At 35.8% G+C, this 57,671-nt stretch carries 48 protein-coding genes and 5 tRNA genes (1 of these 53 running past the window's edge); 37 read left to right on the top strand and 16 right to left on the bottom strand.

Going from position 1 to position 57,671, the window contains the following annotated elements:
• The 3 genes in view from ABJF08_RS03345 to ABJF08_RS03335 are tightly spaced (each overlapping or abutting the next) and all read right to left on the bottom strand, a layout consistent with a single transcriptional unit that may run on beyond the window.
• Window positions 1-579, bottom strand: partial view of a DNA/RNA non-specific endonuclease gene (locus tag ABJF08_RS03345; protein ID WP_348114626.1) — the 5' portion only. 243 nt of this gene lie to the left of the window's left edge; the window shows 579 of its 822 coding nt (coding positions 1-579); it begins with the start codon at window positions 577-579; its stop codon lies off the left edge, out of view.
• Window positions 580-1,683 (bottom strand): ABC transporter permease, encoded by a 1,104-nt coding sequence (locus ABJF08_RS03340; protein WP_348114625.1) that lies wholly within the window; start codon window positions 1,681-1,683, stop codon window positions 580-582.
• Complete coding sequence (locus ABJF08_RS03335; protein ID WP_348114624.1) at window positions 1,683-3,869, bottom strand: carboxy terminal-processing peptidase; 2,187 nt, start codon at window positions 3,867-3,869, stop codon at window positions 1,683-1,685. The genes ABJF08_RS03340 and ABJF08_RS03335 overlap by 1 nt, the downstream gene beginning before the upstream one ends.
• A gap of 93 nt (window positions 3,870-3,962) precedes the next feature.
• Here ABJF08_RS03335 and surE point away from each other — a divergent pair, with 93 nt between their 5' ends.
• Genes surE through ABJF08_RS03310 form a run of 5 tightly spaced genes read left to right on the top strand, consistent with a single transcriptional unit; the run spans window position 3,963 to window position 8,944 of the window.
• Window positions 3,963-4,745 carry a 5'/3'-nucleotidase SurE gene (gene surE / locus ABJF08_RS03330; RefSeq protein ID WP_348114623.1) on the top strand — a complete coding sequence of 261 codons (783 nt, stop codon included), beginning with the start codon at window positions 3,963-3,965 and terminating at the stop codon, window positions 4,743-4,745.
• A 19-nt stretch (window positions 4,746-4,764) separates the two neighbouring features.
• Window positions 4,765-5,040 carry a hypothetical protein gene (locus ABJF08_RS03325; RefSeq protein WP_348114621.1) on the top strand — a complete coding sequence of 92 codons (276 nt, stop codon included), beginning with the start codon at window positions 4,765-4,767 and terminating at the stop codon, window positions 5,038-5,040.
• The gene (lpxB, locus tag ABJF08_RS03320) at window positions 5,037-6,152 is read left to right on the top strand and encodes a lipid-A-disaccharide synthase (protein ID WP_348114620.1); all 1,116 of its coding nucleotides are present in this window, start codon (window positions 5,037-5,039) and stop codon (window positions 6,150-6,152) included. Before ABJF08_RS03325 ends, lpxB begins: the two co-directional genes overlap by 4 nt.
• A 1-nt stretch (window position 6,153) precedes the next feature.
• Entirely contained in the window at window positions 6,154-6,840 is a 687-nt protein-coding gene (locus tag ABJF08_RS03315; protein WP_348114619.1) for an NlpC/P60 family protein, read from the top strand.
• Between the two features lie 22 nt (window positions 6,841-6,862).
• Window positions 6,863-8,944 (top strand): ComEC/Rec2 family competence protein, encoded by a 2,082-nt coding sequence (locus ABJF08_RS03310; protein ID WP_348114618.1) that lies wholly within the window; start codon window positions 6,863-6,865, stop codon window positions 8,942-8,944.
• Here ABJF08_RS03310 and ABJF08_RS03305 read toward each other — a convergent pair.
• The 3 genes from ABJF08_RS03305 to ABJF08_RS03295 form a co-directional block, all read right to left on the bottom strand.
• Window positions 8,941-9,465 (bottom strand): thioredoxin fold domain-containing protein, encoded by a 525-nt coding sequence (locus ABJF08_RS03305; protein WP_348114617.1) that lies wholly within the window; start codon window positions 9,463-9,465, stop codon window positions 8,941-8,943. The two genes, ABJF08_RS03310 and ABJF08_RS03305, sit on opposite strands and share 4 nt — an antisense overlap.
• Window positions 9,466-9,548: 83 nt before the next feature.
• Window positions 9,549-11,633 carry an oligopeptide:H+ symporter gene (locus tag ABJF08_RS03300; protein WP_348114616.1) on the bottom strand — a complete coding sequence of 695 codons (2,085 nt, stop codon included), beginning with the start codon at window positions 11,631-11,633 and terminating at the stop codon, window positions 9,549-9,551.
• A gap of 36 nt (window positions 11,634-11,669) precedes the next feature.
• Window positions 11,670-13,823, bottom strand: coding sequence for a S9 family peptidase (locus ABJF08_RS03295; RefSeq protein ID WP_348114615.1), 2,154 nt, complete (start codon window positions 13,821-13,823; stop codon window positions 11,670-11,672).
• A 128-nt stretch (window positions 13,824-13,951) separates the two neighbouring features.
• Here ABJF08_RS03295 and ABJF08_RS03290 point away from each other — a divergent pair, with 128 nt between their 5' ends.
• Window positions 13,952-15,259, top strand: coding sequence for a hydroxymethylglutaryl-CoA reductase, degradative (locus tag ABJF08_RS03290; RefSeq protein WP_348114614.1), 1,308 nt, complete (start codon window positions 13,952-13,954; stop codon window positions 15,257-15,259).
• A gap of 29 nt (window positions 15,260-15,288) precedes the next feature.
• Here ABJF08_RS03290 and ABJF08_RS03285 read toward each other — a convergent pair whose 3' ends face one another.
• From ABJF08_RS03285 to ABJF08_RS03255, 7 genes are all read right to left on the bottom strand, one after another.
• A complete protein-coding gene (locus ABJF08_RS03285; RefSeq protein ID WP_348114613.1) occupies window positions 15,289-15,648 on the bottom strand; it encodes a cupin domain-containing protein in 360 nt (119 codons plus the stop codon).
• Entirely contained in the window at window positions 15,645-16,715 is a 1,071-nt protein-coding gene (locus ABJF08_RS03280; protein WP_348114612.1) for a hypothetical protein, read from the bottom strand. The genes ABJF08_RS03285 and ABJF08_RS03280 overlap by 4 nt, the downstream gene beginning before the upstream one ends.
• 81 nt (window positions 16,716-16,796) lie before the next feature.
• Window positions 16,797-17,405, bottom strand: a complete 609-nt coding sequence (locus ABJF08_RS03275; RefSeq protein ID WP_348114611.1) for a thioredoxin family protein — start codon at window positions 17,403-17,405, stop codon at window positions 16,797-16,799.
• Window positions 17,406-17,409: 4 nt separating this feature from the next.
• Window positions 17,410-18,924: a 2,3-bisphosphoglycerate-independent phosphoglycerate mutase gene (gpmI, locus tag ABJF08_RS03270; protein WP_348114610.1), complete on the bottom strand. Its 1,515-nt coding sequence runs from the start codon at window positions 18,922-18,924 to the stop codon at window positions 17,410-17,412.
• Window positions 18,925-19,412: 488 nt separating this feature from the next.
• On the bottom strand, window positions 19,413-20,621 hold the full coding sequence (locus ABJF08_RS03265; RefSeq protein ID WP_348114609.1) for an NAD(P)/FAD-dependent oxidoreductase: 1,209 nt from the start codon (window positions 20,619-20,621) through the stop codon (window positions 19,413-19,415).
• Window positions 20,608-21,168, bottom strand: a complete 561-nt coding sequence (locus ABJF08_RS03260; RefSeq protein ID WP_348114608.1) for a transposase — start codon at window positions 21,166-21,168, stop codon at window positions 20,608-20,610. The genes ABJF08_RS03265 and ABJF08_RS03260 overlap by 14 nt, the downstream gene beginning before the upstream one ends.
• A 218-nt stretch (window positions 21,169-21,386) precedes the next feature.
• Window positions 21,387-22,832, bottom strand: a complete 1,446-nt coding sequence (locus tag ABJF08_RS03255) for an aldehyde dehydrogenase (protein WP_348114607.1) — start codon at window positions 22,830-22,832, stop codon at window positions 21,387-21,389.
• Window positions 22,833-22,976: 144 nt separating this feature from the next.
• On the opposite strand from ABJF08_RS03255, the gene ABJF08_RS03250 reads away from it, so the two are divergent.
• Both ABJF08_RS03250 and ABJF08_RS03245 read left to right on the top strand, forming a co-directional pair.
• Window positions 22,977-23,339, top strand: a complete 363-nt coding sequence (locus ABJF08_RS03250) for a Na(+)-translocating NADH-quinone reductase subunit F (RefSeq protein WP_348114606.1) — start codon at window positions 22,977-22,979, stop codon at window positions 23,337-23,339.
• Complete coding sequence (locus ABJF08_RS03245) at window positions 23,336-24,385, top strand: FAD:protein FMN transferase (protein WP_348114605.1); 1,050 nt, start codon at window positions 23,336-23,338, stop codon at window positions 24,383-24,385. The genes ABJF08_RS03250 and ABJF08_RS03245 overlap by 4 nt, the downstream gene beginning before the upstream one ends.
• Before the next feature lie 53 nt (window positions 24,386-24,438).
• On the opposite strand, the gene ABJF08_RS03240 is transcribed toward ABJF08_RS03245, so the two are convergent.
• The 3 genes from ABJF08_RS03240 to map are packed head-to-tail and all read right to left on the bottom strand — an operon-like array spanning window position 24,439 to window position 26,739.
• On the bottom strand, window positions 24,439-25,203 hold the full coding sequence (locus tag ABJF08_RS03240; protein WP_348114604.1) for a methyltransferase domain-containing protein: 765 nt from the start codon (window positions 25,201-25,203) through the stop codon (window positions 24,439-24,441).
• Window positions 25,203-25,910: a hypothetical protein gene (locus ABJF08_RS03235; RefSeq protein WP_348114603.1), complete on the bottom strand. Its 708-nt coding sequence runs from the start codon at window positions 25,908-25,910 to the stop codon at window positions 25,203-25,205. Before ABJF08_RS03235 ends, ABJF08_RS03240 begins: the two co-directional genes overlap by 1 nt.
• Before the next feature lie 19 nt (window positions 25,911-25,929).
• A complete protein-coding gene (map, locus tag ABJF08_RS03230; protein ID WP_348114602.1) occupies window positions 25,930-26,739 on the bottom strand; it encodes a type I methionyl aminopeptidase in 810 nt (269 codons plus the stop codon).
• A gap of 113 nt (window positions 26,740-26,852) precedes the next feature.
• On the opposite strand from map, the gene ABJF08_RS03225 reads away from it, so the two are divergent.
• The 29 genes from ABJF08_RS03225 to ABJF08_RS03085 all read left to right on the top strand — a co-directional run.
• Window positions 26,853-27,638 carry an SDR family oxidoreductase gene (locus ABJF08_RS03225; protein ID WP_348114601.1) on the top strand — a complete coding sequence of 262 codons (786 nt, stop codon included), beginning with the start codon at window positions 26,853-26,855 and terminating at the stop codon, window positions 27,636-27,638.
• A gap of 110 nt (window positions 27,639-27,748) precedes the next feature.
• Window positions 27,749-28,165, top strand: a complete 417-nt coding sequence (locus ABJF08_RS03220) for a hypothetical protein (RefSeq protein WP_348114600.1) — start codon at window positions 27,749-27,751, stop codon at window positions 28,163-28,165.
• Between the two features lie 47 nt (window positions 28,166-28,212).
• Complete coding sequence (locus ABJF08_RS03215; protein WP_348114599.1) at window positions 28,213-29,295, top strand: amidohydrolase family protein; 1,083 nt, start codon at window positions 28,213-28,215, stop codon at window positions 29,293-29,295.
• Window positions 29,296-29,401: 106 nt separating this feature from the next.
• Window positions 29,402-30,418, top strand: coding sequence for a pyridoxal-phosphate dependent enzyme (locus ABJF08_RS03210; protein ID WP_348114597.1), 1,017 nt, complete (start codon window positions 29,402-29,404; stop codon window positions 30,416-30,418).
• Window positions 30,419-30,523: 105 nt separating this feature from the next.
• Window positions 30,524-31,792, top strand: a complete 1,269-nt coding sequence (locus tag ABJF08_RS03205) for a DUF2851 family protein (protein ID WP_348114596.1) — start codon at window positions 30,524-30,526, stop codon at window positions 31,790-31,792.
• 63 nt (window positions 31,793-31,855) lie between these two features.
• Window positions 31,856-32,083, top strand: coding sequence for a PspC domain-containing protein (locus ABJF08_RS03200; protein ID WP_348114595.1), 228 nt, complete (start codon window positions 31,856-31,858; stop codon window positions 32,081-32,083).
• Between the two features lie 12 nt (window positions 32,084-32,095).
• Window positions 32,096-33,106 (top strand): NAD-binding protein, encoded by a 1,011-nt coding sequence (locus tag ABJF08_RS03195; protein WP_348114594.1) that lies wholly within the window; start codon window positions 32,096-32,098, stop codon window positions 33,104-33,106.
• Window positions 33,107-33,186: 80 nt separating this feature from the next.
• Entirely contained in the window at window positions 33,187-34,983 is a 1,797-nt protein-coding gene (locus ABJF08_RS03190) for an alanine/glycine:cation symporter family protein (protein WP_348114593.1), read from the top strand.
• Window positions 34,984-34,995: 12 nt separating this feature from the next.
• A complete protein-coding gene (locus tag ABJF08_RS03185; RefSeq protein ID WP_348114592.1) occupies window positions 34,996-35,859 on the top strand; it encodes a helix-hairpin-helix domain-containing protein in 864 nt (287 codons plus the stop codon).
• Window positions 35,860-35,938: 79 nt separating this feature from the next.
• Window positions 35,939-37,108 carry an acyl-CoA dehydrogenase family protein gene (locus ABJF08_RS03180; protein WP_348114590.1) on the top strand — a complete coding sequence of 390 codons (1,170 nt, stop codon included), beginning with the start codon at window positions 35,939-35,941 and terminating at the stop codon, window positions 37,106-37,108.
• Between the two features lie 120 nt (window positions 37,109-37,228).
• Complete coding sequence (rpsU, locus tag ABJF08_RS03175; protein ID WP_104514678.1) at window positions 37,229-37,423, top strand: 30S ribosomal protein S21; 195 nt, start codon at window positions 37,229-37,231, stop codon at window positions 37,421-37,423.
• Between the two features lie 68 nt (window positions 37,424-37,491).
• Complete coding sequence (locus ABJF08_RS03170; protein ID WP_348114589.1) at window positions 37,492-38,376, top strand: tyrosine-type recombinase/integrase; 885 nt, start codon at window positions 37,492-37,494, stop codon at window positions 38,374-38,376.
• Window positions 38,377-38,397: 21 nt separating this feature from the next.
• Window positions 38,398-38,697 (top strand): ribosome-associated translation inhibitor RaiA, encoded by a 300-nt coding sequence (raiA, locus tag ABJF08_RS03165; protein ID WP_104514680.1) that lies wholly within the window; start codon window positions 38,398-38,400, stop codon window positions 38,695-38,697.
• A gap of 98 nt (window positions 38,698-38,795) precedes the next feature.
• Window positions 38,796-38,869, top strand: a tRNA-Thr gene (locus ABJF08_RS03160).
• Window positions 38,870-38,901: 32 nt separating this feature from the next.
• Window positions 38,902-38,982 (top strand) — tRNA-Tyr (locus ABJF08_RS03155).
• A gap of 62 nt (window positions 38,983-39,044) precedes the next feature.
• Window positions 39,045-39,117: transfer RNA gene (locus tag ABJF08_RS03150), tRNA-Gly, on the top strand.
• 68 nt (window positions 39,118-39,185) lie between these two features.
• Window positions 39,186-39,257 (top strand) — tRNA-Thr (locus tag ABJF08_RS03145).
• 117 nt (window positions 39,258-39,374) lie between these two features.
• Window positions 39,375-40,562, top strand: coding sequence for an elongation factor Tu (gene tuf, locus ABJF08_RS03140; RefSeq protein ID WP_348114587.1), 1,188 nt, complete (start codon window positions 39,375-39,377; stop codon window positions 40,560-40,562).
• 104 nt (window positions 40,563-40,666) lie between these two features.
• A tRNA-Trp gene (locus ABJF08_RS03135) sits at window positions 40,667-40,739 on the top strand.
• A gap of 71 nt (window positions 40,740-40,810) precedes the next feature.
• Window positions 40,811-41,008: a preprotein translocase subunit SecE gene (secE, locus tag ABJF08_RS03130; protein ID WP_104514682.1), complete on the top strand. Its 198-nt coding sequence runs from the start codon at window positions 40,811-40,813 to the stop codon at window positions 41,006-41,008.
• A gap of 8 nt (window positions 41,009-41,016) precedes the next feature.
• A complete protein-coding gene (gene nusG, locus ABJF08_RS03125) occupies window positions 41,017-41,571 on the top strand; it encodes a transcription termination/antitermination protein NusG (RefSeq protein WP_348114585.1) in 555 nt (184 codons plus the stop codon).
• A 70-nt stretch (window positions 41,572-41,641) separates the two neighbouring features.
• Window positions 41,642-42,082, top strand: coding sequence for a 50S ribosomal protein L11 (gene rplK / locus ABJF08_RS03120; protein ID WP_104514684.1), 441 nt, complete (start codon window positions 41,642-41,644; stop codon window positions 42,080-42,082).
• 11 nt (window positions 42,083-42,093) lie between these two features.
• Window positions 42,094-42,792 carry a 50S ribosomal protein L1 gene (gene rplA, locus ABJF08_RS03115; protein WP_104514685.1) on the top strand — a complete coding sequence of 233 codons (699 nt, stop codon included), beginning with the start codon at window positions 42,094-42,096 and terminating at the stop codon, window positions 42,790-42,792.
• A gap of 11 nt (window positions 42,793-42,803) precedes the next feature.
• Window positions 42,804-43,319, top strand: a complete 516-nt coding sequence (rplJ, locus tag ABJF08_RS03110; RefSeq protein ID WP_348114584.1) for a 50S ribosomal protein L10 — start codon at window positions 42,804-42,806, stop codon at window positions 43,317-43,319.
• A gap of 53 nt (window positions 43,320-43,372) precedes the next feature.
• Window positions 43,373-43,747 (top strand): 50S ribosomal protein L7/L12, encoded by a 375-nt coding sequence (gene rplL / locus ABJF08_RS03105; RefSeq protein ID WP_348114583.1) that lies wholly within the window; start codon window positions 43,373-43,375, stop codon window positions 43,745-43,747.
• A gap of 124 nt (window positions 43,748-43,871) precedes the next feature.
• Window positions 43,872-47,681, top strand: a complete 3,810-nt coding sequence (gene rpoB / locus ABJF08_RS03100; protein WP_104514688.1) for a DNA-directed RNA polymerase subunit beta — start codon at window positions 43,872-43,874, stop codon at window positions 47,679-47,681.
• A 92-nt stretch (window positions 47,682-47,773) separates the two neighbouring features.
• Window positions 47,774-52,081: a DNA-directed RNA polymerase subunit beta' gene (gene rpoC, locus ABJF08_RS03095; RefSeq protein ID WP_348114582.1), complete on the top strand. Its 4,308-nt coding sequence runs from the start codon at window positions 47,774-47,776 to the stop codon at window positions 52,079-52,081.
• A gap of 5 nt (window positions 52,082-52,086) precedes the next feature.
• On the top strand, window positions 52,087-52,398 hold the full coding sequence (locus ABJF08_RS03090; protein WP_348114581.1) for a DUF3467 domain-containing protein: 312 nt from the start codon (window positions 52,087-52,089) through the stop codon (window positions 52,396-52,398).
• A gap of 434 nt (window positions 52,399-52,832) precedes the next feature.
• A partial coding sequence (locus ABJF08_RS03085; RefSeq protein WP_348114580.1) for an SdrD B-like domain-containing protein occupies window positions 52,833-57,671 on the top strand: 4,839 nt, incomplete at its 3' end.

Here is a 57,671-nt window from a genome sequence, read left to right as displayed (position 1 = left end):
TTTTAAATCGTCTTTTAGGACAGATCCTGTGATCACATAAACCTCATCATAACGCTTTGCATAATATCTAGTCTTCTGCTCCAGTGTGTTCCATATACCGGCATTAAACGCATGTTCTTGTGGGCTTATGTTAGAGGTTAGAAAAGTCTCGTCATGAGCAGCTTTAGTAGACTTTCTGTCTCCTGCAGGAACTAGGTGACCTTTATCATAACCGCTTTTTTTATAATTGCGCCAGTGAGCAGCTTTGGTTTTTACTTTATCATCCACCTCAAAGTAAGGTCGCTTGTAGTTGTTATTAGTTATGTCGCTTGCTCTTAAAACATGTGCCGTCCACTCTGCCTGCTCATGTTGTTCGTTATATGATAGACTGTATGTATGGTGGTTTACAATTTGATTATTAGAACGTGGTAAAAAATCCTTCAATGCCAGCGATTTGATACCGTCTCCATCTACGTCACGATTTAGAAACTCATCTTGAGATAAATTATCTTCAGAATATGCATCGTTTTCTTTATTTTGATAAGTGTAGTAAACAGCAGCACATGCTAGTATTATAATTGGGTAAATGTATTTTCTCATCTAACTAGTTTTTACGTCCAGTGCATCTCTTAAAGCATTTCCTAAAAGCATAAAAGCCATTACTAAGGTCATGATAGCAATTCCTGGTACGATTGCAAGATACGCCTTGTCTAGAATTATGTACTGGTAATGATCTTTTATCATACTTCCCCAACTAGGCATGGGTGGTTGTGCGCCTAGACCTAAAAAGCTAAGACCGCTTTCTATAAGAATAGATGCAGCAAAATTTGCCGCGCTAATCACAATTACCGGTGCCATAATATTGGGTAAAATATGTTTTGTTATGATTCTAAAATTGTTGAATCCTAAGGCCTTGGCTGCAGTTACGTATTGATATTCTTTGGCGACTATAATCTGTCCACGCACCACACGTGCCACTTCTACCCACATAGTGAGACCTACGGCTATAAAGACAGTAAGAAACCCTTTTCCTAAAGCTATACTTATAGCAATTACCATAAGAAGAGTAGGAATGGACCACGTAACATTAATTAACCACATGATAGCAGCATCTATTTTACCACCATAATAACCTGCGACCGCTCCAAGAAATATTCCAATGAATAAGGAAATGAATACCGTAACAAAACCTATAGAAATACTAACTCTAGTTCCCACTATCATACGGCTCAAAAGGTCGCGACCATATTTATCAGTACCTAGAAGAAATGTTTTTTTAGAAGTATAGCTTTCGCGAAAGCGAGACAAATCCATTTTATCTCCTAACTTTAAAGGCACTTCTATAAAAGGCAATAAGTTGCCATCTACATCATAAGGGCGGTAGTAAAATTTACCATCTTTTAAGTTAAGATCTGAATATGGGATTTCTTCAATAGAAGATGTTTTTCCAGTCCACCAGTCCCAAAAACTAGATTCTGTTTGTGTAGATGGAAGTTCTAATAAGTTTACCGTAAAACCTGGAGGCTGTGAATGGATAGAAATATGCATTTGATTTGCATACTGCGTGTCGTCAGGTGCGAGTGCATATGCGAATAATGCGATGATAGCGTAAAATAGAATAACTATAAAACTCAAAACGCCCCAGAAGTTTTTTTTGAACTTCTGGAGCGCGAGTGAGCTTAATGATGTTGATTTATGAGACATTAATTTTTAACGCTCCATTTAGTCTTGTTCGTATTTTTAATATTGTTCATACGTAGATCTTTAAGCACATTTACAGCCTCAGAAACATAGACGTCTTTCTTAAGATTTTTCATCCATGCTTCACGTTTATCTTTAAGAGCACTATCATTTAAAGTTAGTGTCTTTTCATAAGCTAGCATATCAAATTCTAGATTATTCTTATAATCAGATAAAGATTCAAATTGCTCTGTTTCTTTTTCTAATCTATCTAGACGCTCACTATACTCTGTGAAATTTAATGGAATGTCATTGTTATCACGTTGCTCGCTCAACCATTTTGCGTTGTCATCTATCAGCTTAAATGTAGGGTTGTTATTTATTCTTTCTTGTGCTTTTTGAATAGATTCTGCAAGATTAGAATAACCTGTAAATTTATTATAATCTGCTTTTGCGATTTCATCATATGGTAGAGGGAATTCTTCATCACGTTCTCCTACATCAATATAGCTATATCTACCAGGAGTAACTACATCACTTTTTACACCTTCGAGCTGTGTACTACCTCCATTAATTCTATAGAATTTTTGAGTAGTTAATTTAATAGCGCCTAGATCACCATATTCATTATTACGTACCCATTGGTTTAGATCTTCAAAATTTTGAACGGTTCCTTTACCAAAGGTTTGCTTACTACCTATAATCACAGCACGCTCATAATCTTGTAAAGCTGCGGCTAGTATTTCACTTGCACTCGCACTAAACTCGTTTACCATTATCACTAGCGGGCCTTCCCAAAGAATCTCACCACTATCGCTGTCTCTAAGAGTTCTAGTTCTTTTATCTTTTAAAGCTACTTGTACAACAGGTCCTTCATCAACAAAAAGTCCAGCCATTTCTACTACTTCTCTTAAAGAACCACCACCGTTATTACGGAGGTCTAAAATAAGACCGTCCATACCTTCAGTTTTTAGTCTTTTAATTTCTTGTGCGATATCATTTCCTGATGCACGCCCATTAGGATCGTCAAAATCAAAATAGAATTTAGGTAGGTTGATAAAACCAAATCTAAAGTCCTGATCTTTTCCTATCACAGATTTTGCAAAAGTTTCCTCTATTTGAACTACGTCTCTTACTAGAGTAATGTCTTCTATAGATCCATCTACTCTTTTAAGAGTTAAGATAACTTTACTGCCTTTAGGGCCTTTTATCAATTCTACAGCATCGCTTATTCTCATACCTACTATAGAAGTAGCGGTAGTATCTTTTTCTTGTGCTACTTTAAGAATCTTATCACCTACTTCGATCAACTCACTTTTCCATGCTGGTCCACCAGAGATAATTTCTATAACACTTATGTAATCCATTTTCTTTTGAAGACGTGCACCTATTCCTTCTAGTTTACCACTCATTGAAGTATCAAAACGATCTTTGTTTTGAGGTGGGAAATAGTTAGTATGTGGGTCAAAGTGTGCTGTTATAGAATTTACAAATAAAGAGAAGTAATCAAGACGTTGTACATCATCATTATTGTCAAAATTCTCTAACATCGACTTTTTGATCTCTGCTCTTGTTTCTTTTTCTAGATCAACAAGGCTCTTTTGTTCAGATTCAGGATCTTCTTCTAGAGCTTCTTTTTGCTCTTCTATTTTATCGTAATAAGTACCTAAAGCTGTTAGTTTTAACAGTTTCCTCCATCTGTCTTTTAACTCAGTCTTATCTTTTGCATAAGGAGCCTTTTCATAATCGGTATCCATACGCTCATCTACCGTAAAGTCAAATGGCGTTTCTATTAAATCTGCAAAAATCTTTTCTGATTCTTCCTGACGTTTTAGAAGACGCTCGTAGGTTAGATTAAATAAATCTACCTTACTATCACGTATTTGATCATCGATCAAATATTCATAAGCCTGAAACTCTTTATAATCACTTTCTAAAAAATATCTCCTTGCAGGATCTAAGTCATTAATGTAATTGTCAAAAATTTCTTTTGAGAATTCATCAGTAAGATCTGCTGGTGAAAAGTGATTTCTTTTTAAGACGTGCGAAATTAAATTCACTAATAACTGCTCTTTTTCTTTGTCTCCAGGGTCTATAGTATTATTAGTAAAACTACAGCTAGCCGTTGCCACTAGTAATGTGAGTATCGCTAGTATAAAATTATTTTTAAGGAAATTCATAAGGATCTTCATTTGTCTCTTTCTACACATGTAAAAACCATGCCAATTTAAGATGGTTAAAGTAAGGCAAGAATATCACATGGTTCGGCTAATTTACTTAATTTTAACCACCTTAAAAATCTTATGGAAAATAAAAAGAAACCACTCATCCTTGTTACTAACGATGATGGTATTACCGCAAAGGGAATCAGGACGTTAATAAGTATCGCTAGAGAACTAGGCGATGTAGTAGTGGTTGCACCAGATAGTCCGCAAAGTGCCATGGGACACGCAATTACTATTAATGATACGCTTTATGTAAAAGAATTCTTACAGCATGACTATGATCATAAAGAATACACCACTAGTGGTACACCAGTAGATTGTGTAAAAATGGCTAGTCATGAAATATTAGATCGCAAACCAGATTTATGTGTCAGTGGTATTAACCACGGTAGCAATAGTGCTATTAATGTGATTTACAGTGGTACGATGAGTGCAGCCATGGAGGCTGGTATAGAAGGTATTCCTGCCATCGGTTTCTCTCTATGCGATTATGATCATGATGCAGACTTCTCTCAATCTAGAGATTATGTAAAACAAATTATCGAGCAAGTACTTGAAAAAGGAATGGCTAGAGGTGTTATATTTAATGTAAACATACCTAAAGCTACAAAGGAAGAAATCAAAGGAATTAAAATATGCCGTCAGGCAAATGCCTACTGGGTAGAAGAATTTGATAAACGTACAAATCCTTATGGTAGGGATTATTATTGGCTTACCGGTAAGTTTGTAAACGACGATAAGGGAGAAGATACGGACGAGTGGGCTCTAGAAAACAATTACATTTCTATAGTACCTACACAATATGATCTTACTGCACATCATTATATAGGAGAACTTAATACTTGGGATTTTGGTAAGTAAAATATTAAAAGGATTCTTAATGGGACTGATAGCAAACGCTATAGGTACCTACTTATATATTGTTCTTATAACACCTTATGCGTTTGAAGAAGCTCTAGTAGATGGTTATAGAGAAGGTTTTTTAGGTAAGTTAATTGTATTAGGTGCAATTTTTAATTTAGTTCTTTTCTTCTTTTTTCTTACTGGAAAAATAGGCAAGTTTCAAAAACCGGTGCAGGAATACGAGGCGCGTGGTGTTGTAATGGCTACTATGCTATCAGGTATTGTAGGTTTAATGTTTAATTTTATTCTATGAAATACTATTTAATAGCAGGCGAGGCGAGTGGAGACCTTCATGGATCTTTACTTATGCAAGAGCTTAAGAAGAAAGATCCAGATGCTCAATTTCAATTTTGGGGTGGAGATTTGATGGAGGCTCAAGGTGGTAAACTTGTTAAGCATTATAAGGAACTCGCTTTTATGGGTTTTGTAGAAGTGCTGAGCAATCTCAAGACTATACTTGAAAATATAGGTATATGTAAAAGAGATATAGAAGAGTTTAAGCCCGATGTTATTATTTATATAGACTATCCTGGATTTAATTTCAGGATTATGAAATGGGCTAAACTTAAAGGTTACCGCAATCATTATTATATCTCACCACAAATATGGGCGTGGAAAGAAGGCCGCATAAGTGCAATTAAAAGTGATGTAGATGAGATGTACGTTATCCTGCCATTTGAAAAAGATTTCTATGAGCAGAAACATCAGTTCCCGGTTCATTTTGTCGGTCATCCATTAATAGATGCCATTTCTCAAAGAGAGCCTGTAGATCATATTAAATTTCTTGCCACTTATAATCTAGATGATAGACCGCTTATCGCTTTATTACCAGGTAGTCGCAAACAAGAAATAAAAAAGATGCTTAGTGTCATGCTAGAAATGGTAGATCAGTATCCAGATTACCAATTCATCATAGCTGGTGCACCTGGTCAGGACGAGTCTTTTTATAGTACCTATTTAAAAAACTATCCAGTAACCCTAGTCATGAATCGCACTTATGATTTAATGAGTTTGTGTCATGCGGCGTTAGTAACCTCTGGGACAGCAACTCTAGAAACAGCCTTGTTTAAAGTCCCACAAGTGGTTTGTTATAAAGGGAGTTCCATAAGTTATCAAATAGCAAAAAGAATCGTGAAGCTAGATTACATTTCTCTAGTTAATTTAATTATGGATGAGCCTGTGGTTACAGAACTTATTCAGGGGGAATTTAATAAAAGAAAGCTCCAGCAAGAACTAGATGCGATTTTAGATCCTATGCAACGCAATCGTGTTTTTGCCGATTACTACGAGTTAGAAAAAAAATTAGGTGGTATAGGTGCGAGTGAGAACACAGCTAGTTTAATATATAAAGATATTAAGAAGTAATATGAATGTAAGTATTCCGCTTTCGCGAAAGCAAGACCTAAATAAAAACCGTTCTATTCACATAGTCACATTTACATTACTAACCCTACTATTTTTAGGATTAACCTCTTGTGGTAGTTCTAAACCTAAAGTGGTCACCACAAAAAGGCAAGCAGCTAGAGCCTCGACCAAAAAAGACGTTCCTGTAACAAGACCTGCACGTACGATGATAGTAAAGAGTGAAGGAAGGGAATTTTCTTATACAGAAACGGCTGAAAAAAAGCTAGAAGAAAAGCCTGAAGAAAAACCTTATGAGGAAAGTACTCTTTTTATTGATGAGGTAATAGATAATGCAATGGATTATAAAGGAGTGAAGTATCGTTATGGCGGTACAACTCGTAAGGGAATGGACTGCAGTGGTCTAATATGTACGGCATTTAAAGAGGCGGGAAAAACCATACCTCGCACCAGTCGTTCTATGTATGATACTGCCGAAAAAATGGAACTCGATGAGGTGCGAAAAGGAGATTTTTTATTTTTTGCCACTGGTAGAAATAGAAAAAAAGTTAATCACGTTGCTCTTATTACTAAAGTAACACCAGGAGAAATAGAATTTATACATTCTACAACATCACGTGGTGTTATGACCTCTACACTTAATGAACCTTACTGGCTAAATGCCTTTCTTAGAGCAGGTAGGATAGATTAAAATAGTTTGACTATATTTAGTCATGCGCTGGCTGGACTATCCTTTTTACAGAATTTTATTGTTTCTCATTGCTGGAATCTTATTCTCTAGATTCATAGAAGTAGATTCTACGCTTTTCATTTATGTGATTTGTGGTGCTGTCTTATGTGCAATGTTAGTATTGTTGATAGGTAGGTTTACCTTTGGTTTTAAAGCTGTTTTTGCTCTTTCGGTTTATAGTTTTTTCTTTTTTATAGGTGGTGCACATTTATATTTTCAGAATGAATTAGGTTCAGATCATTTTATAAAGAAGCAAACACAAGGTCAGGATCATGTCCTGCAATTAAAGCTGTCTCAACGATTAACTCCTAATAAATTTAATGACCGATTCTATGCTCAGGTTCTTGCACTAGATCAAGAAGCTGTGTCAGGAAATACCCTCGTATTGTTCAAAAGAGCAGACAGTCTGGGTTATAAAGTAGGTGATCGTCTCACCGTTTATGATGATGTGAATTTACCTGCATTTGCCCGTAATCCTGGTGATTTTGATTACAGAAAGTATTTGAAATCTATAGATGTCTATGGTCAGGTATATGTAGATAAACCTCGAATTTTAAATTATACTAGTGGAGAAGGAGATTTAGGTTTTTTATTACAACTGCGAAAAACCATTTTAAACAAATTGGCTAAGTCAGGTTTAAGAAATAGACCTAAAGCTATGATAGAAGCACTAGTTTTAGGACAGCGACAGAATGTAGATCCTGAGGTGACTAAAAGCTTTAGAGACGCAGGTGTTATTCATATACTGGCATTAAGTGGGTTGCACGTGGGTATCATACTATTGATATTAAGATTTCTTACTAGACGTCTTTTAAGATTAAAGTATGGTCGCTGGATACAGAGTGCTGTGCTTGTAATATTATTATGGTCATTTGCATTACTTACTGGAATGTCGCCATCCATCATGCGGGCTGTTACGATGTTTTCTTTTGTAGCGGTAGGAATGAATCTTAAACGCAAAGGATCAGTTTATCACAGTCTTACATTATCTGCGTTTGTGCTTTTATTACTTGATCCTAGATTGTTGTTTCAGGTAGGTTTTCAATTAAGTTATATGGCGGTTTTTTCCATAGTATTGATTCAGCCGGTTATTTCAGGTTTATGGGTAATCCCACGCAAGAATTGGTTGACTTCGGTGGCTAGAAAGTTGTGGGGAATCTTTACGGTAACTCTTTCTGCACAAATAGGCGTTGCAGGTATAAGTCTATTCTACTTTCATCAAATTCCTGGACTTTTTATTTTTGGTAATATGTTGCTATTACCTATTTTACCTCTAATAATAGGAGCCTCATTACTACTTATTATTTTGCTTATGATCGATCTTCCGTCACTTTGGTTAGCAACTGTGCTTAATTATATACTGGAATGGATTATAAGAATTGTAGGTAAAATAAGCTCTTATGATGATTTTATTCTTAAAGATATACATCTTACATTAGCAGAAACCATTTTAGGATATGTGGCATTATTTAGTTTTGTTTTATTTGTATTGCCTTATTTTAAAAGAAGTAAAAGAGAACGTTTTTATCTTAAAAAACCCAACTGGATGTTGCACCTGAGTGTAGTTTCCTTAGTCCTATTATTTGGTATAAAAGGTTTTGAATCTTATTCCTCTAGCAAGGATCGTTTTCTTGTTTTACATCAAGCAACAGGAAGCGCTGTAAGTGTTAGTAATAAAACAAATGCCGTGTTGTTTACAGATTTACACGTTATGGACTCTACACGTGCATTTAATAGTCTTAATAGATTAAAAGCGATTGAGAATAATCGTGGTAAAGAATTGGTTTTAGATTCTCTAAAAAATGTTGTCGGTTATAAAGGCGACCAACTCATAGTTATAGATGAAAACGGTGTTTATAACACAGAGATTAAGAACGCCACTGTACTGCTCTCACACTCTCCTAAAATTAATCTAGAACGACTTATTCTAGATTTAAATCCAAAACTTATTATAGCAGACGGCTCTAATTATCGTAATGTAGTTAATACATGGAAGGCTACCTGCGATAAGATGAACGTAAAATTGCTCAACACTTATGAAGCAGGAGCTATTGAAGTTAATTAATCTTGCAATTTATATTTAAAATTACGCTGGTAATCACTCCATTTTTTACCAGTATTGATAGATCTGTAAGTCTCGTCAGATAACATAGTGATGTAGATCTCTAACTTTTTAGAATCTAATTTTCCTGGTACTGGGTTAATAATCGTTCCTTTCTCATCAAAGAAAACTAAGGTAGGATATTCAAATATTCTTATGAATTCTGCAAACTGATGTTGAGCTCTATCATCGCGTTTTTTAAACGGATTTGCATAAGTAGCTCCTTTGTAATTGATCACCTCTGTCCCTTCAGCATTAAATTTCACAGGGTAATAATTTTCATTGATGTAGGTGGCTATGTCCGCTTTCGCGAAAGCGTGCTTATCCATCCATTTACAATTAGGGCACCAGTCTGTGTAGGATTTCATTAAAATCTTGCGAGGTTCTTTTTTCTGAGCTTCTAATGCCTCGTTCATGGTCATCCAGTTTACTTGAGAAAAACCAAGTGCCGAAAATAATAGGAATACTATAGGGGATAATTTCATAAGGTAAAGTTACAAAATCTATCAACGCAAAAAACGCACCGTTATGGTGCGTTTTGTGTTAAAAATATGTTGGAATAAATTTATTATCTGATTCCGTGCATTTTTTTGATCAACATAGGTTTGATCAGTAACATGACTATTCCAGCACCTATAGGTAAAATGGTGAAAATCATGAAGAATGTAGAGAGTCCGTATTGCTCAGAAATAGAGTCAATAAAACTGCCTGAAAGTCCTGCAAGAGTGTTAGCAATAAAGTTCGCAACAAACCATATACCAAACATTAAACTCATCAATTTAACCGGCGCTAATTTACTTACATAAGATAGTCCTACAGGAGAAACACAAAGTTCTCCTAGTGTATGGAATAAGTAGGCTAGAATAAGCCATAAGATACTTACTGAAGCTGTTTTGGCACCTTGTGGTATATCCATAGATCCATAAGCCAAAGCTCCAAAACCTATCCCTAGAAGAATTAATCCGATGGCAAACTTCACTGGTCCAGAAGGATTCAGTTTAGATTCCCATATTCTAGAGAATACTGGTGCAAAAGCAATAATAAAGAAAGAGTTTAGGATACCAAACCATGATGCCCCTATTTCTACTTCGTTCTCATTAATTTTAGTTAATGTTCCTTTTGTAGCACTTTCCTCAGAAAAACCAACTCCTTGAGCTAGAAGAAGATTATAAGGATTACCTACTTTCATAAGTTTGTTCTCTTCCTTTTCTTCCTCACTTAGCTCATTATACTCACCTTCCTTTAAGTAAGTATCACCTAAGAAAATATCTGTCGATTGTTTTACTCCTTTTGCATCTGTATATTCTACTATAGCATACTCAGCATCTTTCCAGAATAATCCTTTTTTAGATCGAGCTTCAAATTTAGTTATGACACCTTTTCTTATCATACCTATAGAATCATTCTTAGCATTTACTATGTAATTACCATTTTGAACATTTGATTCGTTTTTCTTATCGTCTGCAAAGTAAAGGTCTAGTCCATTACCTACACCGATTCCAGTTTGAGAACCTATTTCAAAATCTTGAGTGGTAAGAATTTTAGTGATTCTAGAATTTCCGTTATCATCTACATAAGAAACCTGGTAAGATTTAGTGTCAAAATCGTTCTTTATAACAAAAATAGCAATCGCCCATATGGTTATAAAACTAGCGATAAGCATGATGCTAGAAAGAGGGAAGTCTTTCATAATTTGTTTACACAGCATAGCCAGTACCCAAGTAACAATAATCAAAGGCACAATTACAAGAATCGTGTTAATAATAGTAAACGCACTTGCAGCACCACCGGTTAATACACGGTCTGTATAATCACCTGCAAAAATGGTCATAGACCCACCAGCTTGTTCAAATGCCATCCAGAAGAAAATTGTAAAAAAGGCGAGTACCCCTATTACTATAATTCTATCACGTGATATTTTATTTTTCTTAGCTTCTTCTACTACGTCTTCTATCGCATCTTCAGTTTCTTCTAATGTATCTTCTACAGCGTCATCAAAATCTTGAGTTCCTTGTGGTGATAATCCTATTCTACCAAATATCTTTTGGACAAAAAAGAATTGTAACATTCCTAAGAACATAAATATTCCTGCAAGACCAAAACCGTAATTCCATCCAAACTTCTCTCCTAAGTAACCACATAAAAGAATACCTAAGAATGCACCTGCGTTAATACCCATATAAAATATAGTATAACCTGCATCTTTTTCTTTCCCTTGAGATTTGTATAGATTACCTACTATTGAAGAGATATTCGGCTTAAATAAACCGTTACCTAGAATCAATAAGGCTAGTCCTAGATAAGTAAAACTTACCGTTTCTATAGCCATTGCTGCATGACCCAAAGTCATGATTAAAGCACCTATAACTACAGCTTTTCTAAAACCGAAAAATTTGTCAGCTAAAAATCCACCTATAATCGGTGTTAAATAAACTAGTCCTGTATAAAAACCATACAGTGTTAAAGCATCTGCTCTTTCCCATCCCCAACCTTCGTTTAATAAAGATGCAGTAAGAAAAAGAACTAATAAAGCTCTCATCCCGTAATAGGAGAAACGTTCCCACATTTCTGTGAAGAACAGAACAAATAGACCAGCTGGGTGATCTAAAATGGTCTTTTGATTTGCGGCAGAACCGTTGAATTTAAATTCCATATGTATAGTTTATATTTATAGTTGAGTTGATTGTTATTATAAATTCTCTTTGATAAAATTAGTCATCTTGTTGTACAAGTGTATTCTAGTGTTACCACCGTAAATACCATGGTTTTTATCTGGGTAAATAGCCCAGTCAAATTGCTTATTAGCTTGCACAAGTGCTTCTACCATTCTCATGGTGTTTTGAACATGTACATTATCATCTGCAGTACCGTGTACTAAAAGATATTTTCCTTTTAATTTATCTACATGGTTTATAGGGCTATTTTCATCATAGCCACTTGCGTTTTCTTGTGGTGTAGTCATGTAACGTTCTGTGTATATAGAATCATAGAATCTCCAGTTAGTCACTGGTGCAACTGCAATCGCCATACTGAAGGTGTCATTACCTTTCAATAAACAGTTAGAACTCATAAAACCACCATAAGACCATCCCCATATTCCTACGCGGCTTGCATCCACATAATTCATAGAACCCAATTGCTTTGCAGCAGCAATTTGATCTTCTACCTCATACTTACCTAATTCTTTTTGAGTAACTTTTTTAAAATCTGCTCCTTTAAAACCTGTACCACGTGGGTCTACACAAACAACGATGTAACCTTCGTTTGCAAGCATGCTGTACCAGAAGTCATTTGCACCATACCAGCTATTTGCTACAGATTGTGATCCAGGACCACTGTATTGAGTCATGAATAATGGATACGTCTTGTTAGGGTCAAAGTTTTTAGGTTTCATAGTCCACATATTCAAGTCATTTCCATTAATATTAATGGTAGAGAACTCTTTTTGTGCAACTTGATAGTCATTAAGCTTTGTAGTAAGATCATTGTTGTTTTTGATCTCACGTACTTTTTTCCCATCCTTTGCATTGTTTAAAGTATAAACAGGTGGAGTAGTAGCACTAGAAAAGGTGTTGATGAAGTAAGTAAAGTTTTTACTAAAAGAAGCACTGTTAGTTCCTATTTGAGCAGATAGTTTTTTCTTTTTCTTCCCTTTTAAAGATATAGAGTAAATACCTCTATTTATAGAGCCATCTTCCGTACTTTGAAAATAGATGCGCTTTGATTTTGCGTCATAACCGTAGTAAGAGGTAACATCCCAATTTCCTTTAGTTAATTGTTTTTTCTCTGTACCATCTGCATCATAAAGATAAATATGTCTCCAGTTATCCTTTTCACTAGTCCATAAAAAGCTACCATCTTTTAAGAAAGTAAGATCGTCAGTTACATCTACGTACGCGTTGTCCTTTTCGGTAAAAGCGATACTTGCATTACCACTAGCATCTACATAATAAAAGTCTAGCACGTTTTGATGTCTGTTTAAAACCTGTGCAGCTAGTTTACCGTTAGGTGAATAGTTTATTCTTGCAATGTAAAATTCTTCATTACGCCCCAGTGCAACTTCTTTTCTTGCTCCACTAGATAGTGTAAACTGATGCAACGCTACGACAGCATTTTTTTCACCAGCTTTTGGGTATTTAAAAACATATGGTTTTTGGTATAATTCGTTACCATAAACATCCATTGAGAATTCAGGAACAGCACTTTCGTCAAAAGAGATAAAAGCAATTTGCTCGCTATTAGGACTCCATTCATAAGCTTTTACTATAGCAAACTCTTCTTCGTAAACCCAGTCAGTAACACCGTTAATAAGTTTGTTTGTTACACCATCTGTAGTAGCTTGTATAACAGCACCGCTTTCTAAATTTTTGTAGTAAATATTGTTTTCAAAAACATAAGCTACCTTTTTACCGTCTGGCGAGAAAGAAGGGCTTCTCACTAGATCATCACTTAAAGAGGTTAACTCTTTAGTTTCTAAATTTAAAATGTGAACTTTATCATTAGAACTACGTCTAAAAATTTGAGAACTCTCAGAAATAATCATCATTTGCTTCTCATCACTACTTATAATATAGTCACGTATAGGTAATTGAATGTCAGAGCTACTTACTAGAGTTCCAGTTTTTTCACCAGTCGTATAACTGTACTTATCTATAGTTTGAGTACGATCTCTATTATAGTTGAGAACTAAATACTCTGTTCCATTGTTTAAAGATGCTAGAGACTGTAACCCTTGTGTGCGAAATTCACCTCTATAAATATCTTCTACACTAATGTTTTTCTGTGCGGTAATGCTTTGACTTACAAATATAAAAGCCAATAAAAGCATGCAGTTTTTGATCATTCCTTAGTTTTAATTACGTGTGACCTCAATTTTACAAAAAATACACCAATAAAGCTACGGTTTGGGCAATTATCCTATGTAAGGGAATTATGCATAACGATTGTATCTTTGCCGTTCAATTATATTTTATGCAACCTGTTAACGGATTCTCAAAACTTACTAAATCACAAAAAATAGATTGGCTTGTTTCTAATCATTTAAATGATAACGCTACGGCTAGAGAAACGCTAACCCAATACTGGAATGAAGATCAGAAATTACAAGATCTACATGATGGTTTTAGTGAGAATACCGTTACTAATTATTACTTCCCATTTGGACTCGCTCCTAACTTTAAGATAGATGGGCAGTTGGTCACTATTCCTATGGCGATAGAAGAGAGTAGTGTGGTGGCTGCAGCTAGTAAAGCGGCTAAGTTTTGGCTAGATCGCGGTGGTTTTAAAACCGTTATCAAAGGGACTAAAAAGGTAGGGCAGGTACACTTGATGTATCATGGTTTGAGCAGTGAGATGGATGCTTTTTACGCTTTCGCGAAAGCGGAACTACTAAAATCCCTAGAACAAATTAACGCCTCGATGAAAAAACGTGGCGGCGGTATAGTCTCACTAGATTTAATCGATAAAACCAAAAACCTAAAAGGCTATTACCAGTTGCATGCAACTTTTGAGACCAAAGATGCGATGGGAGCCAATTTTATAAACACAACGCTGGAACAACTAGCAACTACTTTTAGATTAAAAGCCTCTCAATTTGATGGATTCTCTAGTGATGTACCAGAGGTAATCATGAGTATCTTGAGTAACTATGTGCCAGAATGTGTAGTAAATGTTTTTGTGTCTTGTAAAATAGATGAGATAGGAACTATCAATGGGGTAACTGGAAAAGAATTTGCTAGAAAATTTGTGCAAGCAGTTGATATAGCAACGGTAGAGCCTTATCGTGCAGTAACACATAATAAAGGGATAATGAATGGTATAGATGCTGTGGTTATTGCTACAGGAAACGATTTTAGAGCAATAGAGGCTGGTGTGCATGCCTATGCAGCGAGAGACGGTCAGTACCGCAGTCTAACTAAAGCTAGAATTGAGAACGATACCTTTATTTTTGAGGCAGATTTCCCACTAGCATTAGGAACTGTAGGTGGGCTTACTTCTCTACATCCACTCTCTAAACTTGCTTTACAGATATTAGAAAATCCTAGTGCAGAGCATTTAATGAAGGTAACTGCTGTGGCAGGATTAGCTCAAAACTTTGCAGCTCTTCATTCTCTTGTTACTACAGGAATACAGGCAGGTCACATGAAAATGCACTTGGTGAATATGCTAGAGCAAATAGGAGCAACAGATGGAGAAAAGGATTTATTGCGCAAAGAATATGCCGATAAAACACCTAGTTTTTCTAGTCTAAGAGAAAGTCTAGAGGTATTAAGAGGTTAGGTAGGTTTTCTGCTTATAATCTGATTGAATTAAATCCAGTCTAGTTTTTCCTTGGTTATTTCATGTTGTACATCGCCAGTATGTTTTATAACTGCTGGTTCAAATAACATGATGTGTACTTCTTTATGTGCGATAGGTTTGTGCTCTACTCCACGAGGTACAATGTACAAGTCACCTTCATTAAGTGTAATAGTTTTATCTCTTAACTCAATGATAAGCTCGCCTTTTATAACATAGAACAACTCGTCTTCATTAATATGATCATGCCAGACGAACTCGCCTTGCAGTTTTGCCAGTTTTACGTGTTGACCATTTAACTCACCTATTATTTTAGGAGTCCACTGATCGTTAAATAAACTTAGTTTTTCTTTTAGATTAATGGCGCTCATAGTTGTTCCTTTATTGTATCTGGGTGAATATAATAAATGTCGTCTGTATATGGAATTTGAGTTTTTATATTCTCTAGTATTTGCTCGTAAATTTCTAACTCTGGATGTATAGCGATACCTCGTTCTTCCATAGAGTAACGCTGTAAGCTGATTAACATTTTTTCATGATCAGGTATGCGATCGTAATTTACAAATTGATCTACCTTTTTATTGATAACGAGGTGACCGCTTTTTGATGTGCCAGAATACAATTTCATACTTAGATTTTCTGGAATCCACATAATTTGTGAAAGTCCAGGTAGTAACCAGAAGAAAACACCTAGTAGTGTTATAATCGATTTTGCAGATCCTATTCTGAAGGTTGATAAAGAACTTTTTCTAAACAAATATATCAGTATCATCACCATCATGAAATTCCATGGAAGAATGATAATATTCCAGTCCATTTTCCACGGTCCTAATTTCCAGATAACGATGGTATGCATGATTATGAGGAGGATGCATGCAAACTTTCGCGTAAGCGGAATCAGCAATAATAAACCACTTAGTATTTCTACTATGGCAAACGTGTATCCTATAGTCTCGGTATAAGTTATAGGCAAGGAATGAAACCATAATCTAGGAGCTATATGGGTAACAAAACCTGGGTTTAACTTATGCAAACCACTAAAAATATAAATTCCTGAAGCGATAATTAATAATGCAGTATATAAAATACTGGAGTCGTATTTGAGTAGTATGAGCGATGTGAATATCCCTAAATAAACAATCATGTATGGTGTTAATCTATGAAGGTCTAATAAAACAAGTGCCACATATAAAACTGCGGCTATAAGAAGTAGCCATTTTGCAATTCTAACATTGATAAACAGTCCAATTACAGGAAGCGAAAAAACACATGCGGCTATAAGAGATGTAAAAGTATCAGCTATTTTGACACCTAATAAAGAAACCGTTAATAATTCATGAGATCTAAAAAAACCATTAAAACCCAAGAATGCTGTTGCTAGCCAGCAAATTATTAGTGTGGCATTAAGGACATATCTATTTGAAAAATGAAGATTCAACAGTTTTAAATTTAAATTCAAGATATAAAAAAAACGAGGAATATGAATTCCTCGTTTTATGATATTACTGTTATGTTTTTATTAGTTATCGTAAGAATGTTTGTATTCCTGTCCAGTAACTATTTTTAACATGTCTTTTTCTAGAGACTCTCTAGGTCTTTCTACATAGCGTCCTATTTCTTTTCCATCTCTATAAAAAATAAAAGTAGGGACACGTTTTACGTCATATCCAGAAACTAGGTCTGTAGGTTTTGATTTTGATCTATCTACGGCAATCATAGTTACCTTATCAAGATCATAATAAGCAGCCTCTAATATATGATAGAATTGAGGTACTTCTCTTTTAGAATCTCCACACCAGGTTCCCATATAAGCTCTTATCTCTATATCTACTAGAGCGACCTTAAGTCCATCTATACTTTCCTGATCTGGTTGATATGCAGCTAGACGACTGTTGAACCACTTATCAAAAGGAGCTTGCATAAAAGCATCTTTTTGAACCTCTCCAGATAAATTTCCAGACGCATCCTTAATATAAGAAGTTGTAGCGTCCATAGTAGGCAGTTCTTTAGTCACTTCGTCTACTTTATTATCCATAGATGTTTTAGTAGTAGAAGCTGTGGTAACAGTTTTTTGAGTTCCACATGCAGTAAGTGCTACCGCAGCAAGTAGTATAAGTATCTTTTTCATATTACTAAATTAAGGAATTTTGAGTCATTTCTGCTGGTTGTTGTGTTCCTATTAACTTTAAGATAGTAGGTGCGATGTCTCCTAAAATACCATCTTTTACCTCTTTAATATCTTTGTCTACTATAATAATTGGGACAGGATTTGTTGTGTGAGCCGTATTTACAGAGCCATCAGGATTAAGCATTACTTCACAGTTTCCATGGTCTGCCATAACGATTACAGTGTAATCATTTTCAATAGCCGCAGTAATAACTTTATTTGCCGCATCGTCCACAGCTTCACATGCTTTTACAGCTGCCTCCATAGAACCAGTGTGTCCTACCATATCAGGATTAGCAAAATTTAGACATATAAAATCTGCTGCTTTATTATTGATTTCTGGAATAATACTGCTAGAAACACAGTCTATAGACATTTCTGGTTGCAGGTCATATGTGGCCACTTTAGGAGAGTTACACATCAATCTGCTTTCTCCATGAAAAGGTTCTTCCTGACCGCCGTTAAAGAAAAAAGTAACATGTGGATACTTTTCTGTTTCGGCAATACGTATTTGGGTTTTACCATCCTCAGACAGTACTTGACCTAGAGTGTTTTTAAGATTATCTTTCTCAAAGATTATTTTTACGTTCTTGTAACTATCATCATACTTTGTCATAGTCACATAGTAAAGATCTAGAGCGTGTGTGTTTTGCTCATGGAAATCTTTTTGAGATAGCATTTGTGTTAATTCGCGACCGCGATCAGTTCTATAATTAAAGAAAATAACCACATCGCCATCCTCTACTAGTCCAGCAGGTTCTGTACCATTAAGAACTACTATAGGTTCTATAAACTCGTCAGTAATGTCATCTTTATAATTATCTTCTATAGCAGCAACAGGGTCGTGAGTAGGTGTTCCCATCCCATGAACAATCACGTCATAAGCCTTCTTTACTCTATCCCATCTCTGGTCTCTATCCATTGCAAAATAACGTCCAGTAATCGTAGCTAGTTGTGCATTAGTGCCGCGTACATAATTCGTGATATCTTCAACATATCCAGCACCTGCTTTAGGATCTACATCACGACCGTCAGTAAATGCATGTATAAAAACATCTTCTACTTCCATGTCTTGCGCTACATCCAGTAATGCTTTTAAGTGGTCGATATGTGCGTGAACACCACCGTCAGATAATAAACCTAAGAAATGTACTTTTTTAGAATTCGCTTTCGCGAAAGCGAGAGCATCTACCAACACCTTCTCATCTTTAAGAGTGTCGTCTTTTATCGCTTTATTGATTTTAGCTAGATCTTGATACACAATACGTCCAGCTCCTAGATTCATGTGTCCTACCTCGCTGTTTCCCATCTGTCCCTCTGGTAAACCTACATGTTCACCGTCAGTACGCAATGTAGCGTGCGGATATTTATCATATAAACTGTCTATAAAAGGAGTATTAGCTTGTGCAATCGCACTTACTTTTGGGTCTTGTGTGATTCCCCAACCGTCGAGAATCATCAATATCGTTTTCTTATTCAATGTGTCAAAATTTGAACACCTAAGTTAAGAAAATCGCAGGATACTAGCTGGTTTTTTGATGATTGTTTGCTTGTATTTCTACGAAAGCGATTGCGGTATTTTAAGAATTATATATCTATTCTCGTTATAATTCGTTTTACTTATTTTAATGACATTACTTAATAGTCGACATAATTGATAAATTAATATGTATTATTGAATCAGAAATAAGTGACTGAATACAAGTGTTTTAACTAAAGATTTTTTTACTGGAAATGGTGGTAGTGTCATTGCGTTTTTTTCTTGTAATTAATTTACAACTTCAATTTTATTATGAATCAATTATCAAATCTTTCTTCATTAGTCTTAGTAGTGATGCTAATTCTATCATTTTCAATAATATTGATAATCCTTTTAGCTATAATTCCTGATCATAAAAGGTCATCTGTTACGATAAGTTTCGTTAAAATAATTAAGTCAATTTTCAATAATTAGAAATTCAACTTTATCTATTTACTTATCGCCCTAGCAATCACCCAGCCACCAGTCCAGGCATTTTGAAAATTAAATCCGCCTGTAATGGCATCTATGTTTAGGACTTCACCAGCTAGATAGAGGTTCTCTTGTTTCTTAGAAGAGAAGTTTTTAAAGTTGATTTCTTTAAGATCCACTCCACCTGCGGTAACAAATTCATCTTTAAAAGTGCTTTTTCCATTGATCGCAAAAGAGCTTGCTGTTAAAAGTGTGGCTAGGTTTTCTAGATCTAGGTTAGAGCAGTCTGCCCAGTTTTTTTCTGTAAGAGAAATGCTATTTACTAGATGCTTCCATAATCGTTTGGGAAGATCAAATAACCATTCATTACCTACTTGTTTCTTAGAGTTTTTTCTTCTTTCAAAAAGAGATTCTAAACATTCTTGATGGGATACATAATTCAACCAATTGATAACTAGATCAAATTTATAATCTGTTTCATGTAGTTTTCTGGCACCCCAAGCGCTCATTTTTAAAATGGCAGGTCCAGAAAAACCCCAATGCGTAATTAATAAAGGTCCTTGAGATTCTAATTTTAGACTAGGTATAGAGACACTGGCTTCTATTGCGACGCCTGCAAGTTCTGTTATTTGTTTGTTTACTATATTAAAAGTAAATAGAGACGGAACTGCATTTACAATAGTATGATCTAACTTACTCATCATTTGCCAGACCTTCGGACTACTTCCAGCAGCTACTACCAGATTATTACTAGTAAAAGTGTCTGTTTTGGTTTTTAACTTCCAGTGATCTGTTTTCTCTATAGAGGCTACATTCTGACTGGTAAGGATATCTATTTTATGTTTTCGCGCAAGCGAGATAAAACAATCGATAATGGTTTGTGAAGAATTAGAAATGGGAAACATGCGGCCATCTTCTTCTATCTTCAATTCTACGCCTCGCTCCTCAAACCAAGAAATGGTATCGCCTGTCATAAAACTATGAAAAGGACCTAACAATTCCTTCTCACCTCGAGGATAATTGCGTGATAGTGGTTTAGGTTCAAACTGTGCGTGAGTGACATTACATCTTCCGCCTCCTGAAATACGTACCTTTTGAAGTACATCTTTACCACGTTCTAGAATCGCAATTTTATGATTTTGAGATTGCTCTGCCAAGTTGATTGCTGTAAAAAAGCCAGCTGCGCCGCCGCCTATGATTATGGTGTTGTAGTTATTGTTGTTCAAAAGTAGGAATGAAAGAGTTGTTGGATTGATATGTTTTATGAGCTGCAACAAAGTTAGTAGAATCGTCAAATAATTCTAGAACAAAATCACGATCTACAAAAGTTGTTACATCATCTAAAATTTCATGATATGAAGACCATGGATAGCTAATAATATCTTCTACAAAACCATCTTTCACAGGATTGCAGTGCACATAAAGAATGACATTTTTTAAATAAGATTCGGACTCGATAAGTTTTCTTTTGAACGGTTTTTTGAATAAACTACCAGATCGGTTATAGGCTTTGTTGTATGATTTTGCATAACCAATAAATAAATTTGCAAATGCACGAGATATTTTTAAGTCCTCTATATCTTTAGTTTTGATAACTAAATGAAAGTGATTTTTCATTAAGCAAAAGGCAATAATGTCACAAACAGGAGATAAGTGTTTTTCCATTTTATCAATAAAAAATGGATAATTGCGTGATTCTTTAAAGATATCAATCATGCCATTTGCTTGATTAAAAATATGGTAATATCGATCACTTTCTATTTTATAGTACATAGATACAAGTTACCATTATCGTGCAACTCCACCAAACATGCCAAGAAAAATACTTGGCATGTTGGTTACCAATAGTTTTTATTTTTGAGAGTTGTTAAGATTTGACATGCCAACTATTTGTGTTGGCATTGTCTAAATCAGTTCGATATGTTGGTTTTGTGATTAGTATTAAACATGGTAATTATTCGTGTTGATATCGTCTAAATCTATTCTCGATGCTAGTACTCTATACAAACATTTTTAGGTTCTGTAAAGAAGTCCAGCGCTTCAAAACCGCCTTCACGACCTACGCCGCTGTCTTTTACGCCGCCAAACGGTGTGCGCAAATCTCTATTTAACCAGGTGTTAACCCAAACGATTCCTGCCTCAATTTCTTGCGTCATGCGCATAGTTCGCGATAGATCGTTAGTCCATAGAGTAGCGCTCAGTCCGTATTTAGTGCCGTTTGCTAGTTCTAGAGCATGAGCCTCATCGGTAAATGGCATGATGGTCACGACTGGTCCAAAGATTTCTTCTTGGTTCAATTTACAATCGTTAGAATTTACTTCTATAACAGTAGGTTCTAGATAATAGCCTTCTTCATAATTTTTTATAATCACTCTATTACCTCCAGTGAGAATAGAATAATTTTCTGGTTCTGCTTTTGCGAAAGCGAGATATTCCTCAATCTTTTCTCTATGTCCAGCGCTTACTACAGCGCCAACTTTGGTGCTAGACTGCTCTGGATGACCTACGGTCAATTTCTTAATGCGATCAACAAAATCTGTTTTGAAACGGTCATAAATCTCTTGTTGTACAAAAATGCGACTACCACAAAGACAAATCTGACCTTGATTTGCAAAGGAAGATCGCACCGTAGTGTCTAGCATCTTATCATAATCACAATCGGCAAAGATGAGGTTGGGATTCTTACCGCCTAATTCTAGGGACAATTTCTTAAACATGGGTGCAGCAGTTCTTGCGATGTGCGCTCCAGTAGTTGTGCCACCAGTAAAACTGATCGCCTTGATGTGTGGATGCGACACAATGGCCTGACCACAACTCGCACCATTACCATGGACTATATTTAAAACACCAGGTGGTAATCCAGCTTTTTTTACTATCTCGCCGAGTAAGTAAGCTGTCGCAGGAGTTACCTCACTAGGTTTTGCAACCACACAATTTCCTGCGGCAATTGCAGGAGCTATTTTCCAAGAGAATAAGTACAAAGGTAAATTCCATGGAGAGATGCAACCTACGACTCCTATAGGTTTACGCAGCGTATAATTTATAGTGTTCTTACCTACACTTTCATGGGATTTACTCGCATATTGAGTAATTGCATTACCGTAAAACCTAAAGTTAGATGACGCTCGCGGTATGTCCACAGCTCTTGCCAGCCATAAAGGTTTTCCATTATCGCGAGATTCTGCCGCGGCTAGTTGTTCTATATTTTCTTCAATTAAGTCTGCTATGCGCAACATGATTTGAGAACGTTCATCAATTGTGGTATTGGACCATAATGGAAAAGCTGCTTTTGCCGCTTGGTATGCCTTTTCTACATCGTCTTCATTAGAATTGGGAATCTCTCCATAAATTTCTCCAGATGCAGGTTCATAATTATCCAGCCATAATCCTGATAAAGGAATTTGTTCTTCGTTATTGATGAAGTTGGTAATATCCATGTAGTGTTGTAATTGGTTTTTTAAATATCCTTTGATAAAGAAATTTAGAGTTTAAAGATATGGAAAAGGATTTTTGTGAGTCCGCTTTCGCGAAAGCGGAATAAGTTTAAACAATTATAGTAAAACGATCTTTATCTTTGTAAAATGCTTACACCACTATCAGAACAGGAATTGCACCAACTGGCGATGAATATCGTAGGAAAAGAAATGGAAGAGTTGGGTTATGAATTTTTATCCATCAACTCTAAACCTAAAAAAGATCCACAGTTTGTGGCTTTGAAAGATAAATTTCTTCATTTTGTAGTGGTACGTGCGGTTACTTATCCTGCAAATCCGGTTCATTATGATGAGAAATTACTTCTTATGATGCGCGATCATGGTAAAAAGTATAAGGCTAGAACTTATTATGCTGGTGTAGGACTGGCTAACTCTCGTAATTATGAAATGCCTGTACATCATCAAGATGATTATGTGGTGAATTTTGCAGGTTTAATAGAAATTAAATGAAAAACGTCTTAGTAGTATCTTGTTTATTGTTGCTTTTTTCTTGTAAAGAAAAAGAAGCTGATGTTGTACGTCCAGAGCCACAACAATTTGTAGGTAATGCCATAGGAACTACGTATTCTATAAAATTATTTGCAGACGATCAGGTTGATGTTGAAAAAGATGTAGATAGCATTATTAATATGTTTAATAATTCTATGAGTACTTGGGTAAAGGGTTCTCTTATAAATAGAATTAATGCTGGAGAAGATAGTGTACTGGTAGGGAAACCTTTTAAAGAGGTGTTTGAACAGGCACAAGAGGTATATCGCAAGACCGATGGATACTTTGATCCTACGGTTGGGAATCTGGTAAATGCATATGGTTTTGGAGCAAATGGAGAGCAAGAGGTCATACCGTCACAAAAGAAAATAGATAGCCTTAAACAATATGTAGGTTTTTATAAAATGTCCATCGTGCCTACTACGGTTAAAGATTCTTTTTATATCAAATCTGACCAGAAAGGAATGTATCTAGAGTTTAATGCTATTGCCAAAGGTACTCTGGTAGATTACATGGCACGATTACTAGATGAAAAAGGAGTTAATGATTATCTAGTAGAGGTAGGTGGTGAGGTGGTTACTAAGGGTATGAATTTACAGCGTGATGGTAAATGGTCTATAGGAATAGATGACCCTAAGCAAAAACATGATGAGCGTGTTTATGTTACTGTGGTAGAGTTGTCTAATAAAGCTATGGCTGGTAGTGGTAATTATCGCAAGTTTAAAAAAGACCCTAAAAGCGGACAAGAATTTGTGCACACTGTTAACCCTATCACTGGTAAAGCACAACCTAGTGAAGTGTTAGGAGTAAATGTAATAGCTAGCAACTGTACTCTAGCAGATGGATATGCAACAGCTTTTATGGCCATGCCACTAGAAAAATCTAGAGAACTATTGAAAAACTTAAAAGACCTAGAGGTAGTTATTATGTATACCGACGGTTTTGGTCTGTTGCGTTTTGAGGTAACGCCAGGTTTCCAAAGTTATGTGAAGCAGGCTGGTAAGTAGTTTTCTTTCCTTAAGGGTAGAATTAATTCTATCCTTAGGAATAGAATACGAGATTACTTCTTTACAACAGGGATTAACTCTTCAGGTGCTAACCTATAGCGATCTACTTGTTTTGCGCCTAATTCTTTAGTGTAGTCTACAGCATCTACTATAAATCCTATTTGATCTAAACGTTCAAAGTAATCCATTCCATACACGCGTACGTGATCGTACTGTCCAAAAATGCGAGCACGTTCCTTACGGTCTGTTATAGAGTCGTCTTCAAAGGTTTCTTCGCGATCGTTTTCTAAAGGTATTTGCAAGATGGCTGTACCGCCAGGTTTAAGAATTCTATAGATTTCTTGCATCGCTTTTTGATCGTCTGGAATGTGTTCTAAAACGTGATTACAAAGAATGAAATCAAACTCATTGTCCTTAAAAGGTAAATTGCAAATATCTGCATGAACATCAGCTAGTGGAGAGTTGAGGTCTGTTGTGGTGTAATTAATGGTTTTACTATCACGAAAGAGTTTATAAAAACATTGCTCTGGTGCAAAGTGTAATAATTTTTGTGGTCTAGTAAGTAAATCGGTTTTGTGTTTTAAGTACAACCATAATAAACGATGACGCTCTAGAGAAAGCGTAGACGGTGATAATACATTCTCACGCACACTTTCATAACCATAAGGCAAGAAACTCCTAAATGTCTTGCCGTCAATAGGGTCTTCATATCGATCACCACGATACCACCATGCGATTAATGGACGTACAAAATAACTTGCGCTTATAAGCCAAGGTCTAGGGATGAGGTTGAGGGAGAATTTGAAGAGTTTTTTCATTAACTTATTCTTTTGTTTCTTACAAAGTGAAGTCTATCAACCATCCATTGTTTTTTTTCAGAATTATTAGGGAATAATGATTTTATGACTTTTGCAGAAATAGTATCCAATTGTAATTCTACTAATTTGGAAAATTCGTTAATTAGTTGCTTTAAATTAAATTTTTCAATTTTATCTAAACTTGAAAACAACATCAATTGATCGCCCCATTTAGTTATTGTAGTTTGTGCTAATCTATAAGATTCAGTTTTACGACTTCCTTTTTCAATGTTATAATTAGGAGTGTGAGCTCCTATCTTATTTCTAACTTCAATAATTTTTAAAGCTCTGAATTCATTATTGATTTTTTTCTTATTGGGCATTTTGAATAATTCTAATAACTCAATAACTGCTTGCATTTGTAGATAAACTGCGTTTAAAACTCCGTATAATCGTAGATACATTTCTCCTTGATTTTCAGGATTTGGGATAAGTCCTTTTTTGTTAAACTCAGTTATTGCATTCTGGCTATCTTCTATTAAGTCAATACAAGCTCTCAATCTTAAATGGTCATCAATATTTTCAAATTTCAAATTCTTCTTGAGAATTTCATAATACTCGTTTTCGTCACTGTAATTTTTGACAGAAATGAATCTTAAAACTCCAAGTAATATTTCACAGTAAATTTCAATACTATTTAATTTTCTTAAATAATCTTCATCCGTCATTACAACAATTTATTAATTTTTACTCCTTCCACCTATAAGGATCTTCTTCATTAGAAGTGATTCCTAGAACTTCATAGATATAATCAAAGGTACTTAGTAAGCGAGGCTCTCCGTCTACTATAGCAACGTCGTGTTCAAAGTGCGCACTTGGTTTTTTATCTCTAGTGGTAATGGTCCAACCATCAGGATGGTGTTTTATGTTTTTAGTACCTAGGTTAATCATAGGTTCTATAGCAACCGTCATTCCTTCTACAAACTTTTTACCACGACCACGTTTACCGTAATTAGGCATTTGTGGATCTTCATGCATTACACGACCTAATCCATGGCCTACCAGTTCACGTACGACACCGTAACCGAAGGATTCACAATAATCTTGAATCGCGTAACCTACATCTCCTACACGTTTTCCTACCCTTAGTTGGTCTATACCTAAATATAAAGAGTTCTTAGTACGATCTAATAAATCTTGAGTTTCTTTCGGTACATCGCCTACGGTAAACGTGTAAGCATGATCACCATAAAAACCATCTACTATGGCGCCACAGTCTATAGAAAGAACATCACCTTCTTTAATGGCAACTTCTTTAGGTATACCATGTACGACTTCTTCATTAGGAGAAATAAGTAACGTACTAGGACAATCGTATAATCCTTTAAAACCAGGAATAGCACCATTATCACGTATGTATTGCTCTGCAAGTGTGTCTAGTCTAAGCGTGGTTACACCAGGCTTAATTTCGGCAGCAATCATACCTAAGGTTTTACTTACCATTAACGCCGCACGACGCATGATTTCTAACTCTTCTTTATTCTTTGTAACGATCATAATCTATGGAAAGCGGCAAAGGTAGTTATTATCAAATCATTGGTCAATAAAGTAAGACGTTATCAAAAGTATTACAATGGTCTATTTCTCTCATTTTTCTGTAAATTCGCTAGATGGATATCAACTTAAAAGACAAAACTGCTCTCGTTTGTGGAAGCAGTACCGGAATAGGAAGAGAAACTGCAATACAGTTTGCTCAAGCAGGTGCACGTGTAATTTTGCTAGCGCGCAATCCTAATAAATTACAAGAAGTTCTTAGTGGATTAGACACGAGTAAGCGCAATGATCATGCTTTTCTTGTGGCTGACTTTTCTAACTTTAAAGAAGTAGAGGATGTTGTTTCCGCTTTCGCGAAAGCGAACCCTATACATATTATAGTAAATAATACAGGCGGTCCTGCACCAGGATTCTTAATCGATGCAGAAGTTGATGCGTTAGAACAAGGCTTTACACAACATGTAAAATGCAACCAAGTATTGATCAAAGCCTGCGCACCAGGAATGAAAGAAGCTGGTTATGGCAGGGTAATTAATGTGATCTCTACGAGTGTAAAAGCACCTATTGAATTCTTAGGGGTTTCTAATGTGATACGTGGCGCAGTGGCTAGCTGGGCAAAAACATTGGCCACAGAATTAGGACCTTATGGAATCACAGTTAATAACGTGCTACCAGGATTTACCGCAACCGATAGACTTGATAAAATCATTGCGGGAAAAGCACAAAGAGCAGGACACAGTGAAGAACAAGCTGCCGAAATAATGAAGGGCTACGTCCCAGCCAGAAGATTTGCCGCGCCAGAAGAAGTGGCAAATGCGATTACATTTCTAGCTAGTGACAAAGCAGGTTATATCAATGGAATCAACCTTCCTGTAGATGGTGGTAGGACTAAGAGTTTGTAGGATGAAGTTTTCTGCTAAGTTGGTTTTTAACCGTATTAAAGATATCTAATTTGTTTTTTGCTTTAAAAATAGGAGTAACAATTTTAAGTGTAGTACTAGCAATAGTATTTATGCTACGTAAATCTTTTAATAATGACAAGGTGTTTAATGATTCTATAGATGAAGCTGTGGAGCAAAGGAAAAACATCAAAGCCACCTGGGATGAGTTTTATGAATTTTATCTAAAACGTGGTTTTAAAAGAAAGGAAATACAAATTATAAAAGAAGCAATTCAAGAATATTCTAAAGTTGCCGCAATTATGATTGTTCCGAAAGATGATTTGTATTATGATTTAAAGGTAGATTCTACAGACGAAGATGATGATAAAATTATGATTCAAATATCTGAAAAGTTGCAATTAGCACCTTATTCAGAAGGAGAGTTAATAGATAACAATATCTCTACAGTACGAGATCTGTTCGAATACATTAAATTAAAACAACAACAGTTAAAAGCTAACAACGAGACGTTATTTTTAAATAAGTAATTATTTTAAATCCATACAGACTAATAATTTAATACAACTAAACAGCCATGAATAAAAAACTACGCATTAACGGTCACTCACATTTATTGCCATATCCTGAACAAATTCCAGATTTCATGCGTGAGAAAGGGATTTTTTGGGTAGATCCTGAGCGTAAGAATATGTTGCAAAAAGGTTGGTCTCGTCCTGTAACTGATTCTAGTTTCTTTCTAGATGAAAAGTTAGAGTGGATGGATAAGTATAAACTAGACCATGCGGTTATCTTAAATCTAAGCCAGCTGTATGGAAATGGATTGCGTCTAGAAGAGATGAAACAAGCTTTACGTTTTCAAAACGATTTTAATGCAAAAATACAACACGACCATCCTTCAAAATTCACAAGTGGTTTTGTGGTACACCCAGGTTATGTACGTGGAGCGTTATGGGAAATAGAGCGTTGTGTGAAAGTTTTAGGTATGAAATTACTTTGTCTACCTACTCATTACATGGACACTATAGGACAGTGGCGATGCATTTTTGATGAAGAAAACGAGCCTATTTTTGAGTTAGCTAGTGAACTTAACCTTGCAGTAGAAATACACCCTTATGATGGTGAGAAATTTATAAAATTACAGAATACCTCGTGGCGTTTTCATTTAATATGGATGCTAGCACAGTGTGCAGATGCTTATCATTTCCTTACTCTTAATGGATATGCATTTAAATATCCCGGTATGCGTATATGTTTTGCGCATGGTGGACAACTAGCACAAATGAATTTAGGACGTAGGATTCAAGGTTTCGACGGTAGACCAGATTTATTTGAAGGAAAAACACATCCAAGAAAATCTGTAGGGCATCCTAATATTTTCTTTGATACTCTAGTGCATGATACCGGTTCTTTGAAACTTCTTGTAGAAAATCAAGGGGCAAAACAGGTTCTCGTTGGTCTAGATGATCCATATCCGTTAGGAGAAATGGATAGTGAAAAACAAAGTAGTTATCCAGGTAAAATTATTGATCTAGCAATAGAGCGTGATATAATTTCCCCAGAGCAAGCAGATGATATGTGGGATGAACACGTGGTAAGATGGCTTTTCGGAAGTGATGAAGCTGCTAAAAAAGCTTTTTATGAACGTGTAAGGAGTTAGGTTTTTACAACACTCTAAGTAGAATATGAATTTAGTGGACAGATTAAGATATATTTTTATCTTGAAACTAGTTTAAGTTATATTTTTGCAACTTAATTAAGAATAAATGGATTACGTAGAAAATATATTAGGTACTATAGGAAATACACCTCTTGTTAAAATGAACAAGCTAGCAGATGATGTTCCTGCACTAGTACTTGCAAAGTATGAAACCTTTAACCCAGGAAACTCTGCTAAAGACCGTATGGGTTTAAAGATGATAGAAGATGCAGAGGCAGATGGACGTCTAAAACCAGGTGGTACTATTATAGAGGGAACTAGTGGTAATACAGGAATGGGCCTTGCTCTTGCTGCTATTATTAAAGGGTACAAGTTAATATGTGTTCTAAGTGATAAGCAGTCTAATGAAAAGATGGATATTCTTAGAGCTGTGGGTGCTGAGGTACATGTGTGTCCTACTGATGTAGCTCCAGAAGATCCTCAGTCTTATTATTCTACTAGTAAAAGATTAAGTCAGGAGATTCCTAACTCTTGGTATGTTAATCAATATGATAACCCATCAAATGCACAAGCGCATTATGAAAGTACTGGCCCAGAAATATGGGAACAGACTAAGGGTAAAATAACTCACTTTATAGTAGGTGTCGGTACTGGTGGTACTATAAGTGGAGTAGGTAAATACTTAAAAGAGCAAAATCCAGATGTTAAAATATGGGGTATAGATACGTATGGTTCAGTTTTTAAGAAATATCATGAGACTGGTATTTTTGATCAAGACGAGATTTACTCTTATGTAACCGAAGGAATAGGTGAAGATATTTTACCTAAAAACGTAGATTTTGATATTATCGATGGCTTTACTAAAGTTACTGATAAAGATGCAGCCGTTTACACACGTAGACTGGCAAAGGAAGAAGGTATGTTCTTAGGAAATAGTGCAGGTGCTGCTATAAAAGGATTAAAACAAATCCATAAAGAAGTAGGTTTTACTGAAGATGATGTAGTTGTCATTCTTTATCATGATCATGGTAGTCGTTATGTAGGTAAGTTCTTTAACGATAACTGGATGAAAGAAAAAGGCTGGTTAAAAGAAGATGGTACGTACCATCCAGATGATAAATAGTAGCTACTTATCAAGATAAATAGAAAACCTCAAAAGCAATCGCTTTTGAGGTTTTCTATTTTACTACAGTTTCTTTAGTTTTTAAATAATTGTTATCTTCCCATCATGCAAGAAGATTTTATTCATTACCTCTGGAAGTTTAAGAAATTAAGTGGTCAGCAATTACAGACAACAGAAGGAAAAGAGATAAAGATAAAATCATTAGGGACACATAATTTCTTTTCAGGACCAGATTTCTTTAATGGTCGTGTAGAGATAGATGGTCAAGACTGGGCGGGAAATGTAGAAATGCATGTAAAAGCTAGTGACTGGTATCTTCATGGTCATGACGACGACCCTGCTTATGATAATGTAATTTTACACGTAGTATGGAATCACGATACAGAGATTACTAGGCGAGATGGTGTTAATATTCCTGTTCTAGATGTTTCTAAATATGTAGATGAATCGCTTGTACAGTCTTATAGAAAACTCTTTGCCGTTAAAAACAATCAATTTATAAATTGTGAAAATCAGTGGGGTACGGTAGATTCATTTTTTCGAGATCAATGGATAGAAAAGCTCTTTTTTGAAAGATTAGAATATAAGTCTGAGAGAATTAAGCACATGCTAGACCAAAACAATAATGATTGGGAGGCGGCATTTTTTCAGTTGTTAGCAAGAAGTTTTGGTACAAAAACAAATGCTGATGCTTTTGAGCAACTAGCTAGTAGTATGGAGCAGTCCGTGGTGCGCAAACTGGCTAAGGATACGTTTCAGTTAGAAGCAACTCTATTGGGTCAGTCAGGATTGCTAGATGAGGTAAAGAAAGATCGTTATTATAAAGATTTAGTTAATGAGTTCGCTTTCGCGAAAGCGAAACACTCCTTACAATCTTCTTTAACTCCTATGAAGTTTTTTAGACTGCGACCAGCAAACTATCCTACCGTGCGCATTTCACAACTTGCGATGTTGTATCAACGCAATCCTATGCTTTTTGGAGAGATTTTGCTAGCTAAGAATAGATCAGAAATTCATGAATTATTTGATGTAAAAGCTTCTAAATATTGGGATACTCATCATGTTTTTGATAAAGAAACAGAGGCGCGAGAAAAATCACTAACAGCCGATTTTATAGATCTTTTAATTATAAACTGTATTGTACCTATAAAATTTATGCAAGCAAGGTTTATAGGAAAGGATAAAACAGAAGAACTTATGGAACTTATGTATGAGTTAAAGTCCGAGAAGAATACTGTGATATCTGGATTTAAAAAATTATTTAAAGTAGAAAATGCATTACAAACACAATCTTTACTGCAATTAAAACCTAATTATTGTGATGTCCATAAATGTTTAAACTGTGATATAGGTGTTGCATTATTGAGAAGTTAACTGGATAGAGTTAATTTATCGATGCTTTGAAATTTTATGATCACGATTGATTAAATTTACCACATGAGAATAGTTACTTATATACGCACATTAATGGAGAAATACGGCTTTTACGTATCATCTCGTGTGGCAGATAAGTTAGGGATGAAAGCACGTAGCGTGCGTATTACCTTCATTTATTTTACGTTTGCAACTTTGGGAGCTGGATTTGCGGTGTATTTAATTATGGCTTTTTGGCTTAAAATTAAAGATCTTATTTATACAAAACGCAGTTCTGTTTTTGATCTCTAAAAATGACAGCTGTTGCATAATAAACTAAAAATAGCTTTTGCCCTACTGCTTTTTATGCTTTCTTTAGGTGTAATAGGTTTTAAAATTATAATGGATCTGTCATGGATAGATGCGTTATATATGACTGTAATAACGATAACCACTGTAGGGTATAGAGAGTTGCAAGAACCTACCGCTTCTGGTAAATTGTTTATTACCGGTTTTATTCTTTTCAGTGTGATTACTGTAGGTTATGCACTGGCAGTGATTACAGAGTATTTATTGTCTACAAATAGTTTAGAAGAACTAAGTCAGAAAAGAAAAAATAAACATTTAAATTCTATGGAGAATCACATTATTATTTGTGGATATGGTCGTAATGGAAAACAAGCCGTTCAGAAATTACAGGATTATAATAGAGAGTTTATCATTATTGAAAAAGACCAGCAGGTAATCGATGACTGTTCTCTAGACCGATTAAATTTTATAAGAGGTAATGCAAATGATGATGAGGTGCTTATTAAAGCAGGTATAGATAGAGCTTCTACTTTAATTACCGCCCTGCCAGAAGATGCTGATAACCTTTTTGTGGTATTAAGTGCCCGACAGTTAAATGCAGATTTGAAAATTATATCTCGTGCTAGCGAAGATAATTCTTATAAAAAATTAAAATTTGCTGGTGCAAATAATGTGATATTACCTGATGCGATAGGAGGGCAACACATGGCTTCTTTAATCGTTAGTCCTGATTTGATTGAGTTTTGGGATAAATTAAGTTATGGAGGTAGTGATGGAGTAAATCTAGAACAAGTTTCTTTTGAGCAAATGTTTGATGATGTTAAAGATTGTCCCATTGTTAAATTAAATCTAAGAGAGCAAACAGGTTGTACGATTATAGGTTATAAATCTCCACAAGGCGATTATATTGTAAATCCAGATCCTAATTTGCAATTAGTTCCAGGCTCAAAAATTATAGTTGTAGGTAATACAGAGCAGATTTCTAGACTGCAAAAAGTCTACAGAATTAACAATGACGTAACATAAATAGCTGTAAAGCTTTCAAAAAGCAAGATTTTTGTGCATCTTGCTGACTTAACCATTTAATGTATTTAAAGTTATACTTCATGAATAAATTATTTCTTAGTTTAATAATTTTCACATTTTTCTCTCAATTAGGTTTTTCTCAATTAAAAGTTTCTCATAACATCACCGATGATTCTAGTGAGATAGAGACAGCTGTTATAGATATAAATGTAGAAGGAGGAGCGGCTCCATACAAATATTACTGGTCTGAAAAGAATATTGATACTTCTACAAAAACCGTAAACAATGCAAAAGAAGGTAAAGAATACTCTGTAAGAGTAGAAGATGCTGCAGGTTTAACTGGTGAACTAGCCTTTGAAGTGCCAGCAGAGTCTATACCTGAAAAAATGAGTGCTGCATTTGCACCTATAGTAGGTTTCATGGATAAATATTTCTTTTTTGATCCCTTTCATGGATTAGGTTTATATGATAATCAAGTAAAAGATGCTAATGGAGAGTTAGTTTACAATCCTAACGGTACCGTAAAGACTATAAAGTTGCCATTCATGGTGATCTGGTTAATTCTAGGAGCAGTGTTTTTTACTATTCGTTTTGGTTTTATTAATATACGCGGTATAAAGCATTCCTTAAGATTAGTGCGCGGTAAGTATGATGAGGCAGATGCTAAAGGTGAGGTTACACACTTCCAAGCTCTTGCAACAGCGGTTTCTGGAACAGTGGGGTTAGGTAATATAGCAGGTGTAGCAGTAGCGATTTCTGCAGGTGGTCCAGGAGCAACGTTCTGGATTATTCTTGCAGGTTTGTTAGGTATGTCCTCTAAATTTATTGAGTGTACGTTAGGTGTAAAGTATAGAACTGTTGCTGAAGACGGAAGCATATCTGGTGGACCAATGGAATACCTTAAAAAAGGATTTGCTGAGAAAGGCTTAGGAGGTTTAGGAAAAGGACTTTCTATTCTTTATGCCCTTATTATTATGCTTGCGGCATTTGCAGCAGGATCAATGTTTCAAGCAAACCAAGCAACTGCTCAACTAGCAAGTGTTACTGGATTAGAAGGAAATGCTAAAACTTATATAGGAATAGGTATCGCAGTTCTTGTAGGTATCGTTATCGTTGGTGGTCTTAAAGGTATTGCCAAAGTAACTGATAAAGTAGTGCCATCAATGGCAGGTTTATATATATTAATGTGTTTGATAGTTGTTATAGCAAATATTACGCATTTAGGGGACGCTTTTTCACAGATTATAGGTGGGGCCTTTGAAGCAGATGCTATGTATGGTGGTTTCTTAGGTGTTCTTGTATTAGGATTTCAACGTGCTGCATTTTCAAATGAAGCTGGTTTAGGTTCTGCATCTATTGCGCACTCTGCTGCAAAAACTAATCACCCAGTGGCTGAAGGTTTTGTAGCTCTTTTAGAGCCGTTTATTGATACCGTTGTAGTATGTACGTTAACTGCTTTAGTCTTGATTTTCACTGGCACAGGTATTACAGACGGTGCTTCAGAAACAGGATCTGCTCTAACGGCAGTTGCTTTCTCTAAGGTGATTCCTTATGCAGATGTGTTGTTAACTATCGCAATATTCTTGTTTGCATTCTCTACTATTTTGACATGGTCTTATTATGGTACTAAGGCAGCACAAAGTTTATTTGGTCAGAAAAAGATCGTAGAAGCAGTCTTTAAAATAGTATTTTTACTAACAGTAGTTCTTGGAGCTTCTATAGGTTTAGGTGCAGTAATAGACTTTGCAGATATGATGTTCCTTACTCTTGCTATTCCTAACCTTATCGGTTTATACATGATGTCAGGTGGAGTTGCAAAAGATCTCAAAACTTATTTTGCTAAAGTAAAATCGGGAGAAATACCACAGACTAAATAAAACATACTTATTTTGAATAATATAAAATCCCTCTTTGCATTTGATAGAAGTCAGCAAAGAGGGATTTTTGTGTTATTACTATTCATCATATTAATGGTTGCTGGACTCTATTACGTTAAGACCTTGCCGCCAGATCCACTCGTATTAGATGATGTCTCTTTGTATCAACGTAAGGTAGATTCATTGAAGAGAATTCAGCAAAGTAGAAGAGATACTATTTATCCTTTTAATCCTAATTATATAACTGACTATAGAGGTTATAAATTAGGTCTGAGTATAGAAGAGATAGATCGATTGCACCGCTTTCGCGAAAGCGGAAAATGGGTAAACTCTAAGAACGATTTTCAAAAAGTAACCCAAGTTAGTGATCAATGGTTAGATAGCATATCACCATATTTTAAATTTCCTGAATGGGTTACAAACCCTAAAAAGAATACTTATAAAACTTTTGTGCCTTTTAAAGATCGTAAAATTGTCGCTGCAAATATCAATACGGCATCACAAGATCAACTTAAAAAAGTTTATGGGATAGGTCCAGCACTTTCTGGTAGGATAATTAAAGAAAGAGAGCGACTCAATGGTTTTATAGATATATCTCAAGTTAGAGGGGTTTACGGACTTACAGATTCTACTATGGTGCAGTTAAAAAAGCATTTTTATGTCACTGCTCCGGTTGGTTTTAATAAAATAGCATTAAATACCGCTACGGACGAACAGCTGTTAGCTATTCCTTATTTTGACGACTACCTAGTTGATAAACTAATGGAACAAAGGACGTTGCGTGACGGATTTAAATCTTGGGATAAAGTGATGTTAACATCTAGGTTTCCACAAGAAAAATTAGCATTAATTCAACTATATTTGACATTAGATTAAAATAATCAGTTGTAACTGAGAATATCGCATTTAAACTTATGTTTTAAGTGTTTTTCTATAATCATATAGTATTTTATTTATGTATTCAAAATATTTCACTGAAGAGCACGACGCCTTCAGACAAAGTTTTAGAGACTTTCTTAACAAAGAAGCCGTTCCACATATCGATAGATGGGAAGAAACAGGAAAAATAGATCGTGAGATTTTCCAGAAAATGGGAGAGATGGGTTATTTCGGTCTTTACTATCCTGAAGAATATGGTGGTCTAGATTTAGATTTCTTTTATACAGTAATATTTTTAGAAGAAATGCAGCGCATTAACTCTGGTGGTTTTGCAGCAGCAATGTGGGTGCAAGCTTTCTTAGGAGCTCAACACTTACTTAAAGAAGGAGATGAGCGTATAAAACAAGAATACCTTGTTCCTACTTTAACAGGTGAGAAAATAGGGTGTCTAGGTATTACAGAGCCATTCGGTGGTAGTGATGTTGCAGGAATGAGAACCACTGCTGTTAAAGATGGTGATCATTATATTATTAACGGCTCAAAAACATTTATTACTAACGGTGTTTATAGTGATTACTTAGTAATCGCTGCAAAAACTGATGTAGATGCAAAGGGTAGAGGTATCTCTATTTTTGTTATGGATCGTGAGACGCCAGGTATAAGCGCTACTAAACTTAATAAATTAGGATGGAGAGCAAGTGATACAGGAGAGATAGGTTTTGATAATGTACGTATTCCTGCTGCAAACCTTATGGGAGAAGAAGGAAAAGGATTTCCTTATATCATGCAGCACTTTGCCCTAGAGCGTCTTATCATGGGAATTAATTCTCATGCAAGGGCAGAGTATGCTCTAGAATATACAGCGCAATACATGAAAGAGCGTACAGCCTTCGGTACTACTATTGATAAATTCCAGTCTTTACGTCACGGTATGGCAGACATGTATAGTGAGGTAGAGATGGCAAAAAACTTTAATTACTCCATATCAGAGCAGTTAGATAAAGGACTTTATCCTGTAAAAGAGGCTAGTATGTCTAAACTTGTTTCTACAAAAATTGCAGATGAGGTCATTTATAAATGTCTTCAGTATCTCGGTGGTTATGGTTATATAGAAGAGTATCCGCTCGCTAGAATGTGGAGAGATAGTCGTCTAGGTCCTATAGGTGGCGGTACTAGTGAAATCATGCGCGAGATAATTGCAAAAATGATGTTAGACGGAAAAGACTACCAGCCAGCAGCAAAGTAGGTTGATGGTTACGCTTTCGCGAAAGCAAAAAAATAAATAAATATCTAATAAAATAAAGTTCTTTGAGATTGTAAAATAATATGTACTTTTGCGATCCCAAAGAAAGGAGGTGATGACACTATGTTAATAATACCAGTTAAAGACGGAGAAAATATCGATAGAGCTCTGAAGCGTTTCAAAAGAAAATTTGATCGTACAGGCAAGATGCGTGAACTACGTAGAAGACAGCAGTTTAATAAACCGTCTGTTGTAAAACGTGCTCGCAACATCAAAGCAGCTTACATTCAAGGACTTCGTGACGCAGAGAACATCTAGAGAATTTCTTCTTTAGAATATCATACCGCTAGTTGTAAATTTATACATTTACAGCTAGCGGTTTTTTTATGCATATAGAATCATATATAGAGTATTTGCAGTATGAGAAGAATTATTCATCTCATACTATATCAGCTTATAAGAAAGATTTAAGCCTTTTCTTGCTGTTTGTACAGGAGCAAGGAGTGGTTTCTGTAGTGGATGTCGCTTATAGCGATATTAGAGGCTGGGTGACAGATCTGTTAGAAAACGGAGACACTCATAGAACCGTTAATCGTAAGATGTCTTCTATAAAGTCGTATTTTAAATTTCTTCTTAAAATAGGTGAGTTAACCATAGATCCTTCTAGTTTATATAAAAGCCTGAAGGTTGCAAAAAAGATTCAAGTTCCTTTCTCTACAAGTGAGGTTTTAAAATTACTTGACTCAAATTATGATGAAAATGATTTTGAGCAATCTCGAGATTTTTTAATGATAGAGCTTTTATATGCAACAGGTATAAGAAGAGATGAGTTGATTAACTTAAAAATACCTGATGTCGATTTAATACGTGGTCAAATAAAAGTAACAGGTAAAAGAGATAAGCAGCGCATAATACCGTTAGTTCATTCTATTAAAAATCACTTACAGAAGTATTTAGGTTTAAGAAGTGTTGTTGCTGTTTCTAGTGTACATGAATTGTTCGTTACTTCTAAGGGAATTAAAGTCTATCCAAGTCTTGTGTATCGCGTTATAAAATCATATTTTAGTAAGGTATCTGTGAAGGTAAAGATAAGCCCTCATGTTTTGAGACATACGTTTGCGACGCATTTGTTAGATCATGGTGCAGATTTAAATGCTGTGAAAGAATTATTGGGGCATACGAGTCTGTCATCTACGCAAATATATACGCATAGTAGTATGGCTACGTTAAAAGGGGTTTATGGTAATGCTCATCCTAGATCAAAAAAATAATTAATTTAAAACCTATTTATTATGAAGGTAAACACGCAAGCAGTAAATTTTGATGCAGATGCTTCACTTATTGATTTTACACAAAAAAGATTAGATAAGTTAGAGCAGTTTTATAATAAGATCATAAATGCAGATGTGTATCTTAAAGTTCAGAAGACATCAGCTCCAGAAAATAAGATTGCTGAAATTAGAATTTTTGTACCAGGAGATGATATGGTCGTAAAAAAAACATGTAAAACTTTTGAGCAGTGTATCGACGAGTGTGCCGCGTCTTTAGAGAGACAATTGAAAAAGCGCAAAGAAAAATTGGCTGAACATTAAAAAAAAATCAAAAAAAAGTTTGGTCAATTAAAAAATAGACTTACATTTGCACTCCGTTAGAAATAACGAACTTTTTTAGAAATAAGAAAGTGTCAAAAGCCGATGTAGCTCAGCTGGCTAGAGCAGCTGATTTGTAATCAGCAGGTCGTGGGTTCGAGTCCCTCCATCGGCTCTTTTGAAATAACAAATCTTAATTGATTTGTAGGGGAGATACTCAAGCGGCCAACGAGGACGGACTGTAACTCCGTTGGGAAACCTTCGCAGGTTCGAATCCTGCTCTCCCCACTATATTGTCTGAAAAGATAATTTGAAATATTGAATACCTTTTAGTTGTAAAACTAATAAATGCGAGAGTAGCTCAGTTGGTAGAGCGTCAGCCTTCCAAGCTGAATGTCGCCAGTTCGAACCTGGTCTCTCGCTCTAAAATATTAAACTCTATTTTTATTTGAGTTTAAAGTCAAGTTGTCCACTCCTTATAAAAGGGTTTTGCCGGTGTAGCTCAGGGGTAGAGCGTTTCCTTGGTAAGGAAGAGGTCACGAGTTCAAATCTCGTCATTGGCTCTGTAAGATAAAAATAGGTCTCAATAGAGACCATTACTAGTATAGACTGATTTGGTTTTAGCTCCGTGTCTGTCTCTTTTTAAATTGAAACACTAATATAAACTAAGATTATAAATTATGGCTAAAGAAACGTACGATCGTTCGAAACCCCATCTTAATGTAGGAACTATTGGTCACGTTGATCACGGTAAAACTACACTTACTGCTGCAATTACTAAAGTACTTGCAGATGCTGGTTTTTCTAATGCGGTGAATTTTGAACAAATTGATAACGCTCCAGAAGAAAAAGAGCGTGGTATTACTATTAATTCATCACACGTTGAGTATCAGACTCAGAATAGACACTACGCACACGTAGATTGTCCTGGTCACGCCGATTATGTAAAGAACATGGTTACTGGTGCTGCTCAAATGGATGGAGCTATTCTTGTTGTTGCTGCAACTGATGGTCCTATGCCTCAGACTCGTGAGCACATCCTTCTTGGTCGTCAGGTAGGTATTCCTCGTATCGTTGTATTCCTTAATAAAGTGGATATGGTGGACGATGAAGAGCTTCTTGAGTTAGTTGATATGGAAGTTCGTGATCTTTTAAGTTTCTATGAATATGATGGTGACAATGGTCCTGTTGTATCTGGTTCTGCACTTGGTGCGCTTAACGGTGAGCAAAAATGGGTTGATACAGTTTTAGAGTTAATGGAAGCTGTTGATGCATGGATTGAAGAGCCTGTTCGTGATATGGATAAGCCTTTCTTAATGCCTATTGAGGATGTATTCTCTATTACAGGTCGTGGTACTGTTGCAACTGGTCGTATTGAGACTGGTGTAGCTAATACTGGAGATCCAGTTGAGATTATTGGTATGGGTGCTGAGAAGTTAACTTCTACTATTACTGGTATTGAAATGTTCCGTCAGATTCTTGATAGAGGTGAAGCTGGTGATAATGCAGGTATCTTATTAAGAGGTATTGAGAAGTCTATGATCTCTCGTGGTATGGTAATTACTAAGCCTGGATCTGTAACTCCTCATGCTAAATTTAAAGCAGAGGTTTATATCCTTAAGAAAGAAGAAGGTGGACGTCATACTCCATTCCATAATAACTACCGTCCACAGTTTTATGTGCGTACTACCGATGTAACTGGTAATATCGCTCTTCCTGATGGTGTAGAAATGGTAATGCCTGGTGATAACTTAACTATTACAGTTGATCTTATCCAGCCTATTGCCTTGAACTTAGGTCTTCGTTTTGCAATCCGTGAGGGTGGTAGAACTGTAGGAGCTGGTCAGGTTACTGAAATTCTAGATTAATTTCTATAATGATATTATAAGTATCCTATCTATATTCTAGATAGGATACTTTTCCTTTGTAATAAAGGAAGGCAATATAAATCATGCTTAATGTGTGATTGTTTGCGGGCTTAGCTCAGTTGGTAGAGCACTGGTCTCCAAAACCAGGTGTCGTGAGTTCGAGTCTCTCAGCCCGTGCAGATTAAATAAAGTTGCTCCATTTTCATAGGTTTACTATGAATATAGTTAACGTTTACAACATTACAATTATGAGTTTGATAACATATGTAAAAGAGTCTTATAATGAGTTAACTAATCATGTTACTTGGCCTACATGGGCTGAGACGCAGAAGTTGACTATTACTGTTGCTGTATTCTCAATTGTTTTTGCGCTTATAGTATCGGGAATTGACTTTGTGTTTAGTTCGGCGATCGAAAATTATTTTTATTGGATTAAGGCAAACTAATTTTTGATATGTCAGAAGAGAAGGATTTAATGAAGTGGTATGTTGTACGTTCAGTGAGCGGACAAGAGAATAAGATTAAGGAATATATAGAGTCTGAAATTTCACATCATAACTTAGGTGATTATTTACAACAAATTTTAGTACCTACTGAAAAGGTTGTTCAAATAAGGAATGGTAAAAAATATAACAAAGAGAGAGTTTATTTCCCTGGTTATATTATGGTGCAGGCTAGGTTAGAAGGAGAAGTTCCGCATATTATTAAGTCTGTTAATGGTGTGATTGGTTTCTTAGGGGAGACTAAAGGAGGTGATCCAGTGCCATTAAGACGTTCAGAGGTTAATAGGATGTTAGGTAAGGTTGATGAGTTAGCCGAGCAAACAGATAACATTTCTATACCTTATAAAACTGGTGAGACAGTAAAGGTTGTTGATGGTCCTTTTAATGGTTTCAATGGTACTATTGAAAAGGTAAATGAAGAAAAGCGCAAGCTAGAAGTTATGGTTAAGATTTTTGGACGTAAAACTCCTTTAGAGCTTAGCTATATGCAAGTAGAGAAAATATAAATGTTACAATTTATAGGTAGTAAATAAGGCTTCCACTTTATTATTATCAAAATAGTGAAATTAATTAGAAATGGCTAAAGAAGTATCTAAGGTTGTAAAACTACAAGTTAAGGGTGGCGCAGCAAACCCATCTCCTCCTGTAGGACCTGCACTTGGTGCGGCTGGTGTTAATATCATGGAGTTCTGTAAGCAGTTTAATGCTAGAACTCAGGATAAAGCAGGTAAAGTTTTACCGGTGGCGATAACTGTTTATAAGGATAAGTCCTTTGACTTTGTTATCAAAACTCCTCCAGCAGCAGTACAAATCCTTGAAGCGATCAAGCTTAAGGGCGGTAGTGGGGAACCTAATCGTAAAAAAGTTGGAACTATCACATGGGATCAAATTCGTTTGATTGCTGAAGATAAGATGCCAGACCTCAATGCATTTACAGTAGAAAGCGCTATGAAAATGGTAGCTGGAACTGCAAGATCAATGGGTGTGAACGTTAAGGGTGGAAACGCACCTGCTTAAAACTTGTAACAATGGCAAAATTGACAAAAAATCAAAAAGCAAGTCTTCCTAAAATTGATAAGTCACAAACTTATTCAGTTGCTGAGGCTGCTAAATTAGTAAAGGATGTTACGACTACAAAGTTTGACGCATCTGTAGATCTAGCTGTGAGATTAAATGTGGATCCACGTAAAGCTAACCAAATGGTTAGAGGCGTTGTAACACTTCCTCATGGTACTGGTAAAGATGTTAAAGTATTAGCATTAGTAACACCAGATAAAGAAGCTGAAGCTACTGAAGCTGGTGCTGATTATGTTGGATTAGATGAATACCTTAATAAAATTAAAGGTGGTTGGACTGATGTTGATGTGATCATTACAATGCCTAGTGTAATGGGTAAATTAGGGCCTTTAGGTCGTGTTTTAGGACCAAGAGGTTTAATGCCTAATCCTAAGACTGGTACTGTTACAATGGATGTTGCAAAAGCTGTTTCTGAGGTAAAAGCTGGTAAAATTGACTTTAAAGTTGATAAAACTGGTATTATTCATGCTGCAATTGGAAAAGCATCGTTTGACGCTGCTAAAATTGAAGGGAATGCTAAAGAATTAATTAACACACTAGTTAAATTAAAACCAACAACGTCTAAGGGTATTTATATCAAAAGTATCTTTATGTCTAGTACGATGAGTCCTAGTATTGAGATAGACGCTAAACGTTTTGCAGACGACTAAAAATCTAGATCATGACAAGAGAACAAAAAGCAAATGTTATACAAGATTTGACTGCTACGTTAGCTGAAAATTCAACTATTTATTTAGCAGACATATCTGGTTTAAATGCATTAGATACATCAAATTTACGTAGAGCTTGTTTTAAAGCTAACGTGAAAATGGCAGTAGTAAAGAATACACTTCTTTCTAAAGCTATGGAGGCATCAGATAAGGAATTTGCTGAATTACCTGAATTATTGAAAGGTAATACTGCAATTATGTTATCAGAGGTTGCAAATAGCCCTGCTAAAGTTATTGAAACTTTCCGTAAGAAGTCTGATAAGCCCGTGCTTAAAGGAGCTTATATCGAGGAGGCAATATATGTAGGAGATGATATGCTTAGTACATTAAGTAATATCAAATCTAAGGAAGAAATGATTGGTGAAATTATCGGTCTTCTTCAAAGTCCTGCTAAGAATGTTATTTCAGCACTTCAATCTGGTGGTGGAAAAATCGCAGGAATACTTAAAACTCTATCTGAAAGATAGAACACAAATTAGTACGCACTTAATTATTTATAAATTTTATTAAAACGATAGACATGGCAGATTTAAAAGATTTCGCTGAACAGTTAGTTAACTTAACTGTTAAAGAAGTAAACGAATTAGCAGACATCCTTAAGGATGAATATGGTATTGAGCCAGCAGCAGCAGCAGTTGCTATGGCAGGACCAGCTGCAGGTGGCGGTGACGCTGCTGATGAGCAAACAGAATTTGATGTAATCCTTAAAGCTGCAGGTGGCGCTAAGCTAGCTGTTGTTAAACTTGTAAAAGAACTTACAGGAGCAGGATTAAAAGATGCAAAAGGTTTAGTTGATAGTGCACCATCTCCAATCAAGGAAGGTGTTTCTAAAGATGAAGCAGAAGCACTTAAAGCTCAGCTTGAAGAAGCTGGAGCTGAGGTTGAGTTGAAGTAATTCTTCTTACCAAAACATTATCGGTTTAGACCTGTGGGCATTGCTCACAGGGCTAGACCATTTTGCGTATAAAGATGAGACGTTGTCGATAACGCTTTTTTTAATAATTTAATACCGTGCATTGATGCTAGCAACAAACACAGAGAGAATTAATTTTTCAACGGTAACTAATAAGGCAGAATATCCTGACCTGCTGGATATCCAAATTAAATCCTTTCAGGACTTTTTTCAGCTAGAGACTAAATCTGATAAAAGAGAAGTTGAAGGTCTTTATAATACCTTTATGGAGAACTTTCCAATTACTGATACTCGTAATCAGTTTGTTTTGGAATTTCTTGATTACTTCGTAGATCCACCTCGCTATTCTATTCAAGAATGTATAGAACGTGGTCTTACTTATAGCGTGCCTCTTAAATCACGTTTGAAATTATATTGTACAGATCCTGAACATGAGGATTTTGAAACAATTGTACAAGATGTATATCTTGGAACTATCCCTTACATGACACCTTCTGGTACTTTTTGTATCAATGGAGCTGAGCGTGTGGTTGTATCTCAGTTACACAGGTCTCCTGGTGTTTTCTTTGGTCAATCTTTCCATGCAAATGGTACTAAATTATATTCTGCTCGTGTAATTCCGTTTAAAGGATCATGGATAGAATTTGCGACAGATATAAATAGTGTAATGTACGCTTATATCGATCGTAAAAAGAAATTACCTGTAACTACACTTTTCCGTGCTATTGGCTTTGAAAGAGATAAAGATATCTTAGGTATTTTTGATCTTGCTGAAGAAGTTAAGGCAAGTAAAACAGGTCTTAAAAAATACTTAGGTCGCAAGCTTGCTGCTCGTGTTCTAAGAACTTGGCATGAAGATTTCGTTGATGAGGATACTGGAGAAGTAGTATCTATTGAACGTAATGAAATTGTTCTTGATAGAGATACAATTCTTGAAAAGGAACACATAGATGAGATAATTGATTCTCAAGCTAAGACTATTCTTCTTCATAAGGAAGATAATATGTCAGCTGATTATGCCATTATACACAATACATTACAGAAGGATCCTACAAACTCAGAAAAAGAGGCTGTAGAACACATATATAGACAATTACGTAACGCTGAGCCGCCTGATGAAGAAACTGCTCGTGGTATCATCGATAAATTATTCTTCTCCGATCAGAGATATAATTTAGGTGAGGTAGGTCGTTACCGTATGAATAAAAAATTGAATCTTGATATTCCTATGGATAAGCAAGTGCTTACCAAAGAAGATATCATTACTATTATTAAGCATTTGATCATGTTGATCAACTCTAAGGCAGAGATTGATGATATTGATCACTTATCTAACCGTCGTGTTCGTACGGTAGGTGAGCAGTTAAGTTCACAATTTGGTGTTGGTCTGGCTCGTATGGCTCGTACGATACGTGAGCGTATGAATGTAAGAGATAATGAAGTTTTTACACCTATTGACCTTATTAATGCAAAGACATTGTCTTCTGTTATTAATTCGTTCTTTGGTACGAACCAATTATCTCAATTTATGGATCAAACAAATCCATTAGCTGAGATTACACACAAGCGTAGATTATCAGCACTTGGACCTGGTGGTCTTTCTAGAGAAAGAGCAGGTTTTGAGGTTCGTGATGTACACTATACTCACTATGGAAGACTTTGTCCTATTGAAACTCCTGAGGGGCCTAATATTGGTCTAATTTCATCACTTGCAGTTTTTGCAAAAGTGAATGGAATGGGATTCATCGAGACTCCTTATAGAAAAGTTACAGATGGTGTGGTAAATCTAGAAGATGAGCCAACTTACCTAAGTGCTGAAGAAGAAGAAGGTTTGCTTATTGCTCAAGCTAACTTACCATTGACTAATGGCAAAATAGATCAGGAAAAGGTAATTGCTCGTATGGAAGGTGACTTCCCGGTAATTGATGCTTCTGAAGTTGTTTATGCTGATGTTGCTCCTAATCAAATTGCATCTATTTCTGCATCTTTAATTCCATTTTTGGAACATGATGATGCAAACCGTGCACTGATGGGATCTAACATGATGCGTCAGGCAGTTCCATTACTTAGAGTTGATGCTCCTATCGTAGGTACTGGTCTGGAAAGACAAGTTGCTACAGATTCAAGAGTATTGATAAATGCAGAAGGAGATGGAGAGGTAGTTTATGTTGATGCGCAAAAAGTAGTGATTAAGTATGATCGTACAGAACGTGAATCATTAGTAAGTTTTGAGCCAGAAGATACTTCCTATAACTTGATCAAATTCCGTAAGACTAACCAAGGTACAAGTATTACACTTAAGCCTATAGTTGAAAAAGGTGATCGAGTAAATAAAGGTCAGGTTTTATGTCAAGGTTATGCAACTGAAGCAGGAGAGCTTGCGCTAGGTCGTAACATGAAAGTGGCGTTTATGCCATGGAAAGGTTACAACTTTGAGGATGCAATCGTAATTTCTGAAAAGGTAGTTCGTGAAGATATATTTACTTCTATTCATGTAGATGAATATTCACTTGATGTAAGGGATACTAAATTAGGTAATGAGGAATTAACTCCAGACATACCTAACGTTTCTGAAGAAGCTACAGCAGATCTTGATGAGCAAGGTATGATTCGTATCGGCGCAGAAGTTAAGCCTGGTGATATATTAATAGGTAAGATTACTCCTAAAGGAGAAAGTGATCCTACTCCGGAAGAAAAACTTCTTAGAGCAATCTTTGGTGATAAGGCTGGTGATGTAAAAGATGCTTCTTTAAAAGCGTCACCATCTCTTAGAGGTGTTGTTATCGGTAAAAAATTATTCTCTCGTGCTGTAAAAGATAAGAGAAAGAGAGCTCAAGATAAAGAAGATATCGCAAGATTAGAGCAGAATTATCAAGGTAAATTTGATGGTTTACAAGAGCGTCTAATTGAGAAATTATTTGAAATCGTAAGTGGTAAAACATCACAAGGTGTGTTTAATGATCTTGGTGAAGAAGTTCTTCCTAAAGGTAAAAAATATACACTTAAGATGTTAAACTCAGTTGATGATTTTACTCATTTAACTTCTGGTACTTGGACTACGAGTAGTGATGTGAATGAGATGGTGGCTGATTTACTACATAACTATAAGATTAAAGAAAATGATCTTCAAGGGTCATTACGTCGTGAAAAGTTTACCATCTCTGTAGGAGATGAGCTTCCTGCTGGTATCATAAAACTTGCTAAAGTTTATATCGCTAAAAAGCGTAAACTTAAAGTAGGAGATAAGATGGCTGGTCGTCACGGTAACAAAGGTATCGTTGCACGTATCGTACGTCAAGAAGATATGCCGTTCCTTGAAGATGGAACTCCAGTAGATATCGTTTTGAATCCACTTGGTGTACCTTCTCGTATGAACATTGGTCAGATTTATGAAACTGTTTTAGGATGGGCTGGTGAGAAGCTAGGCAAGAAATTTGCAACTCCTATCTTTGATGGTGCTACTTTAGATCAGATAAATGGTTATACTGATGAGGCTGGTATTCCACGTTTCGGTCACACATATTTATTTGATGGTGGTACTGGTGAGCGTTTTGATCAACCTGCAACGGTAGGTATAATCTACATGCTTAAACTAGGTCACATGGTAGATGATAAGATGCACGCGCGTTCTATCGGTCCATACTCATTGATTACTCAGCAACCACTTGGTGGTAAAGCGCAATTTGGTGGTCAACGTTTTGGAGAGATGGAGGTATGGGCACTTGAGGCATATGGTGCTTCTAGTACTCTACGTGAAATCTTAACTGTAAAATCAGATGACGTTATAGGACGTGCTAAGACTTACGAGGCAATCGTGAAAGGTGAACCTATGCCAGAACCTGGTCTTCCAGAATCATTTAATGTATTGATGCATGAGTTGAAAGGTCTAGGACTAGATCTAAGACTGGAGGATTAATTTTTCTGTGAGGTTTTATGTTTGTTTCGCTTTCGCGAAAGCGGACTTTACATAAAACCTTGCTACTTTAAACTTAAAATAGTACCATTATTATGGCTAGACATAAAGACAACCCAACACAAAAGAAATTTTCTAAAATTTCAATCGGTCTTGCATCTCCAGAAGCTATTCTTGCTGAGTCAAGAGGTGAGGTGTTAAAACCAGAAACGATTAACTATCGTACGCACAAACCTGAAAGGGATGGGCTTTTTTGTGAGCGTATTTTCGGTCCTGTAAAGGATTATGAATGTGCTTGTGGAAAATATAAACGTATCCGTTACAAAGGAATTGTTTGTGATCGTTGTGGTGTAGAGGTTACTGAGAAAAAAGTAAGACGTGATCGTATAGGACATATCAATCTTGTAGTGCCAGTTGCACACATATGGTATTTCCGTAGTTTACCTAATAAAATAGGTTATCTACTTGGGCTTCCTTCTAAGAAGCTAGATATGATTATCTATTATGAAAGATATGTAGTAATTCAACCAGGTATTGCTAAAAATGCTGAAGGTGAAGAGGTACAAAGATTAGATTTCTTAACTGAGGAAGAGTATTTAGATATACTAGATAGTTTACCTCAAGAGAATTTATATCTAGAAGATTCAGACCCTAATAAATTCATCGCTAAGATGGGTGCAGAGTGTTTGATAGATCTTCTACAGCGTATTGATTTAGAGACTCTTTCTTATGATTTACGTCATAAAGCAAATAACGAGACTTCTAAACAGCGTAAAACGGAAGCTTTAAAGCGTTTACAAGTAGTAGAGGCTCTTAAGGATTCTAATGAAAGACGTGAGAATAAACCAGAATGGATGATCATGAAAGTGGTTCCAGTAATTCCACCAGAATTACGTCCATTAGTACCACTAGATGGTGGTCGTTTTGCAACGTCTGATTTAAATGATTTATACCGTCGTGTAATTATACGTAACAATCGTTTGAAGAGATTAATGGAGATTAAAGCTCCAGAGGTTATTCTTCGTAATGAAAAGCGTATGTTACAAGAAGCAGTAGATTCCCTTCTTGATAACACAAGAAAGTCTAGTGCGGTTAAAACTGATTCTAACAGACCATTAAAGTCTTTATCTGATTCACTTAAAGGTAAGCAAGGACGTTTCCGTCAAAACTTACTTGGTAAGCGTGTTGATTATTCTGCACGTTCGGTAATTGTAGTTGGACCTGAGCTTAAATTATATGAGTGTGGTATTCCGAAGGATATGGCTGCAGAGCTTTACAAGCCTTTTGTTATACGTAAACTTATTGAGCGTGGAATCGTTAAGACTGTAAAGTCTGCAAAGAAAATTATAGATAAGAAAGAGCCAGTAGTTTGGGATATCTTGGAAAATGTTCTTAAAGGGCATCCAGTTATGTTAAACCGTGCTCCTACTCTTCACAGATTAGGTATACAAGCTTTTCAACCTAAATTAATTGAGGGTAAAGCGATTCAGTTGCACCCATTAGTTTGTACTGCATTTAACGCCGATTTTGATGGAGATCAAATGGCTGTGCACCTTCCTTTAGGTCCTGAAGCAATTTTAGAGTGTCAGTTATTGATGCTGGCTTCTCACAATATCTTGAACCCTGCAAATGGTAGTCCAATAGCGGTACCATCACAGGATATGGTATTGGGTCTTTATTACATGACTAAATTACGTAGATCTGAACCTGGACATATTGTAAAAGGTGAAGGACTTACTTTTTATGGTTCTGAAGAATTAGTAATTGCTTTTAACGAGAAGAGAGTTGATATCAATGCTCCAGTTAAATGTAGAATTAACCTTCTTCAAAAAGATGGTTCTTACAAAGCAGAGATTATTGAAACTACTGCTGGTAGAGTTATATTTAATCAAAGAGTACCGGATGAAGCTGGTTATATTAACGAGGTTCTTACTAAAAAGGCCCTTAGAGATATTATAGGTGATATTCTTAAGGTGACTGATGTTCCTAGAACAGCTGCTTTCCTTGATGAAATTAAAGATCTTGGTTATGGATTTGCATTCCGTGGAGGTCTGTCTTTCTCATTAGGTGATATTATGATTCCTGCAGAGAAGCAATCTATGATTGATACTGCAAATGCAAAAGTTGACACAATTCGTGGAAACTATGGTATGGGTCTTATTACTCAAAATGAAAGATATAATCAAGTTATTGATGTTTGGACTGCGACTAACGCACAGCTTACTGAACTTTCAATGAAAAATATTAGAGAGGATCAACAAGGATTTAACTCGGTGTTTATGATGCTTGACTCTGGAGCACGTGGATCTAAAGAACAGATCAGACAGCTTACAGGTATGCGTGGATTAATGGCTAAGCCAAAGAAATCTAATGATGGTGGTGGTGCAATTATTGAAAACCCTATTCTTTCTAACTTTAAAGAAGGGCTTTCAATTCTTGAATACTTTATCTCTACTCACGGTGCACGTAAAGGACTTGCAGATACCGCACTTAAAACTGCCGATGCTGGTTACTTAACACGTAGATTACATGATGTTGCACAAGATGTGATTGTAAATCATGAAGATTGTGAGACACTTCGAGGTATTGAGGTATTTGCATTGAAAAAGAATGAAGAAGTAATGGAGAAGTTAGGAGCTAGAGTTCTAGGTCGTACTGCATTACATGATGTTATAGATCCAGCTACACAAGAAGTTATTGTTGCTGCTGGTGAGTTAATAGTAGAGGAAATAGCTGATGCAATTGAAGCTTCTGATTTAGAATCTGTGGAAGTAAGATCTGCTCTTACATGTGAGGCTCCTAAAGGTGTTTGTACTAAATGTTATGGTCGTAACCTTGCTACTAATAGATTAGTAATGAGAGGTGAAGCTGTAGGTGTAATTGCTGCTCAATCAATTGGGGAACCAGGTACACAACTTACATTAAGAACATTCCACGTAGGTGGTGTTGCAGGTAACGTTTCTGAGGATAGTTCTATTGTTGCTAAGAACGATGGTATATTAGAGATAGATGATCTTAAAACTGTTAAAGTTGAAGATAGTGAAGGTAAAGCGGTAGAGATAGTAATCTCTCGTACTGCAGAATCTAAATTGCTTCATGAGAAAACAGGTATGTTGTTGAATTCTAATAACATCCCTTATGGTTCTGAGCTTTATGCTAAACCAGGTGCTAAAGTGAAAAAAGGTGATTTACTTGCTAAATGGGATCCATTTAATGGTGTGATCATTTCAGAGTTTGCAGGTAAGATTAAATTTGAAAATATTATTCAAGGTGTAACTTTCCAAGTAGAAAGTGACGAACAAACCGGATATGAGGAAAAAGTTATTTCTGATTCTAGAGATAAAAAACTTATTCCTACTCTACATATTGTTGATTCAAAAGGAGATAATGTTATTTCATATAACCTTCCTGTTGGAGCTCACTTAATGGTGAATGACGATGATAAAATTAAGGTTGGTAAAGTCTTAGTTAAGATACCTCGTAAGTCTGCTAAAGCAGGTGATATTACGGGAGGTCTTCCACGTGTAACAGAATTATTTGAAGCTCGTAATCCTTCTAATCCAGCTGTAGTAAGTGAGATTGATGGTGTAGTTTCATTTGGTAAGATTAAACGTGGTAATCGTGAAATCATTGTTACTTCTAAAACTGATGAAGTGAAGAAGTATCTGGTTAAACTTTCTAATCAGATTCTGGTTCAAGAGAATGATTATGTAAGAGCTGGGATGCCACTATCTGATGGTTCTATTACTCCTAAAGATATTCTTGCAATTAAAGGCCCTAGTGCTGTTCAGCAGTACTTAGTTAATGAGGTTCAAGAAGTTTATCGTTTACAAGGTGTGAAAATCAATGATAAGCACTTTGAAGTTGTTGTTCGTCAAATGATGAGAAAAGTTAGGATTGTAGATTCTGGTGATGGTATGTTCTTAGAGAATCAATTGGTTCATAAAGAAGATTTCATTCTTCAAAACGATAATCTTTACGGTAAAAAAGTTGTTGAAAGTGCAGGAGATTCAACAAATCTTAAAGAAGGTCAAATAATTACTTCTAGAGATTTGAGAGATGAAAATTCTATCCTTAGAAGAGAAGATAAGTCATTAGTTACTGCTCGTGATGTGATGCCAGCAACAGCTGAGCCAATACTTCAAGGTATAACTAGAGCTTCGCTTCAAACTAAATCATTTATTAGTGCTGCTTCTTTCCAGGAAACAACTAAGGTATTAAACGAAGCTGCCGTAGCAGGTAAAGTAGATACATTAGAAGGTCTTAAGGAAAATGTAATTGTTGGTCATAGAATACCGGCAGGTACAGGTATGCGTAACTATGAGGATATTATTGTAGGTTCTAAAGAGGAATTTGAAAAGCTTTTACATCAAAAAGAAGAGCCAAAAGTGAATTATAATTAAAAGTAATGGCGCAAGAGAATAATACAGAGAATAAAATCAATATTGAGATTGATGGAGAGATTGCTGAAGGACAGTATAGTAATTTAGCAATCATTAATCATTCAGTTTCGGAGTTTGTTGTGGACTTTGTGAATATTATGCCTGGTAACCCTAAGTCTAAGGTTAAATCCAGAATTATTTTAACTCCTCAACATGCTAAACGTTTGGCCAAAGCTTTACATGAAAATATAAGGAAGTTTGAACAAACTCATGGTGAGATAAGAGATTATGATCAACCGCCTATACCTTTAAATTTTGGTCCTACAGGACAAGCGTAATATTAAGGCCTGATGTTTTTACATCAGGCTTTTTTATTATTAGCCGATTTGATTATAGTATTTGTTTATTATCTTGTTTTTTCTTAGTGCTTTTTAATTGATTTAAGAGTGTTTTTTATTTGTTGCAGTAATTACGTAGTGTTTATGTTTTGTGTCTTTTAAAACCTTTATAATTGATTTTCGTTTCATTTTGCTCACTTTTTTCATTCTTTATTTGTCCCTGAGTGAGTTTAAATTGTTGTTGTTATCTAATTGTTATTGTTAAGCCTCTCCAATATTAAATTTCTCATATGTTATTAATCTATTATTCATAAGCGTTAATCGAATAGTTATTTATAAAGCTTGCTTATTAAACAAAGGTGGTGTTCAATATTCTATTTTTGCATCCTAATTATGTTTATACATGGTTAATAAAATTTTACAATTCATCCCTTATGAGTAATTCTACTTTTTTAAATGTATTTTTTAGCTTTATAAATAAGACTCTATTACTGTTCGTAATTATTCTTATGTTGCCGTTGGGCTTGTATGCTGATGGTACAAAGCAGGTGATGCCTTCAGCATCAAATGTGGAGCCAGTAAATGGAACAGCCTTGTATTTTACAAGAGATCTTCGTGGTCCTTATATAGATGCTCCGCAAGCAAATAGATTGCATTTTACTATTGCTAACGCAGCTACAGAGAATTTATATTTCGGTGTAAAAGCGCTTCAGAGAAATACGGGTACAAATAATCAATTGATTAATGCTGCCACTTACTATAGGATTTATAATCAGGCAGGTGTATTGGTTGAAGGTGTTAATCCAGCTGGTGTTCAGGTAGGGTCTTTGTCGGGTAGATTGGATAATGGGGCAGGAGCTAATCCTGCTGTAGGTGATCCTGGTTATATAGATAACTATGCTGAGGCTTTTGAAGGGCCTAACGGAATAGGTGGCGTGACTAATGGGTATAATCCTTTAGTTTTTAATCCGGTTACAGCAGGTGATTTTTACATAGAATTTTACATCAGTGGGGACGGTGGTGCTACGAGTTTCGATTTTAATGGTGCTGGTAGTGATACTCCTGTGGTGTTCTTTTTTCCTTATTTTGATTTAACTGTTGGTACGACTACTACACCTATATTAGGAAGGTTATGGTCTGAGAAATGGAGTTTTATTGGTTATAGACAAGAGGATGTTAATGATATTGCTGACGGTAATGATAGTCCAGATCTTGTTCCTAATCCAACTTTAGAAGCGTCTGTAGAAGGTGAGTTTTATGCTTACACGGATGATGAAGTTATTGTTGAATTAGATTTTTTAAATGGTTTTCGTCCACTTGCTTACGAGTTATCTATGAATCGTTTTGGTGTTGTGGATAATGATGATAGTGCTGCTAATGTTTTTGAAGATACGAGACGATCTCAAAATAGACCAACGGCGACTGCACCTGTTTTTGATAATGGATATCAAATATTTCTATTTTCTCCTGATCAATCTGTTTTTGCTACTACCGCAACATCTGCTCCTGTTTTAGGAGATCGTATTCAGGGCTGTCCCGGAGATTACAGGATTCCTTATACGTTGAGTGCGCCTGGTGATGTAGCTATTCTTATAGATTTAAATGGAACTCCTGGTTTTCAGGCTGGAACACGTGATGTTAGTTTAGAAGCATTTGATCAAACGGTTGGTGATAATGAAATGTTTTGGAATGGTTTAGATGGATTTGGTGATACTGTAGCTTTCGATTCTACAGTAAGTGTAGAAGTAACTTCTTTTAGAGGACGTACAAATATTCCGATGTATGATGCAGAATTTAATATTAATGGTTTAAATATTAGAGGTGTATCTCCAGTTGTTCAAAATGCTAATATATATTGGGATGATACGGAGTTGTCATCATTCGGTGTCTGTGTTGATAATGGGGATAGTGAGGGGAATAATGTTACGGTTGGTAATTTTTCTAGGATTCAATTGTTAGATGGTATGACTGGTCCAGCCCATGCTTGGAATGGTTCTAACCCTGATGATACAGTTCCTGCCCTTTCAGGAGGTCAGGGATCTGATACTTTAGATTTATTATGTGATGATTACGGTAATAACCGTGTGATAAATTCTTGGTTTTATGGTTATGTTCAAGATTCCGGTACAAGCAATTTGATTGTTGGTAATTGTGATGCTGATAATGATGGTATTGATAATATTGCTGATTTAGATGATGATAATGACGGTATTAAGGATGTTGATGAAGGAGGTATTAACTGTGTTACTTCTTCCGATGAGGCCATGAATACTATTGGTGCTGTTTATAATTCAAGATTAGAAGGTCCAGGATCGGTTTCTACGGTTTCTAATTTGTTCAATGGTACGTATGATTTTCAAGCAACATTGGTTGGTAACGCTGCTTGGGCAGGGGAGCCTAATGGTGGTATTCGTTTCAGAGATAATGTAGTTTCTGTAGAAGATTATATTTTTGTGCAGCCAATTAATACGGGTAATCCAATAACTGGTAATTATGTTCAATATGAATTTATCTTTAACGAGCCGGTTACTAATTTAAGAATTCAGACAGGTGGTTATAATGTTAATGATTATGCAGAAATCTCTGCAGATTTAGGTGGAGTTCCTGTAAACATAGATTCTTCAAATTTCGGTAATTTTGATCCTGCTATATCTACAGGTGTTTGGACTGTTACAGATAATCGTGTAGTAAGTACATCTTCCACAGGTGGGGTAGCTGCAGATGGTAATTTCTTTGATGTAATGGTGCCTGAGCCTGTGGATAGAATTGTTTTTATAACAGGTAAAAATACTAATGGATCAAACACTTCAACAGTAACTCTAGGTTTTACTGCTGTAGATTTCTGTGTGATTTCTACGCCTGTTGATACAGATAATGATGGCGTGCCAGATTATCTAGATTTAGATGCTGATAATGATGGGATATATGATGTCGAAGAGGCTGGTCATGGGCAGACTTATGTTGATGGTGCTTTAACAGGTCCGGTTGGTACGGATGGTATACCTAATTCAGTGCAAGCTTCTGGTCAAGGTAATAGTGAAGATGTAAATTACACTTTACAAGATTCTGATTCTGGTTCTGGTGAACCGGATTGGCGAGATACAGACTCTGATAATGATGGTTGTTCTGATGCAAATGAAGCTTACTTTGATTCTACTGCAGATGGAGGTGATGATGGTCAGTATGGTGTAGATCCTGCTCCAGTTAACGCTGATAATGGTTTGGTTTTAGCAGCTAGTTATGCTTTAACTACTCCTCAAGATTCTGATGGAAATGGTATTGATGATTATACTGAAATTGGTCCAGATATTGATGGTAACGGTATAGCTGATGCTTGTTTTGCGCCTGTCGATACAGATGGTGATGGTGTATATGATAGTGTTGATTTAGATGATGATAATGATGGTATCTTAGATGTTGTTGAATCTCAAGGTTTGGGGGATCCTTCATTGGATGATGATGGTGATGGAATTGTTAATTATCAAGATGCTGATTTTTGTACATTAAATGCAAACGGTGTTTGTACATTATTAGATAGTGATAATGATGGTTTACCTAATCACTTAGATTTAGATTCAGATGGGGATGGATGTAGTGATACGATAGAGGCTGGATATGTTGACGCTTTCGCGAAAGCGGATGAAGATGGAATACTTGGAAATGCAGCTCCTGAAACAGTTGATAGCGATGGTTTAGTTACTTCTGGCGAAATGGGAGAAGGTTATACTTCTCCTACTATGACTGGAGCTGTAGCATTTGACTTTTTAGATCCTAATGAAAATAGTGCTTGTTCTACTACTTTAGATATAACTAAAACGAGTACGTTCAATCCAGCAACAGGTATAATTAACTATACATATACGGTTTTAAATTCAGGTTCTAATTTTGCTTTTGATGTTAGTGTAACAGAAGATTTAGGTACGTTTACAGGTAGTAATACTCCGGTGCCAACTCCGGTATATTTATCAGGAGGGTCTGATGAAGATGGACAAGGAGATGCACTTGATTTGATTCCTGGCGAGACTATAATATTTACGGCATCTTATGAAATTAATGATACTGATTTTGCTTCTGGACAAATAGATAATCAGGCTACAGCTAGCGCAACAGATAGTAATGGTGATGTTGTTTCTGATATTTCAGATGATGGAAATGATGGAGACGGTAATTTAGTAAATGATATTACAGAAACGATTTTACCTATTGGATCTATTAATGGCCATGTTTATAATGATTTAAATGGAAATGGGACTCAAGATTTAGGAGAACCTAATTTAGCTAATGTTGATGTTATTTTGACGCCTACTTTTGGTGATCCAATAACAGTTTCTACAGATGTGAATGGTGATTTTGAAGGTGATGTTTATGCTGGTGATGTAAGAGTAGATATTGTAAATAGTAGTTTGCCAACAGGAGCAGTTCAAACAGAAGGTACAGATCCAACAACAGTTACAGCTGTATCAGGTACAACTGTAACCGAAGAGAATAATGGATTTAATATTCCTGCAACTTTGCAAGGATTAGTCTATAATGATGTAAACGGAAACGGAACACAAGATGTTGGTGAGCCTGGAATATCTAATGTAGATATTTTAATTACTGATCAAGCTGGTAATGCTCAAACAGTTACTACAGATTCTAATGGAGCTTATATGGCTTCGATTGTTGCTGCAGGAATAGCAAGTGTTGATATAGTAGATTCAACATTGCCAACCGGAGCAGTTCAAACAGAAGGAACAGATCCAACAAATGTTACAGTAGTTTCAGGCACAACAGTAGTTGAGGAAGATAATGGATTTAATGTACCAGGAGTTGTAGAAGGTCATGTATATAATGATATCAACGGAAACGGAACACAAGATGCAGGTGAAGCTGACTTATCAGGAGTAGATGTTTTAATTGCCGATAGCGCTGGCGTATCTCAAACGGTAACAACCGATGCAAATGGAGATTACACAGCAAATGTAGCTGCACCAGGAACAGCAAGTGTTGATATAGTAGATTCAACATTGCCAACAGGAGCAGTTCAAACAGAAGGAACAGATCCAACAAGTGTTACAGTAGTATCAGGCACAACAGTAGTTGAGGAAGATAATGGGTTTAATGTACTAGGAGTTGTAGAAGGTCATGTATATAATGATATCAACGGAAACGGAACACAAGATGCAGGTGAAGCTGACTTATCAGGAGTAGATGTTTTAATTACCGATAGCGCTGGCGTATCTCAAACGGTAACAACCGATGCAAATGGAGATTATACAGTAAATGTAGCT

It is taken from the genome of Nonlabens sp., assembly GCF_039941875.1.
Taxonomy (GTDB): Bacteria; Bacteroidota; Bacteroidia; order Flavobacteriales; family Flavobacteriaceae; genus Nonlabens.
Note: the sequence above shows the minus strand (reverse complement) of the source record. Positions and strands in the feature narration are given on the sequence as shown.

What these genes read in the sequence shown, in the direction of transcription:
- ABJF08_RS03340 (WP_348114625.1), bottom strand. Translation starts at nt 1,683, where the DNA reads ATGTCTCATAAATCAACATCATTAAGCTCACTCGCGCTCCAGAAGTTC.
- ABJF08_RS03335 (WP_348114624.1), bottom strand. Translation starts at nt 3,869, where the DNA reads ATGTGTAGAAAGAGACAAATGAAGATCCTTATGAATTTCCTTAAAAAT.
- surE (WP_348114623.1), top strand. Translation starts at nt 3,963, where the DNA reads ATGGAAAATAAAAAGAAACCACTCATCCTTGTTACTAACGATGATGGT.
- ABJF08_RS03325 (WP_348114621.1), top strand. Translation starts at nt 4,765, where the DNA reads ATGGGACTGATAGCAAACGCTATAGGTACCTACTTATATATTGTTCTT.
- lpxB (WP_348114620.1), top strand. Translation starts at nt 5,037, where the DNA reads ATGAAATACTATTTAATAGCAGGCGAGGCGAGTGGAGACCTTCATGGA.
- ABJF08_RS03315 (WP_348114619.1), top strand. Translation starts at nt 6,154, where the DNA reads ATGAATGTAAGTATTCCGCTTTCGCGAAAGCAAGACCTAAATAAAAAC.
- ABJF08_RS03310 (WP_348114618.1), top strand. Translation starts at nt 6,863, where the DNA reads ATGCGCTGGCTGGACTATCCTTTTTACAGAATTTTATTGTTTCTCATT.
- ABJF08_RS03305 (WP_348114617.1), bottom strand. Translation starts at nt 9,465, where the DNA reads ATGAAATTATCCCCTATAGTATTCCTATTATTTTCGGCACTTGGTTTT.
- ABJF08_RS03300 (WP_348114616.1), bottom strand. Translation starts at nt 11,633, where the DNA reads ATGGAATTTAAATTCAACGGTTCTGCCGCAAATCAAAAGACCATTTTA.
- ABJF08_RS03295 (WP_348114615.1), bottom strand. Translation starts at nt 13,823, where the DNA reads ATGATCAAAAACTGCATGCTTTTATTGGCTTTTATATTTGTAAGTCAA.
- ABJF08_RS03290 (WP_348114614.1), top strand. Translation starts at nt 13,952, where the DNA reads ATGCAACCTGTTAACGGATTCTCAAAACTTACTAAATCACAAAAAATA.
- ABJF08_RS03285 (WP_348114613.1), bottom strand. Translation starts at nt 15,648, where the DNA reads ATGAGCGCCATTAATCTAAAAGAAAAACTAAGTTTATTTAACGATCAG.
- ABJF08_RS03275 (WP_348114611.1), bottom strand. Translation starts at nt 17,405, where the DNA reads ATGAAAAAGATACTTATACTACTTGCTGCGGTAGCACTTACTGCATGT.
- ABJF08_RS03260 (WP_348114608.1), bottom strand. Translation starts at nt 21,168, where the DNA reads ATGTACTATAAAATAGAAAGTGATCGATATTACCATATTTTTAATCAA.
- ABJF08_RS03255 (WP_348114607.1), bottom strand. Translation starts at nt 22,832, where the DNA reads ATGGATATTACCAACTTCATCAATAACGAAGAACAAATTCCTTTATCA.
- ABJF08_RS03250 (WP_348114606.1), top strand. Translation starts at nt 22,977, where the DNA reads ATGCTTACACCACTATCAGAACAGGAATTGCACCAACTGGCGATGAAT.
- ABJF08_RS03245 (WP_348114605.1), top strand. Translation starts at nt 23,336, where the DNA reads ATGAAAAACGTCTTAGTAGTATCTTGTTTATTGTTGCTTTTTTCTTGT.
- ABJF08_RS03240 (WP_348114604.1), bottom strand. Translation starts at nt 25,203, where the DNA reads ATGAAAAAACTCTTCAAATTCTCCCTCAACCTCATCCCTAGACCTTGG.
- ABJF08_RS03235 (WP_348114603.1), bottom strand. Translation starts at nt 25,910, where the DNA reads ATGACGGATGAAGATTATTTAAGAAAATTAAATAGTATTGAAATTTAC.
- map (WP_348114602.1), bottom strand. Translation starts at nt 26,739, where the DNA reads ATGATCGTTACAAAGAATAAAGAAGAGTTAGAAATCATGCGTCGTGCG.
- ABJF08_RS03225 (WP_348114601.1), top strand. Translation starts at nt 26,853, where the DNA reads ATGGATATCAACTTAAAAGACAAAACTGCTCTCGTTTGTGGAAGCAGT.
- ABJF08_RS03220 (WP_348114600.1), top strand. Translation starts at nt 27,749, where the DNA reads ATGCTACGTAAATCTTTTAATAATGACAAGGTGTTTAATGATTCTATA.
- ABJF08_RS03215 (WP_348114599.1), top strand. Translation starts at nt 28,213, where the DNA reads ATGAATAAAAAACTACGCATTAACGGTCACTCACATTTATTGCCATAT.
- ABJF08_RS03210 (WP_348114597.1), top strand. Translation starts at nt 29,402, where the DNA reads ATGGATTACGTAGAAAATATATTAGGTACTATAGGAAATACACCTCTT.
- ABJF08_RS03205 (WP_348114596.1), top strand. Translation starts at nt 30,524, where the DNA reads ATGCAAGAAGATTTTATTCATTACCTCTGGAAGTTTAAGAAATTAAGT.
- ABJF08_RS03200 (WP_348114595.1), top strand. Translation starts at nt 31,856, where the DNA reads ATGAGAATAGTTACTTATATACGCACATTAATGGAGAAATACGGCTTT.
- ABJF08_RS03190 (WP_348114593.1), top strand. Translation starts at nt 33,187, where the DNA reads ATGAATAAATTATTTCTTAGTTTAATAATTTTCACATTTTTCTCTCAA.
- ABJF08_RS03180 (WP_348114590.1), top strand. Translation starts at nt 35,939, where the DNA reads ATGTATTCAAAATATTTCACTGAAGAGCACGACGCCTTCAGACAAAGT.
- rpsU (WP_104514678.1), top strand. Translation starts at nt 37,229, where the DNA reads ATGTTAATAATACCAGTTAAAGACGGAGAAAATATCGATAGAGCTCTG.
- ABJF08_RS03170 (WP_348114589.1), top strand. Translation starts at nt 37,492, where the DNA reads ATGCATATAGAATCATATATAGAGTATTTGCAGTATGAGAAGAATTAT.
- raiA (WP_104514680.1), top strand. Translation starts at nt 38,398, where the DNA reads ATGAAGGTAAACACGCAAGCAGTAAATTTTGATGCAGATGCTTCACTT.
- tuf (WP_348114587.1), top strand. Translation starts at nt 39,375, where the DNA reads ATGGCTAAAGAAACGTACGATCGTTCGAAACCCCATCTTAATGTAGGA.
- secE (WP_104514682.1), top strand. Translation starts at nt 40,811, where the DNA reads ATGAGTTTGATAACATATGTAAAAGAGTCTTATAATGAGTTAACTAAT.
- nusG (WP_348114585.1), top strand. Translation starts at nt 41,017, where the DNA reads ATGTCAGAAGAGAAGGATTTAATGAAGTGGTATGTTGTACGTTCAGTG.
- rplK (WP_104514684.1), top strand. Translation starts at nt 41,642, where the DNA reads ATGGCTAAAGAAGTATCTAAGGTTGTAAAACTACAAGTTAAGGGTGGC.
- rplA (WP_104514685.1), top strand. Translation starts at nt 42,094, where the DNA reads ATGGCAAAATTGACAAAAAATCAAAAAGCAAGTCTTCCTAAAATTGAT.
- rplJ (WP_348114584.1), top strand. Translation starts at nt 42,804, where the DNA reads ATGACAAGAGAACAAAAAGCAAATGTTATACAAGATTTGACTGCTACG.
- rplL (WP_348114583.1), top strand. Translation starts at nt 43,373, where the DNA reads ATGGCAGATTTAAAAGATTTCGCTGAACAGTTAGTTAACTTAACTGTT.
- rpoB (WP_104514688.1), top strand. Translation starts at nt 43,872, where the DNA reads ATGCTAGCAACAAACACAGAGAGAATTAATTTTTCAACGGTAACTAAT.
- rpoC (WP_348114582.1), top strand. Translation starts at nt 47,774, where the DNA reads ATGGCTAGACATAAAGACAACCCAACACAAAAGAAATTTTCTAAAATT.
- ABJF08_RS03090 (WP_348114581.1), top strand. Translation starts at nt 52,087, where the DNA reads ATGGCGCAAGAGAATAATACAGAGAATAAAATCAATATTGAGATTGAT.